This window comes from Kitasatospora sp. NPDC059812 (assembly GCF_042732075.1).
Classification (GTDB): domain Bacteria; phylum Actinomycetota; class Actinomycetes; order Streptomycetales; family Streptomycetaceae; genus Kitasatospora.
Map to the genome: position 1 here is coordinate 46,182 of NZ_JBHWIO010000011.1, position 47,339 is coordinate 93,520.

At 72.0% G+C, this 47,339-nt stretch carries 32 protein-coding genes and 1 riboswitch; of the genes, 15 read left to right on the forward strand and 17 right to left on the reverse strand.

The window, feature by feature from the left end; translation table 11 throughout:
- Positions 1-122: 122 nt before the first annotated feature.
- The 4 genes from ACFV6D_RS08415 to ACFV6D_RS08430 all read right to left on the reverse strand — a co-directional run bounded on the left by ACFV6D_RS08415 (position 123) and on the right by ACFV6D_RS08430 (position 5,265).
- A complete protein-coding gene (locus ACFV6D_RS08415; RefSeq protein WP_380344984.1) occupies positions 123-1,898 on the reverse strand; it encodes an ABC transporter substrate-binding protein in 1,776 nt (591 codons plus the stop codon).
- A gap of 51 nt (positions 1,899-1,949) precedes the next feature.
- Entirely contained in the window at positions 1,950-2,939 is a 990-nt protein-coding gene (locus ACFV6D_RS08420) for an ABC transporter permease (protein ID WP_063347744.1), read from the reverse strand.
- A 442-nt stretch (positions 2,940-3,381) separates the two neighbouring features.
- On the reverse strand, positions 3,382-4,305 hold the full coding sequence (locus ACFV6D_RS08425; protein ID WP_079135614.1) for an enhanced serine sensitivity protein SseB C-terminal domain-containing protein: 924 nt from the start codon (positions 4,303-4,305) through the stop codon (positions 3,382-3,384).
- Positions 4,306-4,422: 117 nt separating this feature from the next.
- Positions 4,423-5,265: an enhanced serine sensitivity protein SseB C-terminal domain-containing protein gene (locus ACFV6D_RS08430; RefSeq protein WP_063347745.1), complete on the reverse strand. Its 843-nt coding sequence runs from the start codon at positions 5,263-5,265 to the stop codon at positions 4,423-4,425.
- Positions 5,266-5,451: 186 nt separating this feature from the next.
- A riboswitch (glycine riboswitch) is annotated at positions 5,452-5,557 on the forward strand.
- A 231-nt stretch (positions 5,558-5,788) separates the two neighbouring features.
- Here ACFV6D_RS08430 and gcvT point away from each other — a divergent pair.
- From gcvT to ACFV6D_RS08450, 4 genes are all read left to right on the forward strand, one after another.
- Positions 5,789-6,910, forward strand: a complete 1,122-nt coding sequence (gene gcvT, locus ACFV6D_RS08435; protein WP_380558966.1) for a glycine cleavage system aminomethyltransferase GcvT — start codon at positions 5,789-5,791, stop codon at positions 6,908-6,910.
- Between the two features lie 211 nt (positions 6,911-7,121).
- Entirely contained in the window at positions 7,122-7,496 is a 375-nt protein-coding gene (gene gcvH, locus ACFV6D_RS08440; RefSeq protein ID WP_063347747.1) for a glycine cleavage system protein GcvH, read from the forward strand.
- 93 nt (positions 7,497-7,589) lie between these two features.
- On the forward strand, positions 7,590-8,858 hold the full coding sequence (glyA, locus tag ACFV6D_RS08445) for a serine hydroxymethyltransferase (RefSeq protein WP_063347748.1): 1,269 nt from the start codon (positions 7,590-7,592) through the stop codon (positions 8,856-8,858).
- A gap of 158 nt (positions 8,859-9,016) precedes the next feature.
- Entirely contained in the window at positions 9,017-10,384 is a 1,368-nt protein-coding gene (locus ACFV6D_RS08450; protein WP_063347749.1) for an L-serine ammonia-lyase, read from the forward strand.
- 155 nt (positions 10,385-10,539) lie between these two features.
- On the opposite strand, the gene ACFV6D_RS08455 is transcribed toward ACFV6D_RS08450, so the two are convergent.
- A complete protein-coding gene (locus ACFV6D_RS08455; protein ID WP_063347750.1) occupies positions 10,540-11,142 on the reverse strand; it encodes an NADPH-dependent FMN reductase in 603 nt (200 codons plus the stop codon).
- Between the two features lie 140 nt (positions 11,143-11,282).
- Here ACFV6D_RS08455 and ACFV6D_RS08460 point away from each other — a divergent pair, with 140 nt between their 5' ends.
- Positions 11,283-12,026, forward strand: coding sequence for a TetR/AcrR family transcriptional regulator (locus ACFV6D_RS08460; RefSeq protein ID WP_063347751.1), 744 nt, complete (start codon positions 11,283-11,285; stop codon positions 12,024-12,026).
- 259 nt (positions 12,027-12,285) lie between these two features.
- On the opposite strand, the gene ACFV6D_RS08465 is transcribed toward ACFV6D_RS08460, so the two are convergent.
- The 6 genes from ACFV6D_RS08465 to ACFV6D_RS08490 all read right to left on the reverse strand — a co-directional run bounded on the left by ACFV6D_RS08465 (position 12,286) and on the right by ACFV6D_RS08490 (position 19,904).
- Complete coding sequence (locus ACFV6D_RS08465; RefSeq protein ID WP_380336670.1) at positions 12,286-13,059, reverse strand: class I SAM-dependent methyltransferase; 774 nt, start codon at positions 13,057-13,059, stop codon at positions 12,286-12,288.
- 219 nt (positions 13,060-13,278) lie between these two features.
- Entirely contained in the window at positions 13,279-14,232 is a 954-nt protein-coding gene (locus ACFV6D_RS08470) for a DMT family transporter (RefSeq protein WP_380558942.1), read from the reverse strand.
- Positions 14,233-14,823: 591 nt separating this feature from the next.
- Positions 14,824-15,321, reverse strand: coding sequence for an ATP-binding protein (locus ACFV6D_RS08475; RefSeq protein ID WP_244293363.1), 498 nt, complete (start codon positions 15,319-15,321; stop codon positions 14,824-14,826).
- A gap of 278 nt (positions 15,322-15,599) precedes the next feature.
- Entirely contained in the window at positions 15,600-16,832 is a 1,233-nt protein-coding gene (locus ACFV6D_RS08480) for an Ig-like domain-containing protein (RefSeq protein WP_363371983.1), read from the reverse strand.
- Between the two features lie 288 nt (positions 16,833-17,120).
- Positions 17,121-18,395, reverse strand: a complete 1,275-nt coding sequence (locus tag ACFV6D_RS08485) for an Ig-like domain-containing protein (RefSeq protein ID WP_380558944.1) — start codon at positions 18,393-18,395, stop codon at positions 17,121-17,123.
- 174 nt (positions 18,396-18,569) lie between these two features.
- The gene (locus ACFV6D_RS08490; RefSeq protein ID WP_380558946.1) at positions 18,570-19,904 is read right to left on the reverse strand and encodes an Ig-like domain-containing protein; all 1,335 of its coding nucleotides are present in this window, start codon (positions 19,902-19,904) and stop codon (positions 18,570-18,572) included.
- 313 nt (positions 19,905-20,217) lie between these two features.
- Between ACFV6D_RS08490 and glgX the strand changes: the two genes are divergently transcribed.
- From glgX to ACFV6D_RS08505, 3 genes are all read left to right on the forward strand, one after another.
- Positions 20,218-22,425 carry a glycogen debranching protein GlgX gene (glgX, locus tag ACFV6D_RS08495; RefSeq protein WP_063347757.1) on the forward strand — a complete coding sequence of 736 codons (2,208 nt, stop codon included), beginning with the start codon at positions 20,218-20,220 and terminating at the stop codon, positions 22,423-22,425.
- A 168-nt stretch (positions 22,426-22,593) separates the two neighbouring features.
- Positions 22,594-24,414: an ABC transporter ATP-binding protein gene (locus ACFV6D_RS08500; protein ID WP_063347758.1), complete on the forward strand. Its 1,821-nt coding sequence runs from the start codon at positions 22,594-22,596 to the stop codon at positions 24,412-24,414.
- On the forward strand, positions 24,411-26,270 hold the full coding sequence (locus tag ACFV6D_RS08505) for an ABC transporter ATP-binding protein (protein ID WP_363371973.1): 1,860 nt from the start codon (positions 24,411-24,413) through the stop codon (positions 26,268-26,270). Before ACFV6D_RS08500 ends, ACFV6D_RS08505 begins: the two co-directional genes overlap by 4 nt.
- Before the next feature lie 35 nt (positions 26,271-26,305).
- Here ACFV6D_RS08505 and glgP read toward each other — a convergent pair whose 3' ends face one another.
- Positions 26,306-28,987 carry an alpha-glucan family phosphorylase gene (glgP, locus tag ACFV6D_RS08510; RefSeq protein WP_380424268.1) on the reverse strand — a complete coding sequence of 894 codons (2,682 nt, stop codon included), beginning with the start codon at positions 28,985-28,987 and terminating at the stop codon, positions 26,306-26,308.
- Between the two features lie 1,007 nt (positions 28,988-29,994).
- On the opposite strand from glgP, the gene ACFV6D_RS08515 reads away from it, so the two are divergent.
- From ACFV6D_RS08515 to glgB, 4 genes are all read left to right on the forward strand, one after another.
- A complete protein-coding gene (locus ACFV6D_RS08515; RefSeq protein WP_380424284.1) occupies positions 29,995-31,950 on the forward strand; it encodes an alpha-1,4-glucan--maltose-1-phosphate maltosyltransferase in 1,956 nt (651 codons plus the stop codon).
- Positions 31,947-33,671, forward strand: coding sequence for a maltose alpha-D-glucosyltransferase (gene treS, locus ACFV6D_RS08520; RefSeq protein ID WP_063347760.1), 1,725 nt, complete (start codon positions 31,947-31,949; stop codon positions 33,669-33,671). The genes ACFV6D_RS08515 and treS overlap by 4 nt, the downstream gene beginning before the upstream one ends.
- 241 nt (positions 33,672-33,912) lie before the next feature.
- Complete coding sequence (locus tag ACFV6D_RS08525) at positions 33,913-35,403, forward strand: phosphotransferase (protein ID WP_380336691.1); 1,491 nt, start codon at positions 33,913-33,915, stop codon at positions 35,401-35,403.
- Between the two features lie 112 nt (positions 35,404-35,515).
- Positions 35,516-37,882 (forward strand): 1,4-alpha-glucan branching enzyme, encoded by a 2,367-nt coding sequence (glgB, locus tag ACFV6D_RS08530; protein WP_380558948.1) that lies wholly within the window; start codon positions 35,516-35,518, stop codon positions 37,880-37,882.
- A 64-nt stretch (positions 37,883-37,946) separates the two neighbouring features.
- Here glgB and ACFV6D_RS08535 read toward each other — a convergent pair whose 3' ends face one another.
- Positions 37,947-38,351 (reverse strand): type II toxin-antitoxin system VapC family toxin, encoded by a 405-nt coding sequence (locus tag ACFV6D_RS08535; protein ID WP_363371963.1) that lies wholly within the window; start codon positions 38,349-38,351, stop codon positions 37,947-37,949.
- Positions 38,348-38,629, reverse strand: a complete 282-nt coding sequence (locus ACFV6D_RS08540; protein ID WP_063347763.1) for a type II toxin-antitoxin system Phd/YefM family antitoxin — start codon at positions 38,627-38,629, stop codon at positions 38,348-38,350. Before ACFV6D_RS08540 ends, ACFV6D_RS08535 begins: the two co-directional genes overlap by 4 nt.
- Before the next feature lie 178 nt (positions 38,630-38,807).
- On the opposite strand from ACFV6D_RS08540, the gene pta reads away from it, so the two are divergent.
- From pta to pyk, 3 genes are all read left to right on the forward strand, one after another.
- Positions 38,808-40,961 (forward strand): phosphate acetyltransferase, encoded by a 2,154-nt coding sequence (gene pta / locus ACFV6D_RS08545; protein ID WP_380558950.1) that lies wholly within the window; start codon positions 38,808-38,810, stop codon positions 40,959-40,961.
- The gene (locus tag ACFV6D_RS08550) at positions 40,958-42,172 is read left to right on the forward strand and encodes an acetate kinase (protein ID WP_380380820.1); all 1,215 of its coding nucleotides are present in this window, start codon (positions 40,958-40,960) and stop codon (positions 42,170-42,172) included. The genes pta and ACFV6D_RS08550 overlap by 4 nt, the downstream gene beginning before the upstream one ends.
- Before the next feature lie 94 nt (positions 42,173-42,266).
- Positions 42,267-43,694 (forward strand): pyruvate kinase, encoded by a 1,428-nt coding sequence (gene pyk / locus ACFV6D_RS08555; RefSeq protein ID WP_063347766.1) that lies wholly within the window; start codon positions 42,267-42,269, stop codon positions 43,692-43,694.
- Positions 43,695-43,818: 124 nt separating this feature from the next.
- Here the strand turns inward: pyk and ACFV6D_RS08560 are convergent, their stop codons facing one another.
- The 3 genes from ACFV6D_RS08560 to ACFV6D_RS08570 all read right to left on the reverse strand — a co-directional run bounded on the left by ACFV6D_RS08560 (position 43,819) and on the right by ACFV6D_RS08570 (position 46,700).
- Positions 43,819-45,267 carry a hypothetical protein gene (locus ACFV6D_RS08560; RefSeq protein WP_380558952.1) on the reverse strand — a complete coding sequence of 483 codons (1,449 nt, stop codon included), beginning with the start codon at positions 45,265-45,267 and terminating at the stop codon, positions 43,819-43,821.
- Positions 45,264-45,905: a DUF6114 domain-containing protein gene (locus ACFV6D_RS08565; RefSeq protein ID WP_380427966.1), complete on the reverse strand. Its 642-nt coding sequence runs from the start codon at positions 45,903-45,905 to the stop codon at positions 45,264-45,266. The genes ACFV6D_RS08560 and ACFV6D_RS08565 overlap by 4 nt, the downstream gene beginning before the upstream one ends.
- Before the next feature lie 132 nt (positions 45,906-46,037).
- The gene (locus tag ACFV6D_RS08570; RefSeq protein WP_063347768.1) at positions 46,038-46,700 is read right to left on the reverse strand and encodes a DUF6230 family protein; all 663 of its coding nucleotides are present in this window, start codon (positions 46,698-46,700) and stop codon (positions 46,038-46,040) included.
- Positions 46,701-47,339 lie beyond the last annotated feature (639 nt).

The following is a 47,339-nucleotide window of genomic DNA, read 5'->3' on the forward strand; positions in this document are numbered from 1 at the left end:
GGCGCTGGCGCCCCCCAACCCCCGGGGCGCGGCCCGCGCGCCCCCCCCCCGTCCGTTCATTCCCGCCGGCCCGCGGGCGGCCGCTGCCTTCACCTGCCTTCAGGGATGTGGAGCCAGGCTCTTTACTTGGTGGTGCCGATGTTCAGGTAGTCGTACTCACCCGAGAAGCCCGAGGTGGACACCAGGTTGGTGGCGTTGTCCGGGCGGTACAGGAAGACCTTGAAGTAGGTCAGCGGGACGTAGACCGCCTGGTCCATGATCTTCTTGTCGATCTGGCCGTAGATCTTCTCGCGCGCCGACTGGTCGGTGTTGGCGATGGCGTCGTCGAGCAGCTTGTTGACCTCGGGGTCGTTCAGCTGGGCCAGGTTGCTGTTGCCGGAGGCCTTGATGGCGCGGCCGTCGGAGATCTGCTGCAGGAAGCCGTAGCCGGTCGGCCAGTCGGCGCTCCACTGCATCATCATCAGACCGATGTTGTGGTCCTGGGTGAACTGCGGGACACCGGCGGCGTCCGAGAAGTACTTGCCCTGCGCGTACTTCTGGATCTCGACGTTGATGTTGATCTTCTTCAGCGCGGCCTGGATCGCGGTCGCCGCCTGGACCTCCGGGTCGCGCTCGGTGCGGGCGGTGATCACGGTGCTGAAGCCGTCCGGCTTGCCGCAGGCCTTGAGGGCGTCCTTGGCCTTGGCCTCGTCACCCTTGTTGCCGTTGGTCGCCCAGGTGTTGAAGTCCTGGTGGCCCGGGACGTCCGGCGGGAGCACGGTGTTGGCGACCTGGCCGCGGATCGGGCCGCCGAGCGTGGTCTGCACGGAGACCTTGTCGATCGCGTACTGGACGGCCTTGCGGCACTCCAGGTTGTCGAACGGCGCGACCTTGCTGTTGATCGCGACGTACGCCAGGCGGCCGCCGTAGGCGTTGTCGGTGTTCGCCTTGAGCTTCTGGTTCTGCAGGATCTGCGCCTGGGTCTGCGGGTCGACGCCGCTGCCGACCAGGTCCACCTGGGCGTTGCCGGCGATCAGGTCCTTGTCGATGGTGGACTGCTCCATGCCCATCCGGACCACGATCTTGTCCGCGAGCTGCTTGCGGATCGGGTCGGTGCTCGGGTCCCAGTTGGTGTTCGGCACCAGGATGAGCTGCTTGCCGTCCTCGTAGGACTCGAACTTGTAGGCACCCGAGGCGACCACGTGCTTCACGTAGCCGGCGCCGTCGTCCTTGGCCTGCGGGACCGGGACGGTCTGCGGGGAGCCCACCAGGTAGTCGAAGTCCGCGAACGGCTGCTTCAGGTGGAAGACGATGGTCAGGTCGTCCGGCGTCTCGATCGAGTTCAGGCCACCGGTCTTGTCCTTGTACGGGCCCTGGTACGGGGTCTCGTTGTCGACCAGCAGGTCGTGGAAGTAGGTGGGGCCGTTGGAGTTCACGTCCGACGCGAAGTTGGAGCGCTCGACGGCGTACTTGACGTCCTTGGAGCTGATCGGGGTGCCGTCGTCGAACTTCAGGCCCGCGCGCAGCTTGTACGTCCAGGTCAGGCCGTCCGCGCTGGCCTTGCCCAGGCTCTCGGCGAGGTCCGGGACCAGCTTGTTGCCGTTCGAGCCTGCGCCCGGGGCGAAGGTGGTCAGCGGACGCCCGTACAGGCGCGAGAAGTTGTAGATGTAGGCGTAGTACGTGTTGCCCGGGTCGAAGGAGTCCGGGGCGCCCTTCATCTCGTAGGTGACCGTCCCGCCCTTCTTGTCCGAGGCGTTGACGATGCCCTTGGTGGCGGCGTCGGCACCGCCGCCACCGGCGCTGCTGCCGCTGGCGGAGGAGGACGAGCCGGAGCCCTTGCTGCCGGAGGTGCAGCCGGTCACGATCAGGACCGCGGCGGCTGCCGCCGCGGTCAGGGCGACGGTACGGGACCTGCGCATGGGTGAGATCAACCCCTTGAGGATGGGAAGGAGGGAGGGCCTGACGTTGCGTCAGTTGCTCTTGGGATCGAGGGCGTCACGCAGCCCGTCGCCGAGCAGGTTGAAGGCGAGCACGGTGAGGAAGATCGCCAGACCGGGGACCACCATGTACTGGGGGTCCACCTGGTAGTACTTGATCGCGTCCTGGAGGATCCCGCCCCAGGAGGCCTGCGGCGGCTGGATGCCGACGCCGAGGAAGCTGAGGCCGGCCTCGAAGAGGATGTTGGTCGGGATCAGCAGGGTCGAGTAGACCAGGATCGGACCGACCAGGTTCGGCAGCAGTTCCTTGAACAGGATGAACGGGCCTCGGGCGCCCAGGCTGCGGGCCGCGTGGACGAACTCCCGCTCGCGCAGCGACAGCGTCTGTCCGCGCACGATCCGGCCCATGTAGGGCCAGTTGAAGAAGCCGATCACGAAGATCAGCACCAAGATGTGCAGCGGGAGGCCGTGCAGGCCGAACGCGCCGCCCTGCAGCGAGGTCGAGATCGCGATGGCGAAGAGCAGCAGCGGGAAGGCGAGGAAGACGTCCATGATGCGGCTGATCACGGTGTCCACCCAGCCGCCGTAGTAGCCGGCCATGACGCCGAGCACGGTGCCGATCGTGTTCGACAGCAGGGTCGCGCCGAAGGCGACCAGCAGCGAGACCCAGGAGCCCTCGATCACGCGGGAGAGCAGGTCACGGCCCTGGAGCGGGTCGACGCCGAGCGGGTGGTCCCAGCTCATCCCGCCCCAGTCACCGAGCGGGATGCCGCCCAGGTTGGCGTCGAGCAGGTCCTGGTTCAGGGCGTCCGGGTCGAGGCCGAACAGGGCCTCGATGGGCTTGGCCAGTACGGCCAGCAGGATCAGCAGGATCACCACGACGCCGCCGGCGACGGCGAGTTTGTCGCGCTTGAAGCGGGTCCAGGCGATCTGGCCGAGGGAGCGGCCCTCGATCTTCTTGGCCGGGCTCGCGGGGGCGGGTGCCTCCGGTTCGTTCCCGGTGGTTGCGATGGGTGCGGTCATGGTCAGTTGGTCCCCTCGCCGACGGTGGCCGGCCCACGGGCGCCGGTCACCGGTTCGGCGGTACGGCTGCGGACGTGCGGAGGTGCTTGGAACGGGTGTTCGCGGCAGTACGTCGTGCACGGGTACTGCCCCAACGCGGGATGGGCTTCGCGTGGTTCTGGCGGTCGGCGTGCGCGTTCACCTTCGTGGGGTTCCCAGTACGCGCGGTGCGTTGCGCAGAACTCTCTGCCATCCGAACTCGCTTGCGCCAGCCCTGACAACCGACAGATGCCCAACTGTGATCTGTGCGCATGCACCTCCTACGCCTTCGGCATATCCCTCTTCACACGGCTGTATCAGGCATGTCAAGGTGATCGACGGTAACGGCCGGAAGTTCGTCCGGAAAGCACCGAAGCCGACCTGATGCAAGATCAAGTCGGCTTCTGGAAACAGGTTTTGGTTGTCAGCGCCCCGGGTATCCGGGCCACGGCTGCTGCGGCTGCCCGGTCCAGCCCTGCGCGGGCTGCTGCGTGCCGTAGCCGTAACCCGGCCCCTGCTGCGCAGGGTACGGCGGAGGCGGCACCGGCGGGTACGGGCCGGTCGGCGGGCGTCCCGCCTCCCGGTCGAAGAACGGGCGCGCGTGCGCCCGCATCCACAGCGCCACCGGGTCGTACTCGTCCGCCATCGCCACCGTGGACACCGCCAGCCCCTCCGGGGCCACCGCGATCGCCCGCTGCATCAGCGCCCGCACCGCCTCCACCGCCGGCGGCGAACTCTCGTACAGCTCCAGTCCGATCGCCAGGTACGGCTCCCCCACGGCCGGCTGCACCCAGGCCCGGCGCAGCGCCCGCACCGCACGCACCTCACCGGCCTGCCGCTCCAGCAGCGCGAAGAACGGCTGGGCGTTCAGCTGCGGCTCACTCAGCTTCAACGGCCCGGCCGGCAGCCGCTCCAGGCCCGCGGCGATCCGCCGCAGGTCCGCCCAGGGCACCCCGACCCCGCCGCCGGGCGCATGCGGGTTGAGCCACAGCCCCCAGCGGGTCCGGTACAGCGAAGCGGCGATCTCCCGCCCGGAGATGACCTCGTGGGCCCGCGCCCAGCCGGACGACGCCAGCTGCTCGGACGAGGTGACGGCCGGCGCGTAGCCGTGGCCGCTGATCTCCATGTTCCCGTACTGGGCGTCCGCGCTGCCCGGCGTGCCGTGCCACAGCAGCATCCAGACCTGGCCGTCGGCCAGTGCGTGCAGCAGTTGCTCGTACGCCTCGTAGCGCTCCGGCGCGACCTCGCGCAGGGTGCGCTCCAGCGCGCCCGGATCCGCTCCGGGGCGCCCGGCGGGCGCCTGGCCCCAGGGCCCCGGTGCACCGCCCGCTACCGCTCCCGCACTCATGCGCCCACCTCGCCGCGCCTCTTTCCTCAAGCCTGCCGGCCCGTCGGCCGTCTGCACGCACCCTATGGCGCGGCACCGGCCACCGCCACGGCGACGTGCCTCCGATACGAACCCCGCTCAACCCCGCGCGTAGAAAGGGAGTACCCGGGTGAGCAGCCACTCGACCACCGGGTCATCGGCGAGATCGAGCAGTACGAGGTGGACGCCCCCCGGCAGCGGCGCGGTTCCCAACGCGCGGCCGAGCGCCTCGTTCACCGCGCCCGGGTCGGCCGGGGCCGCCTGGTCCAGCTGGACGCCCACGAACATCACGGTCGGCTCGCCCTCGATGCTGGCGAGCGCCCGCCGCGCGGACAACACTCCGGGCAGGGCGGAAAGTTCGGCCCGGCAGGCGGCCAGGAAGTGCTCCGGGTCCTCCCCCGGCACCGGCTCGCGCAGCGCCACCCGGCCACCGGTCGGCGCCTCCGGCCCCTGGCCCTGACTCTGGTTCTGCTCCTGGATCCGGCCCTGCTCCTGGTCGGCCAGGCGCTCCTCGCGCGGGCCGCGCCGAAGCTCCGCCACACCCTGCGGCGGCACCGGGATGCCCACCGCCGCCTCCGGGTTGACCGCGATGCCCACGCCCAGCGGCAGCCCGCGGGCGAACTCCCAGACCGGCGCCACCGCGAAGGCCATCCCCGGCGCCTGCCGCAGGAACACCTCCTGCGAGGAGAACACCGGCACGTACGGCTCGCCGGCCAGCTCGATGGTCGGCAGGTCCAGCGCGGGCCCCTGCGGGTCGCCGCCGGCCGGCAGCGGGATCCACACCTGGCTGCGGGCCAGCACCTCGACCACCCGCGGCGTCGCACCCGGGTCGCCCAGCGCGGCGGTCAGCACCTGCTCCAGCTCGTTGGCCGGCCACCCGCCGCCCGGCGGCGCCGACTCCGGCCCGCCCCACCCCTGCTGCTGCTCCACCGGGTACCCCATGCGCGCCTGATCCGCCCTCTGCCGGTCGGCCGCCCTCTGCTGCGCCGACGCGCAGCAGTCTAGGGCTGTGCCCGAGGTGGCGGGGTGTGACCGGGTCCCCTCTCCCGTCGTCGGCGCGGACGTGCCATGATGTGCGCGTTCGACGGCGCGGCGCGCCGGCGGACCGACAACTCCATACCGGCCGCTCGAACCCGCGCGGGAGAGCCCGGAGTGCCCCGTCAGGCGGCACAGCCGGCGCCGAAGGAGCAACTCCTCCCCGGAATCTCTCAGGCCCCCCTACCGCACGGGTTAGGCACATCTGGAAAGTGGCGCACGGCCCTGTCGCGCGCCCACCCACGGTGCAAGCCACCATGCTGTCCTGGATGCTGGAAACAGCTGCGGGCAGGTGGGCGGTGAAGCTCTCAGGTTCGACGACAGATGGGGAGACCCACGCCGCCGCATGCCCGCGCGCAGGGTCGGCCCCCCAGCGGGTCCGGTTCCGGCGCGTGCACCCATGAGTGCCCAGACCGAGGAGTTCCAGGCCATGTCGTCCCTCCGCCTCACCGCGCTCGACGCGCTGCACCGCGCCCTCGGCGCGACCATGACCGACTTCGCCGGCTGGGACATGCCGCTGCGCTACGGCAGCGAGCGCGAGGAACACCTCGCCGTCCGCACCCGGGCCGGGCTGTTCGACCTCTCCCACATGGGCGAGATCACCGTCACCGGCCCGCAGGCCGGCGAGATGCTGGACCACGCGCTGGTCGGCTTCGTCTCCGCGCTGGGCGTGCTGCGCGCCCGCTACACCATGATCTGCGCCGAGGACGGCGGCATCCTGGACGACCTGATCGTCTACCGCCTGCGCGAGGACGCCTTCCTGGTCGTCGCCAACGCCTCCAACGCCCAGCTGGTGCTGGACGAGCTGATCGCCCGCGCCAAGGGCTTCGACGCCGTCGTCACGGACGACCGCGACACCTACGCGCTGATCGCCGTCCAGGGCCCGGAGGCCACCGCGATCCTGGCCGGGACCACCGACGCCGACCTGCCCGGCCTGAAGTACTACGCGATCCTCCCGGCCCAGGTCGCCGGCCGCGACGTGCTGCTCGCCCGGACCGGCTACACCGGCGAGGACGGCTTCGAGATCTTCTGCAACCCGGGCGACGCCGAGGGTGTCTGGCAGGCGCTGACCGCCGCCGGCGAGAGCCGCGGCCTGGTCCCGTGCGGCCTGTCCTGCCGCGACACGCTGCGCCTGGAGGCCGGCATGCCGCTGTACGGGCACGAGCTCTCCACCGACCTGACCCCGTTCGACGCGGGCCTGGGCCGGGTCGTGCGCTTCGACAAGACCACCAACGAGGGCACCTTCGTCGGCCGCAAGGCGCTGGAGAGGGCCGCCGCCGAGGCCGAGGCCAACCCGCCGCAGGTGCTGGTCGGCCTGGTCTCCGAGGGCAAGCGCGTCCCGCGCGCCGAGTACACCGTGGTCTCCGCCGACGGCGCCCCGATCGGCCGGATCACCTCGGGCGCCCCGTCGCCGACCCTGGGCCGGCCGATCGCGATCGCCTACGTGGACGCGGCCCACGCCGCCCCCGGCACCGCCGTCGCGGTGGACGTGCGCGGCAAGCACGAGCCGGTCGAGGTCGTGGCGCTGCCGTTCTACAAGCGCGCCCGCTGAGGCCGGGGGCCTCGCTCGCCGAGGCCCCGCCTTCCCCGTAGACCCGGGCCTGAACCACGCCCGACCCAGGCTTGAGCCACGCCTGATCCAGGTCCGACCCAGGTCCGATCCCATGCCTGAACCATGCCTGAACCACGCCTGATCCGCGTCGAAGCCGTCCGTGCGGCGGCCCGCTTCGTCGTACCCGCTTCCCATCCTGGAGAATGACGCCATGAGCAACCCCCAGCACCTGCAGTACACCAAGGAGCACGAGTGGCTGACCGCCATCGAGGGCGGTGTCTCCACGGTCGGCATCACCGCCCACGCGGCCGACGCGCTCGGTGACATCGTCTACGTGCAGCTGCCCGAGGTCGGCGCCGACGTGACCGCGGGCGAGTCCTGTGGCGAGCTGGAATCGACCAAGTCGGTCAGCGACCTGTTCTCCCCGGTGACCGGGAAGATCGTCGAGATCAACCAGGACGTCCTGGACGACAACAGCCTGGTCAACAGCGCCCCGTTCGAGGGCGGCTGGCTGTTCAAGGTCCAGGTGGAGTCCACCGACGAGCTGCTCAGCGCGGACGAGTACACCGCCTTCATCGGCGGCTGACCCGCTCGTGACGGGGCGGCCGCAGCGCGGCGGCCGCCCTGCCAGGCTCCCCCCTCTCTGCTCCCGTCTCTCTCCTCCCGGGAAGACCACACCATGACGGTTCTGAACCAGTCCCTGCACTCCCTCGACCCGGAGATCGCCGCCGCGGTCGACGCCGAGCTGCACCGCCAGCAGACCACCCTGGAGATGATCGCCTCCGAGAACTTCGCCCCGGTGGCGGTCATGGAGGCCCAGGGCTCGGTACTCACCAACAAGTACGCCGAGGGCTACCCCGGCCGCCGCTACTACGGCGGCTGCGAGCACGTCGACGTGGTCGAGCAGATCGCGATCGACCGCATCAAGGCCCTGTTCGGCGCCGAGCACGCCAACGTCCAGCCGCACTCGGGCGCGCAGGCCAACGCCGCCGCGATGTTCGCGCTGATCAAGCCGGGCGACACCATCCTGGGCCTGAACCTGGCCCACGGCGGTCACCTGACCCACGGCATGAAGATCAACTTCTCCGGCAAGCTCTACAACGTGGTCGCGTACCACGTGGACGAGAAGACCGGCCAGGTCGACATGGCCGAGGTCGAGCGCCTGGCCAAGGAGCACCAGCCGAAGCTGATCATCGCCGGCTGGTCCGCCTACCCGCGCCAGCTGGACTTCGCCGCGTTCCGCCGGGTCGCCGACGAGGTCGGCGCGCTGCTGATGGTGGACATGGCGCACTTCGCCGGCCTGGTCGCCGCCGGCCTGCACCCCAACCCGGTGCCGTACGCGGACGTGGTCACCACCACCACCCACAAGACCCTGGGCGGCCCGCGCGGCGGTGTCATCCTGTCCAAGGCCGAGTACGCCAAGAAGATCAACTCCGCGGTGTTCCCCGGCCAGCAGGGCGGCCCGCTGGAGCACGTGATCGCCGGCAAGGCCGTTGCCTTCAAGGTCGCCGCGTCCGAGGAGTTCAAGGAGCGCCAGCAGCGCACCCTGGAGGGCGCCAAGATCCTCGCCGAGCGCCTGCTCCAGGCCGACGTCGCCGAGGCCGGCGCCTCGGTGCTGTCCGGCGGCACCGACGTGCACCTGGTCCTGGTCGACCTGCGCAACAGCCAGCTCGACGGCCAGCAGGCCGAGGACCGCCTGCACGAGGTCGGCATCACGGTCAACCGCAACGCCGTCCCGAACGACCCTCGGCCGCCGATGGTCACCTCCGGCCTGCGCATCGGCACCCCCGCGCTCGCCACCCGCGGCTTCCAGGCCGAGGACTTCCGCGAGGTCGCCGACATCATCGCCGAGGCGCTCAAGCCCGCCTTCGACGAGGACGCCGCCACCGCGCTCAAGGCCCGCGTCACCGCGCTGGCCGAGAAGTACCCGCTCTACCCGAACCTCTGATCACTGCGGTGATCGTTCGGGCGGGGTGACCGGCCTCACCCCGCCGCGGCACCTGGGATCCCGGGGCACCGCGCACACTGGACAGTGCGCGCGGTGCCCCGACCCGTGTCGTCCCCCGCCCGCCAGTCCTTCCACGAGACCAGACAAGGACGTCCCCCGTGGCCATCAGCGTCTTCGACCTCTTCTCCATCGGCATCGGCCCGTCGAGTTCCCACACCGTCGGCCCGATGCGCGCCGCCCGGATGTTCGCCCGACGCCTGCGGTCCGAGGACCTGCTCGCCCAGGTGGCGAGCGTGCGCGCCGAGCTGTACGGCTCGCTGGGCGCCACCGGCCACGGCCACGGCACCCCGAAGGCCGTCCTGCTCGGCCTGGAGGACAACTCCCCCCGCACGGTCGACGTCGACCAGGCGGACAAGGACGTCGAGCGGATCACCACCGAGAAGCGGCTCAACCTCCTCGGCACCCACCCCATCGACTTCGACCTGAGCACCCAGCTGGTCCTGCACCGCCGCCGCTCGCTGCCGTACCACGCCAACGGCATGACCATCTGGGCGTACGCGGCGGACGGCTCCACGCTGCTGGAGAAGACCTACTACTCGGTCGGCGGCGGCTTCGTCGTCGACGAGGACGCCATCGGCGCGGACCGGGTCAAGCCCGACGACACCTCGCTGCGCTACCCCTTCCGCACCGGCGAGGAGCTGCTGCGGCTCACCCGGGAGACCGGGCTGTCGATCTCCGGCCTGATGCTGGAGAACGAGAAGGCCTGGCGCTCCGAGGAGGAGATCCGGACCGGGCTGCTGGAGATCTGGCAGGTCATGCAGGAGTGCGTGCGGGCCGGCATGTCCCGCGAGGGCATCCTGCCCGGTGGCCTCAAGGTCCGCCGCCGCGCCGCCGCGGCCGCCCGCGCGATGCGCGCCGAGGGCATCGGCCCGGCCAACGCGATGGAGTGGGTGACCCTCTACGCGATGGCGGTCAACGAGGAGAACGCCTCCGGCCGCCGGGTGGTCACCGCTCCGACCAACGGCGCGGCCGGGATCATCCCCGCCGTCCTGCACTACTACCTGAACTTCATCCCGGGCGCCGACGAGGACGGCATCGTCCGCTTCCTCCTCGCGGCCGGCGCCATCGGCATGCTCTTCAAGGAGAACGCCTCCATCTCCGGCGCCGAGGTCGGCTGCCAGGGGGAGGTCGGATCCGCCTGCTCGATGGCCGCCGGCGGCCTCGCCGAGGTCCTCGGCGGCACCCCCGAACAGGTCGAGAACGCCGCCGAGATCGGCATCGAGCACAACCTCGGCCTCACCTGCGACCCGGTCGGCGGGCTCGTCCAGATCCCCTGCATCGAGCGCAACGGCATGGCCTCCGTCAAGGCCGTCACCGCCGCCCGGATGGCCCTGCGCGGCGACGGCCGGCACCACGTCTCGCTCGACAAGGCGATCAAGACGATGAAGGAGACCGGCGCCGACATGAAGATCAAGTACAAGGAGACCTCGCGCGGCGGCCTCGCCGTCAACGTCATCGAGTGCTGATCACACCCGCTGTCGCCTGAGCCCCCGGACCCGTCCGGGGGCTCTCGGCGTTCCGGGGCGCCCTGGGCGGCGGGGCCACCGCCGGCCTCACCCCGGCCCTGCTTCCCGGCGCCACCCGACGCGCCCGCTCAGGCCACTCAGGCCGCTCAGGCCGCTCAGGCCGCGAACGGGCGGACTCGCCGGGCGTCGCGCAACGCCTCAGCCCACCAGGCGAGTTGGTCGAGCATGGTCTTGGCGGCGACGTCGGCGGCCGGGTCGAGCGGCTGGCCGTCGGCGCCGAAGCACTGGGCGGCGCCGTGGAAGCTGACCGTGTTGCGAATCGTCATGGCGTTCAACTCGGCCAGCACCACTCGCAGTTGCTCGACGGCGCGCAGACCGCCGGAGAGGCCGCCGTAGGAGACGAAGCCGACCGGCTTGCCGTGCCACTGGCTGTTGTGCCAGTCGATGGCGTTCTTCAGCGGGGCCGGGAAGCTGTGGTTGTACTCGGGCGTGACGACCACGAAGGCGTCGGCGGCCTCCAGGCGGGGCGTGACGGCGGCGAGCAACTCAGCGGCGCCCGGCTCCAGTTCACCACCGAAGGACGGGAAGGTGGTCGGCAGCGGGGTCTCGACCAGATCGATCAGGTCGGCGGTCATGTCGCCGCGCGCGCCGAGGTGGCCGAGCAGCCAGTCCGCGACGACGGGCGCGAACCGGCCGCTCCGGGTGCTGCCGACGACGACCGCGACCTTCAGGCCCTTCTCCGAAACGTCCTTGGCCATGGATATCCCCCTCCGGGACGATGTGTACAACGTATCTGCCAGATACAACGTACACATCGGCGCGTACGCCGTCTACTTCCGATACGCCGTACACTCCGGTGGTACGGTGAGAGGACCCCAGCCGGAAGGAACCCGCCGTCATGCCCGCCCAGCAGGCCCCCGCCGGGGACGACGACCAGACCAAGCCCCAGGCCTCACTCTGGGAGCGCCTCGCCCGCCCGGCCCCCGCGCCGCGCACCACCCTCACCCCGCACCGGATCGCCGAGGCCGCGATCGCGATCGCCGACGCCGAAGGCCTCGACGCCGTCACCATGCGCCGGCTCGCCACCACGCTCGGCGTCGCCCCGATGGCCGCCTACCGATACGTCTCCGGCAAGGACGAACTCATCGACCTGATGGTCGACTTCGTCTACGGCGAACTCCCCCGGGGCACCCCCGCCACCGGCTGGCGCGACACCATGCGCACCCTGGCGCTCCACCTGCGCGCCATGAACCTGGCCCACCCGTGGATCGTCCGCGCCGGCGCCGTCCCCCTCACCCCCAACCAGCTCGCCATCCCCGAACGCGCCTTCGCCGCCCTCGCCGACCACGGCCTGGACGCCGACACCACCATGGCGGTCTTCCGCACCGTCACCGGCTACGTCCACGGGTCCGTCGCCGCCGAGCTCGCCCTGCGCACCCTCCAGCGCGAGCACGGCTGGTCCGACGGCGACGAGACCCGCGCCGGCCTCGCCCCCCGGATGTCCTTCCTGATGGACACCGGCCGCTACCCCACCTACCAGCGCTACCTCCACGAGGCCACCCGCAAGGACGACCCCACCTGGCAGTTCGAAACCGGCCTCGACTGCGTCCTCACCGGCATCGCCACCCACCTCGACATCTGAGCGCGACCTGGCCCTCAGGTGGGTGGGTAGGGGAAATTATGTAGACCGGTCTACCTTTCACGCCCGGAATATGCAGACCGGTCTACCTTTTCAGCGCTCCCCCACCCACCTCCCGCGCAGGAAGTCGGCCCCGCCGACTTCCTATGCGCCCCAGCCCTCCACGAACACGCCCTATGTAGACCGGTCGATATATTTTCCCCGGGCCCCCTCGGACACTCGATCCCGGCCCCGCGCACAGGAAGTCGGCCCGTCCGACTTCCTACTCCGCGGAGAGCTCCCCCGCGACGAGCAGCCGGTACCCGTAGTCCATCTGCTCCTGGTCGAGGAGTTCGGCATGGCGGCGGTGCCAGGCGCCGGATTCGAGATCGGCGCGCAAGCGGGCGATCGCCGGCTGCACCACCGCGGGCGGCAACTGGGCGAAGGTCGAGCTGGCCAGCCGGACGACCGGGTCGAGGTAGAACTCGGGCCGCCGCCAGTAGGCGATCTGGTAACCGTCCGTGAAATCGTGCGGGACGGGGAAGGGCAGCACGGTGTGCGCGTCCAGCGCATCGACGACCTGGGCCAGCGATGTGAAGCGGCTCTCCTCCAGCTCCCGGATCTCGGGCAGGTACTCCTCCAGCAGCCACAGTTGCGGACGGTGGGCCGGATCCCAGGTGAAGACGACCTGCCGCCGGGCGACCCGCCGCAGCTCCGCGAGGCCCCGTTCGGGATCCGACCAGTGGTGGACGGTCATGACGGCCATCGCCGCATCGAAGGAGCCGTCCGGGAAGGGCAGTTGCTCGGCTCCGGCCTTGACCTTCCGGCTCCCCGGGTGCTGGTCGAGCATGACCTGGGAGGGGTCGACGGCGGTGACGGCGGCGCCCTCGGGCTCGTAGGATCCGGCGCCCGCACCGACGTTCACCACCGACCGGGCCCCCTGGAGGGCGGCACCGATCAGGGCGTGCAGTCGGGGATCGGGCCGGCGGATGGCGCGGTAGCCGACCCCGATCCGGTCGTACGTCGCCTGCGGTCGGCTGTCAGTGGTCTCTTCCATGCGGTCAAGCCCACCAAGCGGGGCGCCCGGCGGCAAGCGGTTCGGCGCAAGAGCGGGGAAAGCACGGCGCGTTGGCCCACCGTCCACCGTCCACCGACCGCCGGGCGGCATCGGCGATCGGAAGGCAGGGCCGGGCGGCCGGTCACGAGGCACCGCCAACCAGCGGCACCGCACAGGAAGTCGGCCCGTCCGACTTCCTGTGCAGGTGCCGCCCGCAGGTCAGCGACGGCGGGTGCCCACGGGCACGGTGAGGACGGCGAGGCCCGCGGCCAGGATGGCGAGGCCGCACCAGGAGACGGCGGGGAGGCGTTCGCCGAGGACGGCGACGCCGAGGAGGGCGGCGACGGCGGGTTCGGCGAGGGTGAGGGTGGTGGCGGTCTGGGCGGAGGTGCGGCGCAGGCCGTGGCCGAAGAGGCGGTAGGCGAGGAAGGTGGTGATCACGGCGAGGTGGAGCACCACCGCCGCACCGCGCGGCGAGGCGAGCCACCGCAGGTCGCCGAGGAACAGCACCGGCAGGACGAGCAGCGCGGCCGCGCCGAACATCGCCCCCATCACCCCGGCGGACGGGTGCCCGCGCGAGATGAGCTTCCCGCCGATGAGCGAGTACACGGCGTACGAGAGGCCGGAGAGTGCGGCCAGCGCCACCCCCACGGTGTCTACCGCCGAGCCGCCGCCGGTGAGTTCGGGGCCCAGCACCAGGACGGCACAGCCGACGACCGCCGTCACCGTGGCACAGGCCCACCGGCCGCTCGGCCGCCCTTGCCGGGTGAGCCAGCCGAGCAGGCCGGCGAAGACGGGGGCACTGCCCAGTGCGATCACGGTGGCCACCGCCACCCCGGCGCGGGTCACCGCCGGATAGAAGGTGACCGGGTAGCCGACCACTGCGACGGCGCCGACGGCGAGTTGCCACCGCTCCCGGCGGCCGCAGGCCCGGGGCAGCGCGCGGGCGCTGCGGGTGGAGAGGAAGAGGAGGAGGCCGCCGAGGACCAGCGCGGCGGCGCCGATGCCCGCCGAAGGGGCGCCGTCGGGTGCGAGGGAGCTGGCTGTCCCGGTGGTGCCCCACAGCAGTGCGGCGACCAGGATCGGGACCGGCCCGCCGAGCGGGCTGGTGCGGCGGGCGGCGGGGGTGGTGGTGGCCAGGGTGGGCGCGGGCGTGGAGGTGCGGTTCGGCACAGTCGTGAACTTCCGTCGTCGAAGACCGTCAGGGGAGCTGGTTTCGCAACGGGCACACACGGCAGCCTCCTGGCGGCCGGAGAGGGCCGCAGCAGGGAGCGCAGGGGTCAAGCCACCGGCGTGTGTGCCCGATCAGGCGCAGAGCGGTGGCAGCACGACGTGCCAGTACAGGTTCACGGGCCTGATGCTACCCGGCAGTTCCGGCGGGGTGGGGTTCACGGAGGAATTGGCGGCCGGGCGACGAAGCACCGGAGGCTCGACGGCGAGGATGGTGAATATTCACAGGCGACAGCGTGAACCTATGCAAAATCCAAAGGTGAACTAGGTTACAAACCTTTCAATCCAAGTCACCTGGTTTGCCCACATGCTGAGATCCGTGCGATAGTCGAAGCAGCCCAACGGCGGGCGGCACAGCACGCCGGCCTGGGCGTGGAGACTTCGGCTGGCCCGACCTGGCACGGCCGACGCCCATCGCGCGGCACGCACCCCCTTGGCCGGCGCGATGACTTGCAGGGGCCCCCATCCGCCGGACCACGGCGACTTCGGGGGCCCTGCGCGTTTTCCCGGGAACACCCGGAACACCCGGAAGGGTCAGTGCCGCTCGCGGACCTTCAGTTCGAACCAGACGCCCTTGCCGCGCGGCAGCAGGTCGGCGCCCCAGCGGTCGGCCAGGTCGTCGATGACCCGCAGGCCCCGCCCCCGCTCGGTCACCGGCTTCGGCTCCGCGAGGATCATGCAGGGCAGCGCCCGGGAGGAGTCGCGGACCTCGACGCGGAGCCAGCCCGGCTTGCGGATCACCTGGAGCCCGATAGTGCGTCCGGCGGCATGCCGGACGGCGTTGGAGACCAGTTCGCTGGTGAGTAACTCACCGGCCTCCAGGTGCTGATGGAGGTCCCAGGACTCCAGGACCGACAGCACCAGTCGGCGGGCCACCGGGCCGGTCTCCGGCCGGGACGGCAGTCGTACCTCGTTCGGCACGGACTGATCGCTCAGCCTGCCGCAATACATCTCCTCCAGTTCCTCCGAGCTGAGCCGCTCCAGCGCCGCCAGCGCGCCCTGGACATCGATCCACGACGCCTCGGCGACCAATCCGGCCCCGGGAACTGATGACTGATCTGTTTCGCCCCAACCCGCCATGCGGTCCATCATTGCGGAACGCAAGCGGCCGCGTACGGACAATGAGCAAACGATCTCCTCCGAGTCGGCATATGCCGCGTGCAAGGAGACCCCGCGGAGAGTGCCAGGCGGAGGCCTGGAGGGGGCCCGGAAGGAGCCGGAAGAGGGTGGGGAGCAGGCAACCCGGGCCGCGTCCGCGTCAATCCCGGGTTGCCGTGGAACCGCCCCGACCAGGGCGGCTACCGGTCGGCCTACCAGGCGCTCCAGGGCACGTTCCAGCCACTCAGGCCGTTCGCCGGGTCGAGGGTCTCCTTCTTGGTGGAGTTCTTCACGACCACCACGTCGCCGACGATCGAGCCGGCGTAGAACTTGCCCATCGAGGTGGATTCGCCGCCGCCCTCGACGTCCTTGAGGGCGACACAGCCGTGGCTGACGTTGTCCTCGCCGATGAGCTTGCTCCAGTAATTGCCGTGCAGGTAGGTGCCGCTGTCGGTGAGCCGCATCGAGTGCGGCACCTGAAGGTCGTACGGGGAGCCGCTCATGCCAGGGAGGGTGCTGGACTGCATCCGCACCACGCCCTCCTTGGACATGACGACCATCGTGCCGTTCCAGGTCGGGTGCTCGGGCGAGCCGGAGGTGATGTCGATGTCCGACGGTTTGCCGTCCAGTTCGACGGTCATCCTGTGCGCGGCGGCGTCAACCGTCGAAATCTGAGACCGCCCGATCGTGAAGGGCTCGTCCCGGTCGGTGCCGTACACCCCAGGGGCGATCTCGACGCTCTTGAGGCGGTAGTGCACCGTCACCTTGGTGCCGGACTTCCAGTACTGCTCGGGGCGGAAGTCCAGTCGGCGGTTGCCGAACCAGTGGCCCTTGACCACGGTGCCGTTGTCGGTCTCGAAGGTGATGCCCTTCGCGACGACGTCCTTGTTCTTGACGTCCTTGCTGAAGTTCACCGAGACGATCATGCCGACGCCGTACGTCGCGTCGTTGTCCACGTTGTCGGCGGCCTTGGCGAGGGCCGTCGGCGTCAGCGTGGTGAAGTTGCTGTCCGCGCTGGCGACCACGCCGTTGGCGTCCGCGGCCATCGCACTGACCTGGTAGGCGCTGCCCACGGCGAGGCCGGCCGACGGAGTCCAGCTGGAGCCGTCGGCGGCGATGGTGCCGGGCACCTCCGCGCCCGTCTTGTCGCTGACCTTGACGGTGGTGAGCTTGCCGCCGGTCGCGCCGACCTTGAGCGCGTCGGGCGCGACGTCCACCGTGCCGGGCTTGGGCTCGATGTTCACCACGGCCTGCGACACCTTCGGCGCCGCGCTGCTCGCCGCCGCGGCGCCCGGGGAGGCCGTCCCGGCGGCCGCGCCGGCCCCCAGGTCCGCCTTGGCCGCGCTCCCGCCCCCACTACCGCCGCTCCCGCCGCCACACGCGGCCGTCAGCGCCATCGCGCCGCCCACCAGACCGACGGCCACCACTCTGCGTATCGACCTCAACGTCGATCCCTCCCTCAGAAACCCCACGAACCGAACCCCACGACCCGCAACCCGCAACCCGCGAACCGAAGCCCGCGGGCCGAAACCCCACGACCCGAAACCCCGCACAACTCCCGTGCACACGACGGACCCGACCACTACACGCGCCGGCCCCCGGAAAGGTTGCGCCATTCGGGGCCCGGTGCGCTGCGAAAACGCGAACGGCCCGACCCCAACGGGTGAGGATCGGGCCGCTCTTCTGCACCGCGCCGACGAACCGGGACTATCCGGTCAATCAGCGGGCAGGATCTACCAGTTCGCCCAGGCGACGTTCCAGCCGCCCAGCCCGTTGGAGGGCGCGACGGTCTTCTCCTTGCTGTTCACGACCTTGACCACGTCGCCGACCATCGTGTCGTTGAAGAACTTGCCCGCGACGGAGGTGTCGCTGCCGCCCTTCTCGTCCATCATCGCGACGCAGCCGTGGCTGGCGTTGGTCCTGCCGAACGGGTTGGTCGCGTTGGACCAGTAGTTGCCGTGCACGAAGGTGCCGGAGGTGGTCAGCCGCATCGCGTGCGGCACGTCCTGGATGTCGTACTCGCCGCCGAGGCCGACGGTCTGCGAGTTCATCCGGGTGACCTTCTCCTTGGACATGATCACCATGGTCCCGCTCCAGGACGGCGTCGCCTCCGCGCCCATGGTGACCGGCACGGTGGTGCTCTTGCCGCCCCGCTCGATCGTCATCTGGTGCGCCTTGGCGTCGGCGGTGGCGATCTGGGAGCGGCCGATGGTGAACGGCTCGTCCTTGTCCACGTCGCCGTAGATGCCCGGGGCGACCTCGACGCTCTTCAGCCGGTACTTGATGGTGACCTTGGTGTCCGGCTTCCAGTACTCGGCCGGGCGGAAGTCCAGCCGGTTGTCGCCGAACCAGTGGCCCTTCACCTCGGTGCCGTTGTTCGTCTCGAAGGTGATGCCCTTGAGGACGGCGTCCTTGTTCTTGACGGTCTTGCTGAAGTTCACCGAGACGATCATGCCGACGCCGTAGGTGGCGCCGTCGCTGATGTTGTCGTTGGTGGAGACCTTCTTGTCCGGCGTCAGCGTGGTGAACGTCGTGGTGGACGCGGCCACCAGGCCGTCGGCGTCCTTGGCCTGCGCGTTCACCTTGTACGCCATGCCGACGGTGAGCGCGGCGGCGGGCTTCCAGCCGATGCCGTCCGGGGTGATCGCCCCGTCGACCGGCTTGCCGTTCTTGTCGGTCACCTCGACCGTGGTGAGCTTGCCGTTCGAGACGGACACCTGCAACGCGTTGCTCGGTGCGACGTCCTGGGCGCCGTCCTTCGGCTCGACGGCCAGCACCGCGGCGGAGGTCTTCGGCTCGGCCGACGCGCCCGCCGGGGCCGCCGTCCCGCCCGCACCCGCCGTCGCCGCGGACGCCGCGTTGTCACCCCCGCCGCCCGTTCCGCCCTTGTCGTCGCCGCAGGCCGCGGTGAGCAGCAGCACCCCGCCCATGACCAACGCCATCGCACCCCTGCGCCCGTAACGGCTGGTGGTACGTATCGCGGCGTCGGCCGTCTTCCCCGTCTTCACGGTTTCTCCCCTCCCGGTATCCACTCTCTTGACGCGTTGAGTGCCCCCATGAGTTGCACCGGGCGCCGATCTTTCGCGCCGGACCAGGGCGCGCCGGAGCAGGATAGCCGGGCCGTCCGAGCGGCTCCCGGGGGGAGGTGGGTGGATCGGGGGTGAATCGGCGGTGAAGATCGACTACTGCGCGACGGGGCTTGAGGAGGGACCGACGGCGGGCGCGACGGCGGGACCAGCGGTCGGCCCACCGGCGGGACCACCGGCGGGACCGGCCGACGGCCCGGCAACCGGCCCGAGGGCGCTGCCCGCCACCCACTGCTCCCACGGCACGTTCCAGCCGTTGAGGCCGTTCTGCGGCGGCACGAAGTCCCCCGCGGAGGCCTTCACCTCCAGCACGTCCCCCGGGATGGTGTGCTCGAACAGCCAGCCCGCCGGGGAGTCCTTGCTCGCACCGCCCTTGGCGTCGGCCAGGCCGATGCAGCCGTGGCTGGTGTTGGCCGCGCCGAACACCCCGGGGTCCGCCCAGTAGTTGCCGTGCACGAAGGTGCCGGAGTTGGTCAGCCGCATCGCGTGCGGCACGTCCTTGATGTCGTACTCGTCGCCCATCCCGACGGTCTGCGAGTTCATCCGGGTCACCTTGTACTTCTCCGACACCACCATGACGCCCCGGTAGGTGGAGTGGTCACGGCTGCCGCCGGACACCTTGAGCACCCGCACCACCTTGCCGCCCTGCCCGGCCCGGACGGTCAGGGTGTGCGCGTCCAGGTCGACGGTGGAGACCTGGGCCCGGCCGACGGTGAAGTGCAGGTCCTTGGTCTGGGTGCCGAACTCGCCCGGCGCGCCCTGCACGTCCTTCAGCCGCAGCGCCACCGTCACCTTGGTGCCGGCCGCCCAGTACTGCTGCGGGCGGACGTCCAGCCGCTGGTTGCCGAACCAGTGCGCGGCCACCGGGACGGGCGGGTCGGCGCTCACCTGGACGGCCTTCTCCACCGCCGCCCGGTCGGTGATCGGCCGGCTGAAGCGCAGCGACACCGGCATGCCGACACCGACGGTGGAGCCGTCCTCCGGGGTGAAGAAGGCGACGAAGGTGTGCGCCCGGGCCATCGTGGAGAACGCCGAGTGCTGGGCCGCCCGTTGGCCCTGGTCGTCCTCGGCGACGGCGTCCAGGGTGTACGCGGTGCCCAGCGGCAGCGGGCCGTCGGGTGTCCAGGCGGCGCCGTCCGGGGCGATCGTGCCGGGGACCTCGGTGCCCTTGGCGTCGGCCAGCCGGACGGTGACCAGCCGGCCCTGGGCCGCCGTCACCCGGACCGGGCCCTCCGGCAGCACGTCCTGGGCGCCGTCGGCGGGCAGCGCCGTGACGACCGCCCGGGACGGCGGCGGGGGCGGGGTGTGCGCCCCGGGCCCGGCGGCGTCCTGCGCGGGGGCCGCCGGGGGGCCGCCGCACCCCGTCAGGACGGCGAGGCCCCAGGCCACCGCCGCCGCCCGCCGCGCCCACACCCGTCCTCGGCGCCGCATTCCGGGGCCTCCCACTGTCCACGTCCGGTACCGGGAAGATCCGGTACCGGGAGCCTCCGCTACCGGGGACGCCCGACGCCGGGAACTCCCGATGTCAGGAACTCCCGGTGCCAGGAACGTCCGGTAGCGGGAACGCCCGATACCGGGAACAACGAGGGCAATCGCGGCGGGGACACGCGCAGCCGCGCGAAATCCCCCCATCCATCGGCCGCCATCCGCCGGTAAGCCCCCGTTCAGCCGCTTCCGATCTGCGCAATCCGGGAAAGAGGAAGTGAACGGGGTCCGGGACACCCCGTCCAGGGAGGGTGCGGCCATGGCGTCAGGGCAGGAGCTGGAAGCCGGAGTGCGGCCGCCCGGCGGGGACACCGCCGAGCCACCGTGGCCCGGCAGCTGGCAGCCGCTCGGCGCCCGCTTCCGGACCGACCAACAGGGCCGCCAGGGCACCAACTTCGCGCTCTGGGCGGCCGGCGCCGAGGCGGTCGACCTCTGCCTGTTCGACGAGGACGGCCGGGAGGGCCGGCACCGCCTCACCGAGCAGGACTTCCAGACCTGGCACGGCTTCCTGCCCGGCGTCCGCCCCGGCACCCGGTACGGCTTCCGCGTGCACGGCCGGTGGGATCCGTGGACCGGCGCCCGCTGGAACCCGGCGAAGCTGCTGCTCGACCCGTACGCCCGTGCCGTGGACGGCTGTTACACCAGCCACGACGCGGTCTGCGCGGCCGTCCGCAACTGGCCGGAGGCGGACGTCGCCGACACCGTCCGGGACAACCGCGACTCGGCCCGCTACGTGCCCAGATCCGTGGTCGTCCACGATGACGACGACTGGTACGACGACCACCGCCCGAAGACCCCGTGGGCCGAGACGGTGCTCTACGAACTGCACGTGCGCGGCTTCACCATGCGCCACCCCGACATCCCGCCGGAGCTCCGCGGCACCTACGCGGGCCTGGCCCACCCGGCCGCCGTCGCCCACCTGACCCGCCTCGGCGTGACCGCCGTCGAGCTTCTGCCGGTGCACCAGTACGCCAGCGAGGACCACCTCCAGTCGCGCGGCCTGGTCAACTACTGGGGCTACAACACGATCGGCTACTTCGCCCCGCACGCCGGCTACTCGGCGGCCGGCTCGCGCGGCGGCCAGGTCGGCGAGTTCAAGCGGATGGTCCGCGCCCTGCACGCCGCCGGGATCGAGGTGATCCTCGACGTGGTGTTCAACCACACCGCGGAGGGCGCCGAACTCGGCCCGATGCTCTCGCTGCGCGGCATCGACAACACCGCCTACTACCGCCCGGCCCCGCACCGCCCGCGCGGCTACGCCGACTTCACCGGCTGCGGCAACACCCTGGACACCCGCCGCCCGCAGGTGGTCCGGCTGGTCACCGACTCGCTGCGGTACTGGGTCACCGAGATGGGCGTGGACGGCTTCCGCTTCGACCTCGCCGCCGCCCTCGCCCGCGGCACCGACGGGGTGGACATGGACCACCCCTTCCTCGCCGCCGTCTCCCAGGATCCGCTGCTCAGCCGGGTGAAGCTGATCGCCGAGCCCTGGGACGTCGGCCCGGGCGGCTACCAGGTCGGCGGCTTCCCGCCGCTGTGGGCCGAGTGGAACGACAAGTACCGGGACACCGTGCGGGACTTCTGGCGCGGCGCCCGCCCGGACGTGCGCGAGCTGGGCTACCGGCTGTCCGGCTCCTCCGACCTCTACCAGCGCGGCGGCCGCCGCCCGTACGCCTCCGTCAACTACGTGACCGCGCACGACGGTTTCACGCTGCGCGACCTGGTCAGCTACGACCGCAAGCACAACGAGGCCAACGGCGAGGCCAACCGGGACGGCACCGACGACAACCGGTCCTGGAACCACGGCGTCGAGGGCGAGACCACCGACCCGGAGGTCAACGCCCTGCGGCTGCGCCAACTGCGCAACCTGCTGGCCACACTGCTGCTCTCCACCGGCGTCCCGATGCTCACCGCCGGGGACGAGCTGGGCCGCACCCAGGGCGGCAACAACAACGCCTACTGCCAGGACAACGAACTCGGCTGGCTGGACTGGTCGCTCCTGGCGGATCCCCGCTGGCGCGGGCTGTGCGAGCTGACCGCCCGGCTGATCCGGCTGCGCCGGGCCCACCCGGTGCTGCGGCAGCGGGCGTTCTTCTCCGGCCGGGCCGCCGCCCCGGGCGGCCAGCCGGACCTCGCCTGGTTCACGCCGCTGGGCAAGGAGATGACCGAGGCCGACTGGTTCGCCCCCACCGCCTGCCTGGGCATGCTGCTGTCCGGCACCGCGATGTCCGAACGGGACGAGGCCGGGCGGCCGACGCTGGACGACAGCTTCCTGCTGCTGCTCAACGCCGGCCACGAACCGGTGCTGTTCACCCTCCCCGGCGAGCCCTGGGCCGCGCCGGAGGAGGCGTACGAGACGGTGGTCGACACCGCCGTCGAGGGCGGCGGCGAGCCCTGTCCGCAGGGCGCGACGCTGCTGGCCGGGCGCTCGCTGCGGCTGCTGCGCGCGCCCGCCGCCACGACCTGAGCGGTGTCGGCCGCACGTGCGGCGCACTCCGGCCCCTGCGGCCGGCCCCACGCGCCCCGCTTTTCACCCGCGCCCCACCCGTACAGGTGGCCGGTTCTCGCCGAAGCGTTCTGTCAGGGGTGAAAAACCTGATGAGAAATGACGCGACCTCGTCCTACCCTCACGACGATGGCCGAGAACCGACAAGACGACGACACCGCGACCGGGCACCGCTCCACGGTCCGCTCCCTCCTGCGCCTGTGGCCCTACGCCCGAGCCGTCCGCCGCCGGTTGGCCACCTCGGTGGCCGCCGCCCTGGTCGCCATGCTGAGCGTCCTCGGCGTCCCGCTGGTCCTCGGCCGGATCGTCGACGGCCCGCTCGCCGAACACGACCTGAGCGGGCTCTGGCCGCTGATCGGCCTGCTGCTGGTCCTCGGACTGGTCGAGGCCGCGCTGTTCTACACCCGCCGGGTGGTCCTGGCCCGCCCGCTGGCCGGGCTGGAGACGGCCATGCGCGGCGACCTCTTCGCCAAGCTCCAGCGGCTGCCGATCTCCTTCCACGAGCGCTGGGGATCCGGCCAGCTGCTCTCCCGGGCCACCGCCGACATGTACACCATGCGGCTGTTTCTGGCCTTCCCGCTGGTCTTCCTGATCGTCAACTCGGTGATGTTCCTCGCCGGCACGGCGGTGATGTTCACCCAGGACTGGCGGCTCGCCCTGATCATCCTGCTGCCCGCCGTCCCGCTGTTCGTGCTCACCCGGCGGTTCGAGGCGGGCTACTCCGGCGCCTCCCGCCGCGCCCAGGACCAGAACGGCGACCTCGCCACCGTCATCGAGGAGTCCGTCCTCGGCATCCGCATCCTCAAGGCCTTCGGCCGCCACCGCTCGATGGCCGAGCGCTTCCGCGCCCAGGCCCACGACCTGCGCCGCACCGAACTGCGCAAGGCCGGGCTGCTCGCCAACCTCTGGGCGGTCATCGTCGGCCTGCCCGAGATCGCCCTCGGCTGCGCCCTCGCCGCCGGCGCCTACCTGGTCGCCCACGACGAGCTGAGCGCCGGCACCCTGGTCGCCTTCCTCTCCACCGCGCTGGCGCTGCGCTGGCCGGTCGAGTCCCTGGGCTGGCTGCTCGCCTACGCCAACGAGGCCGCCACCGCCGCCGACCGCTTCTTCGAGGTGCTGGACGAGCCCGAGACCGCCGACCCGGGCACCGCCGACGGCCTGGGCGCCACCCCCGACGGCATCCGCTTCACCGGCGTCCGCTTCCGTTACCCCGACGCCCCCGACGACACCCCCGACCTGCTGGCCGGCATCGACCTGCACATCCGCAGCGGCGAGACGATGGCCCTGGTCGGCGCCACCGGCAGCGGCAAGACCACGCTCACCGCACTGCTCCCCCGCCTGTACGAGGCCACGGCCGGCACCATCACCCTGGACGGCCGGGACATCCGCGACCTCCCCCGGGAACGGCTGCGCGAGCTGGTCGCGGTCGCCTTCGAGGAGCCCACCCTGTTCTCCGCCACCGTCCGGGAGAACGTCCTGATGGGCGCCCCGGGCGCGGACGACCGGCAGCTGCGCGCCGCCCTGGCCACCGCCCAGGCCTCCTTCGTGGAGAAGCTCCCGGACGGCGTGGACACCGAGGTCGGCGAACAGGGCCTGAGCCTGTCCGGCGGCCAGCGCCAGCGTCTCGCCCTGGCCCGTGCGGTGGTCGGCGACCCGGCCTTCCTGGTGCTGGACGACCCGCTCTCCGCCCTCGACGTGCACACCGAGGCCCTGGTCGAACGGGCGCTGCGCCAGGTCCTCGGCGCCACCACCGCCCTGGTGGTCGCCCACCGCCCGAGCACCGTGCTGCTCGCCGACCGGGTCGCGGTGCTCTCCGACGGCCGGATCGAGGCCGTCGGCACCCACCAGGACCTGCTGCGCGACTGCGCGCACTACCGCGAACTGATGTCGGGCGAGTCCGCCCCGATGCCCGAGGCCGCACTGGTCTCCGAGGGGGGCACCACCCGATGACCACCACCATCTCGCCCGCCGGCCCCGCCGAACGGGAGACCGCCGAACCGGTCGAGGAACAGCTTCCGCCGCCGCCCCCGGCCGACGAGGAGGACATCCCCGTCCCGCCCGGCGCCCCCCGGGCGCTGCTGCGCTCGCTGCTCGGCCCGCACCGGGCCCGGATCGGCGTCGCGATGCTGGTGATCCTCATCCAGCAGGCGGCCCTGCAGTCCGGCCCGCTGCTGGTCGCCATCGCGATGGACCGCGGCATCCCGGCGCTGCGCGAGAGCGACAGCGGCCCGCTGATCGCGGTGGTCTGCGCCTACCTGGGCTGTGCGCTGCTCAGCCTGCTGCTGCAGTGGGCGTTCATCAAGATCAGCGCCCGGGTCAACCAGGACATCCTGCTGGAGCTGCGCGGCCGGATCTTCCGGCACGCCCAGCGGCTGAGCCTGGACTTCCACGAGCGCTACACCTCGGGCCGGATCATCTCCCGCGCCACCAGCGACGTGGACGCGCTGCGCGAGCTGCTCTCCGAGGGCCTCCAGGAGCTGCTGACCGTCCTCCTGTCGGTCTGCTACATCTCGGTGCTGCTGCTGGTGCTGGACTGGCGGCTCGGCCTGGTCTCGCTGGCGTCGATCCTGCCGCTGGCGCTGATCGCCCGCTCCTTCCGCAGCCGCTCGCGCCGGGTCTACCGCCGCTCCCGCACCTCGGCCGCCTCGCTGATCGTCCGCTTCACCGAGACCATGAACGGCATCCGCCCGGTGCAGGCCTTCCGCCGGGAGAAGGCCAACGACGAGGCCTTCGGCCTGGTCAACCGGCAGTCCGCCACCGCGACGGCGGACGGCCTGCTGGAGATCGCCCGCTACGTCGGCCTCTCCCGCGTCACCGCCAACCTGTGGACCACCGGCGTGGTGCTGCTCGGCGCCTACCTGGTCGCCGACGGCACGGTCGAACTGGGCGTGCTCACCGCCTTCGTGCTCTACCTGCGCCGGCTCTACGACCCGATCGACCAGCTGGCGATGTTCCTGAACAGCTACCAGTCGGCCGCCGCCGCGCTGGAGAAGATCGCCGGCCTGCTCGCCCACGAGCCGACCGTCGCCGAACCCGCCGCGCCCGCCGAACTGCCGCAGGCCGTCGGCAAGGGGCGCGAGGTCCGCTTCGAGGAGACCCGTTTCGCCTACCGCACCGGCAAGCAGGTGCTGCCGCCGTTCGACCTGGTGATCCCGGCCGGGCAGACGGTGGCGGTGGTCGGCGCGACCGGCGCCGGCAAGTCGACGGTCGCCAAGCTGCTGGCCCGCTTCTACGACCCGACCGACGGCCGGATCCGGCTGGACGGCGTGGACCTGCGCGACCTCGCCACCCCCGAGCTGCGGCGCGGCGTGGTGATGGTGACCCAGGAGTCCTTCCTGTTCTCCGGCACCGTCGCCGAGAACATCGCGATCGGCCGCCCCGGCGCCGGCCGCGAGGAGGTCGAGCAGGCCGCCCGGGACATCGGCGCGTACGAGTTCATCGCCGCGCTCCCGGACGGCTTCGACACCGACGTGCGCAAGCGCGGCGGCCGGATCTCCGCCGGGCAGCGCCAGCTGGTCGCCTTCGCCCGCGCCCTGCTCGCCGACCCGGCGGTGCTGATCCTCGACGAGGCGACCAGCTCGCTGGACGTCCCCGGCGAGCAGGCCGTCCAGCGGGCCATGCGCACGGTGCTGGCCGGCCGGACGGCGGTGATCATCGCGCACCGGCTCTCCACCGTGGAGATCGCCGACCGCGTCCTGGTGATGGACCAGGGCCGGATCGTCGAGGACGGCTCCCCGCAGGAGCTGATCGACGGATCCGGCCGCTTCGCCGCCCTCCACCAGGCCTGGCGGGACAGCCTGGTCTAGGTCCTCCTAGGTCCGGCGCTCCCCGCGGCAGGGCCTCACCGCAGCACCCCCGCGTCCATCCCCGACGACTCGGCGGGCAGGGCCACCAGCCCCAGCTCCGCCGGGGAGGCCAGCCGGGGGTGGGCCGGCAGCACCCGGACGGTGTAGCCGAACGGGCCGGTCCGGCCCAGCTCCAGCGAGCCCTCGTAGCGGGTCCGGCCGTCCAGGTCGGACCCGCCGACCGGCTTGAGGGCGAGCACGCAGCCGTCCGAGATGCCGTCCGTCTCGTCCACCCGGCCGGACACCGCCTGCACCTCGACGTCGCCCGGCTCCAGCGCCCCGAGCGCGACCTGCACCCGCAGCGCCAGCGAGCTGCCCAGTTCCTGCGCCTCGTCCGGACAGTCCGCCTCGACGTGCTCGACCCGGACGGCCGGCCAGGCCTCCCGGACCTTCGCCTTCCAGGCCGCCAGCTCCAGGGCGCCGTGGTGCTCCGCCGCCGACAGCTCCCGCTGGGCCAGCGCCGCCGGGGTGTACAGCCGTTCGACGTACTCACGGACCATCCGCCCGGCCAGCACCTTGGGGCCGAGGGTGACGAGGGTGTGCCGGACCATGGCGATCCAGCGGTGCGGCAGCCCGTCCGTACCCCGGTCGTAGAACCGGCCGGCGACCTGGTCCTCGATCAGGTCGTACAGCGCGGCGGCCTCGATGTCGTCGCGGCGCTCGGCCTCGCTGCTCTCCGGGTCGAGCACGCCGCCGGTCTCGTCGGCGGTGGGGATCGCCCAGCCGTTCTGGCCGTCGTACCACTCGTCCCACCAGCCGTCCAGGACGGACAGGTTGAGGCAGCCGTTGAGCGCGGCCTTCATCCCGGAGGTGCCGCAGGCCTCCAGCGGGCGCAGCGGGTTGTTCAGCCAGACGTCGCAGCCCGGGTAGAGGTGCCGGGCCATCGCCATGTCGTAGTCCGGCAGGAAGACGATCCGGTGCCGGACGGCCGGGTCGTCGGCGAAGGCGACCATCTGCTGGATCAGCCGCTTGCCGCCGTCGTCGGCCGGGTGGGCCTTGCCGGCGACCACGATCTGCACCGGCCGGACGGGGTGCAGCAGCAGGGCGCGCAGCCGGTCCGGGTCGCGCAGCATCAGGGTGAGCCGCTTGTACGAGGGCACCCGGCGGGCGAAGCCGATGGTGAGCACGTCGGGGTCGAGCACCGAGGAGACCCAGCCGAGTTCGGCCTCGCCGGCGCCGCGCTGGCGCCAGGAGTCGCGCAGCCGGCGGCGGGCCTCGTCGACCAGCTGGGCGCGCAGGCTGCGGCGCAGGTCCCAGATCTCGGTGTTGCCGATCCGCTCCAGGCCGGTCCAGCGCTTGGCGTCGCCGGTGGTCATGGCGTCCTCGGCGCGGTCGGCGCCGATCTCGGCGGCGCCAAGCCGCACGACCGCCGGGTCGATCCAGGTGGCGGCGTGGACGCCGTTGGTGACGGAGGTGATCGGCACCTCGGTGGCGTCGAAGCCGGGCCAGAGCCCGTTGAACATGGAGCGGCTGACCTCGCCGTGCAGGGTGGAGACCCCGTTGGCGCGCTGGGCGAGCCGCAGGCCCATGGCGGCCATGTTGAAGAGCTTCGGGTCCCCGCCGGGCCAGGTCTCGGCGCCGAGCGCGAGCACCGGTTCGACCGGGACGCCCGGCAGGGCGGCGTCGCCGCTGAAGTGGCGGGCGACCAGCTCGCGGTCGAAGCGGTCGATGCCGGCCGGGACGGGCGTGTGGGTGGTGAACAGGGTGCCGGCCCGGACGGACTCCAGGGCGGCGGCGAAGTCCAGGCCGACGCTGTCGGGGCCGGGTGAGCCGGTGGCGACCAGCTCGCGGATCCGTTCGACGCCGAGGAAGCCCGCGTGGCCCTCGTTGGTGTGGAACACCTCGGGGGCGGGGTGCCCGGTGAGCCGGCAGTAGGCGCGGACGGCGCGGACGCCGCCGATGCCGAGCAGCATCTCCTGGAGCAGCCGGTGCTCGCTGCCGCCGCCGTAGAGCCGGTCGGTGACGTCGCGCTCGGCGGGCGAGTTGGCCTCGATGTCGGAGTCGAGGAGCAGCAGCGGGACCCGTCCGACCTGGGCCTTCCAGATGTGCGCGGCCAGGGTGCGGCCGCCTGGCAGGGCGAGGTCGACCCGGCCGGGGGTGCCGTCGTCCTCCCGGAGCAGGCTGACCGCGAGTTCGTCCGGGTCGAGCAGCGGGTAGCGCTCCTGCTGCCAGCCGTCCCGGTTGAGGGACTGCCGGAAGTAGCCGTGCCGGTAGAACAGGCCGACGCCGATGATCGGGACGCCTAGGTCGCTGGCGGCCTTGAGGTGGTCGCCGGCCAGGATGCCGAGCCCGCCGGAGTACTGCGGCAGCGCGGCGGCGATGCCGTACTCGGGGGAGAAGTAGGCGATGGCGGCGGGCGGCGGGGTGGTGCCGGCCTCCTGCTGGGCCTGGTACCAGCGCGGGCCGCTGAGGTACTCGCGCAGGTCGTCGGCGAGGTCGCCGAGTCTGCGCAGGAACCGCCGGTCGGCGGCGAGGGCGGCGAGCCGGGCGGCCGGGACCTCCCCGAGCAGCCGCACCGGGTCCTCGCCGGTCGCGGCCCAGACCTCCGGGTCCACGGACCGGAAGAGGTCCCTGGTCTCGGGGTGCCAGGACCAGCGCAGGTTGAGGGCCAGCTCGTGCAGCGGCTGGAGTTGTTCGGGCAGGACGGTGCGGACGGTGAATCTGCGGATTGCCTTCACGGCGTGAAGCGTAGCCGCGATGTCCGTCATGACAGTGCGTCAAGTGGGCTATTGGGCATCCGTTCGGCCTATTGATGAGATCGCATTCGGCGCATTGGTCTGCACGGGGGGCGCGCGCGGCGCACATTTCCGGGGTCCTGCGCTACCAATGCATGAACACTGCGGAACAGGTCCATTTCCGATGACTCATCCGCTCAGGACAAAGCCCGAAACTACTGTCGTACCGCTGCAAAAGTCTTGTCCCCGGTGCGAGGATGACTCAAGGTCGTTGATGCTGCGGGGAGTGCGGCGGCGGGTGGCGTCCGCCTTGAAGCAGCACGTCCGAATCCTTTTCGCGTTGATCGTTCCCCTTCTTCTTAGCCCATTCGGCGCTCACCTCGCACCGACGCGTGTCCTCGTACTCGGCCTGCTCGTTCACGGGTCGACCGGGTCGCCCAGGGGCGTGCCCCTGGAGGCGCGCGCCGGGACGCGCGCGGCTCCAGGGCTCCCGTCGAGGGCTCGGCGGGCGCCGGGCAGGTTGCCGGGGACGGCGGCGCGGGCAGGCTTCCGGTCGCACGTCCTCCCCACCCAGCAGTCCTCCCGGTACTCCCCTGGCCCATCCCCGGCCCGCGGGAGCTGCCGCCGATCTCGGGCAGGAGTTTGACATGCACGGCGACACGCGGGACCAGTCCACACCGGTGGCCGACAGCCACGACGCAGCGGTCGCGGAATCCGCCGGACGGATGGATTCTGACACTCGGACGGATCCGGCGATGCCGGCGCCGCGGGCCGCCGGGGCGGTCCGCACCGAGCCGGCCGAAGCGGCCCGACAACCCGGGGCCGAGGAGGGCCGGACCGCGGCACCGCGCAGGCGCACCACCACCACGCGCCGCGCCGCCGCCACCGCGAAGGCCACCGCCGACGCCGCCGGGACCGCCGGGACCACCGCCGAGGGCACCTCCGGCGCCGCGCCGCGCAAGGCCTCCGCCCGCAAGCCCGCCGCCCGCAAGACGACAGAGAGCGACACCGTGATCGGCCGCATCCCCGTCCTGGACGTCAGCCCCCTCGTCGACTCCGGCCGCCGCCCGGCCAAGGCCGTCGTCGGCGAGACCTTCCTGGTCACCGCGACCGTGTTCCGCGAGGGCCACGACGCCGTCAACGCCAACGTGGTGCTGCGCGACCCGCGCGGCCGCGGCGGCCCGTGGACGCCGATGCGCGAGCTGGCCGAGGGCACCGACCGCTGGGGCGCGCACGTCACCCCGACCGCGTCCGGCCGCTGGTCGTACCTGGTCGAGGCGTGGAGCGACCCGGTCGCCACCTGGCGCCGGACCGCCGCCGTGAAGCTGCCCGCCGGGATCGACACCGCGCTGGTCCTGGAGGACGGCGCCCGGCTGCTGGAGCAGGCCGCGGTCGGCGTGCCGAAGAAGGAGGGCCGCGCGCACGTGCTGGCCGCCGCCGACGCACTGCGCGACCCCGGCCTGCCGCCGCTGTCCCGGCTGGCCGCCGCACTCGCCCCCGAGGTGCTGGACCTGCTGGCCCGGTACCCGCTGCGCGAACTGCTCAGCGCCTCCCGCCCGCTGCCGCTCCAGGTGGACCGCGAGCGCGCGCTGTACGGCTCCTGGTACGAGTTCTTCCCCCGCTCGGAGGGCGCGGTGGTGGATCCGGGCGGCGTCGAGCCGCCGCGTTCGGGCACCCTGCGCACCGCCGCCGAGCGGCTGCCGGCCGTCGCCGCGATGGGCTTCGACGTGGTCTACCTGCCGCCGGTGCACCCGATCGGACGAGCCTTCCGCAAGGGGCCGGACAACGCCCTGACGGCCGGTCCGCACGACGTCGGCTCGCCCTGGGCGATCGGCTCCCCCGAGGGCGGCCACGACGCCGTCCACCCCGACCTCGGCACGATCGAGGACTTCGACCACTTCGTCGCCGAGGCCGAGGCCCTGCACCTGGAGGTGGCGCTGGACTTCGCCCTCCAGTGCTCCCCCGACCACCCGTGGGTGAACAAGCACCCGGAATGGTTCAGCCACCGCGGGGACGGCACCATCGCGTACGCCGAGAACCCGCCGAAGAAGTACCAGGACATCTATCCGATCAACTTCGACCAGGACATGGAAGGAATCGTCAAGGAAACCATCCGGATCCTCCGGTTCTGGATGTCCCACGGCGTTCGGATCTTCCGGGTCGACAACCCGCACACCAAACCGGTGGCGTTCTGGGAGAAGGTGCTCGCCGACATCGCCCGCACCGACCCGGACGTCGTCTTCCTGGCGGAGGCCTTCACCCGGCCCGCGATGATGCACACCCTGGGGAAGATCGGCTTCCACCAGTCGTACACGTACTTCACCTGGCGCACCACCAAGCCGGAACTCACCGAGTACCTCACCGAACTCACCGGTGACGCCGCCGCCTACATGCGGCCCAACTTCTTCGCCAACACCCCGGACATCCTGCACGGCTACCTCCAGCACGGCGGCCGCGCCGCGTTCGCGATCCGCGCCGTGCTCGCCGCCACCCTCGCCCCCAGCTACGGCGTCTACGCCGGCTTCGAGCTGTACGAGGACGAGCCGGCCCACCCCGGCTCCGAGGAGTACCTGCACTCGGAGAAGTACGAGCTGCGCCCCCGCGACTGGACCCGCACCGACTCCCTCGCCCCGCTGCTCACCGTGCTGAACCGGCTGCGCCGGCGCCACCCGGCCCTCCAGCAGCTGCGCAACCTGCGCTTCCACCCCACGGACAACGACCAGGTGCTCGCCTACTCCAAGACCGCGACCACCCCCGAGGGCCTCACCGACCAGGTCGTCACCGTGGTCAACCTCGACCCGCACCACGTCCAGGAGGCCACCGTCACCCTCGACGGCGACGGCCCGTACGCGGTGCACGACGAGCTCACCGGCGCCGTCTACACCTGGGGCCGGCACAACTACGTCCGGCTCGATCCCTCAGCCGAGCCGGCTCACCTCCTCACGGTTCGGAGGAACCCAGCGTGACTGTGAACGAGCCCGTCCCCGACACCTTCCCGGAGACCTCGAAGAAGAACCTGGACCCGGAGTGGTTCAAGCGTGCGGTCTTCTACGAGGTGCTGGTGCGGTCCTTCCAGGACAGCAACGGCGACGGGGTCGGGGACCTGAAGGGGCTCACCACCAAACTCGACTACCTGCAGTGGCTCGGGGTCGACTGCCTCTGGCTCCCGCCGTTCTTCGCCTCGCCGCTGCGCGACGGCGGGTACGACGTGGCCGACTACAAGTCGGTGCTGCCGGAGTTCGGCGACCTCGCCGACTTCATGGAGTTCGTCGACGCCGCGCACGCCCGCGGCATGCGCGTGATCATCGACTTCGTCATGAACCACACCAGCGACCAGCACCCGTGGTTCCAGGCCTCCCGGACGGACCCGGACGGCCCGTACGGCGACTTCTACATGTGGGCCGACGACGACAAGCAGTACCCGGACGCCCGGATCATCTTCGTCGACACCGAGACCTCCAACTGGACCTACGACCCGGTCCGCAAGCAGTACTTCTGGCACCGGTTCTTCTCCCACCAGCCGGACCTCAACTACGACAACCCCCGCGTCCAGCAGGAGATGATCGCCGGACTGCGGTTCTGGCTCGACCTCGGCATCGACGGCTTCCGGCTGGACGCGGTGCCGTACCTGTTCGCCCGCGAGGGCACCAACTGCGAGAACCTGCCGGAGACCCACGAGTTCCTCCAGCGGGTCCGCAAGGAGATCGACGCCGACTACCCCGACACCGTGCTGCTGGCCGAGGCCAACCAGTGGCCCGAGGACGTCGTCGACTACTTCGGCGACTTCACCGCGGGCGGCGACGAGTGCCACATGGCCTTCCACTTCCCGGTGATGCCCCGGATCTTCATGGCCGTGCGGCGGGAGTCCCGCTACCCGGTGTCGGAGATCCTCAGCAAGACCCCGCAGATCCCCGGCGGCTGCCAGTGGGGCATCTTCCTGCGCAACCACGACGAGCTGACCCTGGAGATGGTCACCGACGAGGAGCGCGACTACATGTACGCGGAGTACGCCAAGGACCCCCGGATGCGCGCCAACGTGGGCATCCGCCGCCGGCTCGCCCCGCTGCTGGAGAACGACCGCAACCAGATCGAGCTGTTCACCGCCCTGCTGTTCTCGCTGCCCGGCTCGCCGGTCCTCTACTACGGGGACGAGATCGGCATGGGCGACAACATCTGGCTGGGCGACCGGGACGGCGTGCGCACGCCGATGCAGTGGACCCCGGACCGCAACGCGGGTTTCTCCTCCGCCGACCCGGGCAGGCTCAGTCTGCCGCCCATCATGGACCCGGTGTACGGCTACCAGGTGACCAACGTCGAGGCACAGCAGAGCAGTTCGAGCTCGCTGCTGCACTGGACGCGTCGCATGATCGAGATCCGCAAGCTCAATCCGGCGTTCGGCCTCGGCACGTACACCGAACTGCCCTCCAGCAACCCCGCCGTGCTGGCCTTCGTGCGCGAACACGAGGGGGACCTGGTCATGTGCGTGAACAACTTCTCGCGGTTCGCGCAGCCGACCGAGCTGGACCTGCGGCAGTACGGCGGACGGTACCCGGTCGAGCTGATCGGCGGGGTGCGCTTCCCCTCCATCGGCGAGTGGCCCTACCTGCTCACGCTGGCCGGCCACGGCTTCTACTGGTTCCAGCTCCGGCAGCCGCCGCGGCTGAGCGGGACCAGGCGCTCGAAGTAACGATCCGCCACACCCTGCCACACAGCACCACCAGACCCTCCGGGGGCGCGAGTTGAACCCCTGCGCCCCCGGAGTTCTCTGCACCGCCGCGTACGGAGAACAGCCCAACGGCCACCCACACGAAGGCGTGACACCTGAGCCCCGCTCGCGTGCCGCCGCCGCCGCGCCGCCGAAATCCGGAAGACTGACGGACCCGGCCAGACCCGTCGGGCAGTCCGCCCGCTTCCGGGGAAAGGGAGTCATGTCCGAAACCTCCCGTTCTCAAGCCCATGTGCAGCAGGATGCCCCCGCCGACCCCGCCGCACCGGCGGGCGCGCGGAGCACCGGGGCCCGGAGAGCCGCCCTGGGGGTCAGCGAACTCGTCCAGGCCGCGCTGCCGCTGATCGCCGAGTGGCTCCCCACCCAGCGGTGGTACGCCGGAAAGGGACGGCCCATCACCGGCCTCACCCCGATGGTCGGAACCCCGCTCCAGGTCGGCGACCCCGCCCTGCTGCACCTGCTGCTGCGGGTCGAGCACGCCACCACGGTCGGCGCCCCGCACGGCGACATCTACCAACTCCTGCTCGGCATCCGCTCGGACGGGCACGCGGACATCGAGCCCAGCGCCGTGCTCGGCCGGCTCAGCCAGGGCCCGTACGACGGCGCGGCGCTCTACGACGCCGTCCACGACCCCGAACTCACCGGGCGGCTGCTGGAACACCTCGCCACCGGCGACCGGTTCGGCTCGCTGTCCTTCCGCCGCACCCCCGGCTCCGGGCTCCCCGCCAACCTCCCCGGCCGCGCCTCCACCGCCGAGCAGTCCAACAGCTCGGTCATCTACGGCACCTCGTACATCCTCAAGCTGTTCCGCCGCATCCACCCCGGCACCAACCCCGACCTCGAACTCTCCCTCGCCCTCTCCCGGGCCGGCTCCACCCGGATCCCCCGGGTCGCCGCCTGGTTCGAGAGCCGGCTGGAACGCGCCGAACCCGCCACCCTCGGGCTGCTCCAGCGCTACCTGCCGGACGCCGAGGACGGCTGGGAGCTCGCCCTCGACCAGGTCGGCCGACTCAAGGGCGACCCCTCCCCCGGCAACTTCGCCATCGAGGCCCACCGGCTCGGCCGGGCCACCGCCGAAGTCCACCGGGTCCTGGCCCGCTCGATGCCGGTCGCCCGGCTCGACCGCGCCCAGACCAGCCGGCTCGCCACCACCATGGCCGACCGGCTGGACAGCGCCGTCGCCGCCGTCCCCGGCCTGCTGCGCTACCGGGCCGCACTGCGCACCGCCTTCCAGCAACTCGCCGACGCCCACCCCGACGGCCTGCCCGTCCAGCGCATCCACGGCGACCTGCACCTCGGACAGGCCATGCGCACCCCGCACGGCTGGGTGCTGCTGGACTTCGAGGGCGAACCCGCCAAATCCGTCAACGAACGCCGCGAACCGCAGCCCGCGCTGCGCGACGTCGCCGCGATGCTCCGCTCCTTCGACTACGCGGCCGCCCACCTGCTGGCCGGCGGCCCGGTCGACCCGGAACTCGCCCACCTCGCCGCCGCCTGGGCCCAGCGCAACCGCACCGCCTTCTGCGCCGGCTACACCGCCGGCGGCGGCGCCGACCCGGCGGCCTCACCGGAGCTGATGCGGGCCCTGGAGATCGACAAGGCGGTGTACGAGGTCGTGTACGAGGCCCGGCACCGGCCGAGCTGGCTGCCGATCCCGCTCGCCGCGATCAACCGGCTCGCCCTCACCGTCTGACCGCCCCGGCCCCGCCCGCACCCCCTGCCCTGCCCGCATCCCCTGCCCCACCCGCACCCCCGGTTCCGCCGCCCTGGAGTTAGCCCACCCCCCGTCGCAGGAGGACCCAGCCGTGACGCCGCTCGACCCGCCCGGCCGCACCACCCGCCCCGTCCCGGCCACCTTCCTGGCCGGCCCGGACTCGCCCCGGCCCGAGCCCGTCCCGGCCGAGGAGTCCGCGCCGGCCGGCGAGCCCGTGCCGGCCGCGGAGTCCGCACCGGTCACGGCTCCGCCCACGGCCTCGCTGCGCCTGCCCGAGGCGCCGCTGCCGCCGTCCGAGGTGGACCGGCTGGTCGGCGGGCAGCACCACGACCCGCACGCCCTGCTCGGCGCGCACCCGGTGCACGGCGGCACCGCGATCCGGGTGCTGCGCCCGTTCGCCGAGCGGGTGGTCGTCGAGACCACCCAGGGCCCGGCCGAACTCACCCATCAGCAGGGCGGGTTGTTCACCGGGCTGGTGGCCGGCGCCGACACCGTGGACTACCGGCTGCTGGTGACCTACCCCGGCGGCGAGCCGCTGGCCCAGCACGACGGCTACCGCACACCGCCCACCCTCGGCGAACTCGACCTGCACCTGATCTCCGAAGGCCGGCACGAGCAGCTGTGGCAGGCCCTCGGCTCGCACGTGCGCACCGTCGACGGCGTCGCCGGCACCGCCTTCGCGGTCTGGGCACCGAACGCCGTCGGCGTCCGGCTGATCGGCGACTTCAACCACTGGGACGGCACCGGGCACCCGATGCGCTCGCTCGGCTCGTCCGGCATCTGGGAGCTCTTCGTCCCGGGCCTCGCCGAGGGCGCCGCGTACAAGTACGAGATCCACACCCGGCAGGGCTGGGTGCTCGACAAGGCCGACCCGCTCGCCCGGGCCGCCCAGTGCCCGCCCGCCACCGCCTCGGTGGTCACCTCCTCCGACCACCGCTGGCAGGACGGCGAGTGGATGGCCCGCCGGGCCCGCGCCGCACACCACCGGGCGCCGATGTCCGTCTACGAGCTGCACCTGGCCTCCTGGCGGCCCGACCTCACCAGCTACCGCGCCATCGCCGAGGAACTGCCGCGCTACCTCAAGGAGTTGAACTTCACCCACGTGGAGTTCATGCCGGTCATGGAGCACCCCTTCGGCGGCTCCTGGGGCTACCAGGTGTCCGGCTACTACGCCCCCACCGCCCGGCTCGGCAGCCCCGACGACTTCCGCCACCTGGTCGACACCCTGCACCGGCACGGCATCGGCGTGATCGTCGACTGGGTGCCCGCCCACTTCCCCAAGGACGCCTTCGCGCTCGCCCGCTTCGACGGCGAGCCGCTGTACGAGCCGGCCGACCCGCTGCGCGCCGAGCACCCCGACTGGGGAACCCTGGAGTTCGACTACGGCCGCACGGAGGTGCGCAACTTCCTCGTCGCCAACGCGGTCTACTGGTGCGAGGAGTTCCACATCGACGGCCTGCGGGTGGACGCCGTCGCCTCGATGCTCTACCTCGACTACTCCCGCGAGGGCGGCGCCTGGACGCCCAACCAGCACGGCGGCCGGGAGAACCCGGACGCGGCCGCGTTCCTGCAGGAGATGAACGCCACCGTCTACCGGCGCTGCCCCGGCGTGGTCACCATCGCCGAGGAGTCCACCGCCTGGGACGGCGTCACCCGCCCCACCGACGCCGGCGGCCTCGGTTTCGGGCTCAAGTGGAACATGGGCTGGATGCACGACTCGCTGGTCTACATGTCCAAGGAGCCGGTGCACCGCAAGTTCCACCACAACGAGATCACCTTCTCGATGGTGTACGCCTACTCGGAGAACTACGTCCTGCCGATCTCGCACGACGAGGTGGTGCACGGCAAGCAGGCGCTGGTCTCCAAGATGCCCGGCGACTGGTGGCAGCAGCGCGCCAACCACCGCGCCTACCTGGGCTTCATGTGGTCCCACCCGGGCAAGCAACTGCTCTTCATGGGACAGGAGTTCGCCCAGGGCGCGGAATGGGACCACGAACAGGGCCCGCAGTGGTGGGTGCTCGACGAGCAGTGGCCCGCCCACCAGGACCACCACGGCGTCCGCCGGCTGGTCCGCGACCTCAACCGGCACTACCTGGACACCCCCGCCCTATGGGAACGGGACACCACCCCGGACGGCTTCCGCTGGCTCGACGGCGGCGCCGCCGAGGACAACCTGCTCTCCTTCGTCCGGTACGCGGCCGACGGCTCGCCGCTGGTCGCGGTCTGCAACTTCTCCCCCGTCGTCCGGCACGGCCACCGGGTCGGCCTGCCCGACCTGGACGGCCGCGACCAGCTGTGGGAGGAACTGCTCAACACCGACGCCGAGGCCTACGGCGGCGGCGGCATCGGCAACTCCCACCCGGTCAAGGCCGAACCGACCCCCTGGCACGACCAGCCCCGCTCCGCCGAACTGGTCCTCCCCCCGCTCGCCACCCTCTGGCTCCGCCCGGCCCGCTGAGGGCCTGAGCACCTGAGTGTCTGAGGGCCTGAGCGTCTGAGGGCCTGCCCGGCCGGGCAGGCCCTCAGCTCGGTGCCGACACCGGGAAGCCGAGGTCCTCCGCGGCCCTGCCCAGCTCGCGGTCGTAGGTGATGAACTCGGTCAGCTCCGTGCGGAACGGGTCCGCGCTGGCCAGGTGCAACGCGTCCAGCGAGCCGAGGCGCGGAGTGCGGTAGGAGAGCGCCCGGGCGAGCACCGCACTGCTGAGGTCGACCTGGTGGCTGCCCCGGAGCGCCTGGTCCACGTAGTAGGGGACCTGCTGGTGGGCCAGGCCCGCGCGGAGCAGGGTGCGGGTGATCTCCAGCCGGGCCAGCGCGCTGGTGATCAGCTCGGTCCCGGCGGGCAGCGCCTGCCGCCACGCCCGCAGTGCGGCCGTCTCCGGCTCCGGCTTGATGAACTTCAGCAGCGCGCAGGAGTCGAGGTAGATCAACGGTTCCGCTCCCGTTCGCGGTCTTCCACCAGCAGGTCCGAGAGGCTGCCGATGTCCGGCAGCAGGTCGAGGGCCAGCTCGGGCATGCCCTCCTCGGCGGGCGGGGTGACCTCGCCGGCCGCGATCATGCGTTCGAGGGTCGTCGCCGGGGGCTCCTCCGGCACCAGTCTCAGCACGGGCCGCCCGCGGTCGGTGACGACGATCGTCGCGCCGGCCCGGACCCGCGCGACCGCCTTGGACGGGTTCTGGTTGAGCTCACGCAGTCCCATGGTCTCCATGCCTTCCAATGTAACTACATCATGTAGGTACATCAAGGGCGGGCCGCGGCGCGAACCCCGAGCCCAGGACGTTCAGCCCTTGCCCCCGCCGGGCCGCTCTGCTCGCGGACGCCCGTTCGTGGTGCGAAGGTATGGTCGATATGGCCATATTCCGAGACGACGGGACGGAGACACCCACGTGGCGCGCAGCGTGTACGTGACCGGTATCGACCGGGGGGACGGCCGGCAGGCGGTCGAACTCGGGGTCATGGAACTGCTCACCCGCCAGGTGGACCGGGTCGGGGTGTTCCGGCCGCTGGTGCACGCGCACGCGGGAGCACCTGCCGGCCGCCGGGCCGGGGGCGAGCCGGGCTCGGACCACGTGGTGGAACTGCTGCGCGGCCGGTACCGGATCGACCTGCCGAGTTCCGAGCTGTACGGGCTCAGCTACGAGGAGGCCGCCGCGCTGCAGGCCGCCCAGGGGCAGGACGAGCTGGTCTCCACCCTGGTCGACCGCTTCCGCGCGCTGGAGCGGCGCTGCCAGGCGGTGCTGGTCCTCGGCACCGACTTCGCCGACACCAACATCCCGGACGAGCTGGCCTTCAACGCCCGGCTGGCCAACGAGTTCGGCGCCGCCGTGCTGCCGGTGGTCGGCGGGCACGCCGAGGACCCGGAGGCCGTCATCGCCGAGGTCCGCAACGCCCACCGGGCGTTCACCGACCTGGGCTGCGAGACCCTGGCGATGATCGCCAACCGGGTCGCCCCGGGCGCCAAGCAGCGGATCCAGCGCAAGCTCACCGAGAAGCTGCCGATCCCCGCCTACGTCATCCCGGAGGAGCCGGCGCTGGCCGCGCCGACCGTCGCCCAGCTGGTCGAGACGACCGGCGCCGAGGTCCTGCTCGGGGACGCCGCCGGCCTGGCCCGGGACGTCCGCGGCTTCGTCTTCGGCGGCGCCATGCTGCCCACCTTCCTGGACGCCCTGACCGAGGGCGCCCTGGTCGTCACCCCCGGGGACCGCGCCGACCTGGTGATCGGCTCGCTGGCCGCGCACGCCGCCGGCGCCCCGCCGATCGCCGGCGTGCTGCTGACGCTCGGCCAGCACCCCGGCCCGAACGTGATGGCGCTGGCCGCCCGGCTCGCCCCCGGCACCCCGGTCGCGGTCGTCCCGGAGGGCAGCTGGCCGACCGCCGCGACCCTCACCCACCTGGAGGGCAAGCTCACCGCGGCCAGTCCGCGGAAGGCCGAGATCGCCCTCGGACTGTTCGAACTGCACGTCGACACGGCCGAGTTGACCAACCTGATCGAGGTCGGCCGGTCCGAGCGCGTCACCCCGATGATGTTCGAGCACGAGCTGCTGGAGCGGGCCCGGGCGAGCCGGCGGCACGTCGTCCTGCCGGAGGGCACCGAGGAGCGGGTGCTGCGCGCGGCCGAGATCCTGCTGCGCCGCAACATCTGCGACCTCACCCTGCTCGGCGAGGCCGACGCGGTGCGCCGCAAGGCCGCGGGCCTCGGCATCGACCTCCCGCAGGAACAGCCGGGCGGCGACCGCGCCCAGGTCCGGATCGTCGACCCGACCACCAGCCCGCTGCGCCGCCAGTTCGCCGAGCTGTACGCCCGGCTGCGCGCCCACAAGGGGATGACCGTCGAGCTGGCGCTGGACGTGGTCACCGACGTCTCGTACTTCGGCACCCTGATGGTCCAGGAGGGCATCGCGGACGGCATGGTCTCCGGCGCGGTGCACTCCACCGCCGCGACCATCCGGCCCGCCTTCGAGGTGATCAAGACCTCGCCGGGCGCGGCCATCGTGTCGAGCGTCTTCTTCATGTGCCTGGCCGACAAGGTGCTGGTGTACGGCGACTGCGCGGTCAACCCCGACCCGGACGCCCAGCAGCTGGCCGACATCGCGATCCAGTCCGCCGCCACCGCCGCCCAGTTCGGGGTGGAGCCGCGGGTCGCGATGCTCTCGTACTCGACCGGCACCTCCGGCTCCGGCGCGGACGTCGACAAGGTCCGCAAGGCCACCGAGCTGGTCCGCGAGCTGCGGCCGGACATCCTGGTCGAGGGCCCGATCCAGTACGACGCGGCGGTGGACGCCCACGTCGCGGCCACCAAGCTGCCGGGCTCCGCGGTGGCGGGCCGGGCGACCGTGCTGATCTTCCCGGACCTCAACACCGGCAACAACACCTACAAGGCGGTCCAGCGCTCGGCGGGCGCGGTGGCGGTCGGCCCCGTCCTCCAGGGCCTGCGCAAGCCCGTCAACGACCTCTCGCGCGGCGCGCTGGTCCAGGACATCGTCAACACCGTCGCGATCACCGCCATCCAGGCCCAGGACGACAAGGAGTCGCAGGCATGAGCGATGGAACGCGCGTTCTCGTGCTGAACGCCGGCTCGTCGTCGGTGAAGTACCAGCTGATCGACATGCTGGACGGTGCCCGGCTGGCCTCCGGCCTGGTGGAGCGGATCGGCGAGCCCGGCGGGCGGCTGGTGCACACCCCGCACGCGGGCGGGCCGCGCGAGCTGCCGCAGCTCTTCCCGGACCACTCCGCCGCCCTGAAGGCCGTCGCCGAGGAGCTGGCCGCCGACGGCCTCGGGCTGGACTCTCCCGAGCTGGCCGCGATCGGCCACCGGGTGGTGCACGGCGGCAAGCGGTTCACCGAGCCGACCGTGGTCACCGACGACGTGCTCAAGGAGATCCGCCGGCTGATCCCGGTCGCGCCGCTGCACAACCCGGCCAACATCACCGGCATCGAGGTGGCCCGCGCGCTGCGCCCGGACCTTCCCCAGGTGGCCGTCTTCGACACCGCCTTCCACGCCTCGATGCCCGAGTTCTCGGCCCGGTACGCGATCGACAAGGCCGTGGCCGACGAGCACCGGGTGCGCCGCTACGGCTTCCACGGCACCTCGCACCAGTACGTCTCGCGGGCCACCGCCCGGCTGCTCGGCAAGGACCCGGCCGAGGTGAACGTGATCGTGCTGCACCTGGGCAACGGCGCCTCCGCCTCGGCGGTCGCCGGCGGTCGCTGCCTGGACACCTCGATGGGCCTGACCCCGCTGGAGGGCCTGGTCATGGGCACCCGTTCGGGCGACATCGACGCCGGTGTGGTGTTCCACCTGCACCGGGTGGGCGGGCTGTCGATCGACGAGATCGACGACCTGCTCAACCGCCGCAGCGGTCTGCGCGGCCTGTGCGGCGACAACGACATGCGCGAGATCATGCGCCGGGCCGAGGCCGGGGACGCCGACGCGAAGCTCGCCTTCGACGCGTACATCCACCGGCTGCGCAAGTACATCGGCGGCTACTACGCCGTGCTCGGCCGGGTGGACGCGATCGCGTTCACCGCGGGCGTCGGGGAGAACGCGGCGCCGGTGCGCGCGGCGGCCACCGCCGGGCTGGACGAACTGGGCATCGCGGTCGACCCCGAGCTGAACTCGGTGCGCTCCGGCGAGGCCCGGATCATCTCACCCGCGTACGCCCGGGTGGCGGTCGCCGTGGTGCCCACCGACGAGGAACTGGAGATCGCCCGACAGGCCTTCGCCCTGGTCCACCGGCCGTCTGGGGACTGACTGGACGCCGTCTCGCCCCTCGGGATCCTTCGTTGGCGATTCCTCACGATTCGTGCCGAATGCACCTATAACACGAACGGATAGACTGATCCATATGCGCCGAGCGAAAATTGTCTGCACCCTGGGTCCGGCGACGGACTCCTACGAACAGCTGAAGGCCATCGTCGAGGCGGGCATGAACGTCGCCCGACTGAACATGAGCCACGGCAACCACGCGGACCACGAGGAGCGGTACCGCAAGGTCCGCCAGGTCTCGGAGGACACCGGCAAGGCCATCGGCGTCCTGGCCGACCTCCAGGGTCCCAAGATCCGTCTGGCGACCTTCGCCAACGGCCCGGTGACCGTCGACAACGGCGACGAGTTCACCATCACCACCGAGGACGTCCCCGGTGACCAGCACATCTGCGGCACCACCTACAAGGGCCTGCCCGGCGACGTCAAGCCCGGCGACCCGATCCTGATCAACGACGGCGTCATCGCCCTGGAGGTCGTCAGCGTCGACGGCCCGCGGGTGAAGACCGTGGTGATCGAGGGCGGCGTGCTCTCGAACAACAAGGGCATCAACCTGCCCGGCGCGGCCGTGAACGTGCCCGCCCTGTCCGAGAAGGACAAGGACGACCTGCGCTTCTCGCTGCGCCTGGGCGTCGACATGGTCGCCCTGTCCTTCGTCCGCAACGCGGACGACGTCAAGGACGTCCACGAGGTCATGGACGAGGTCGGCATCCGCGTGCCGGTCATCGCCAAGATCGAGAAGCCGCAGGCCGTCGAGGCCATGGAGGAGATCGTCCTCGCCTTCGACGCCATCATGGTCGCCCGCGGCGACCTGGCCGTCGAGTACCCGCTGGAGCGGGTGCCGCTGGTCCAGAAGCAGCTGATCACGCTGGCCCGCCGCAACGCCAAGCCCGTCATCGTCGCCACCCAGATGATGGAGTCGATGATCCACGCCTCGCGCCCCACCCGCGCCGAGGTCTCCGACGTCGCCAACGCCATCCTGGACGGCACCGACGCGGTCATGCTGTCCGCCGAGTCGAGCGTCGGCAAGTACCCGATCGAGACCGTCCGCACCATGAGCCGGATCGCCGAGAGGGCCGAGGAGGAGCTGCTGTCCCAGGGCCTCCAGCCGCTCAACCCGGGCCGCAAGCCGCGCACCCAGGGCGGCTCGATCGCCCGCGCCGCGTGCGAGCTGGGCGACTTCCTGAACGGCCAGGCGCTGGTCGCGTTCACCAAGTCCGGTGACACCGCCCGCCGTCTGTCCCGCTACCGTTCGCCGATCCCGGTGATCGCGTTCACCCCGGACGTCGCCACCCGCAACCAGCTCTCGCTGAGCTGGGGCGTCGAGGCGCACGTCACCGAGCAGGTCGGGTCCACCGACGCGATGGTCGCCCAGGTCGACCGCGAGCTGCTCAGCATGGGCCAGCTCGCCGAGGGCGCGACCGTCATCGTCACCGCCGGCTCGCCCCCCGGCATCCCCGGCAACACCAACATGGTCCAGGTGCACCACCTGGGCACCCGGGGCGAGTAACACCCCGTGGCACCGACGCCCGTGGGGCGGTCCTCCGGTGGAGGGCCGCCCCACGGGCGTTCTCGCGACGTCGCCGCCGCCGTGGCGCGGCTGCCGGTCGCCTACTCGTCGCCGTACGGCGCGTCTACTTGTCGCTGTACGGCGCGTCGTCGTTGAACAGGCGCATGCCGGGGATGGTCAGCGTGCCGCCGAACTGGCCGGCCTGCTTGGCGGTGACCCCGGTCAGCTCCAGGTCCAGCGGGATCGGGATCGAGCCGATCAGGTCGTACAGCCAGCGCGGCAGGGTGTCCGGGGTGAGCGTGATCTCGCCCAGGTCGATCGGGATCGGCAGGCCGAGCACCTTGGAGAGGTGGCCGGACAGCCGCTCCACGTACATCGTGACCGGGCCCTTGCGCATGGTCGAGGTCGAGCCGGGGGCGCCCTTCACGTGGAAGGTCTTGCCGTTGCCCTGCAACGTCGACATGTCGAGGTTGTCGATGTCGACGGTGTCCACCACGAACTTCAGCACCCGCTTGGTGCCGGTCGGGGTCCGCACGTCGTAGACGCCGTGGAAGGCCGCGCCGTGCAGCGCCAGCCGGCTGGTCGCCAGCGTCCAGTTCTGCTGCGGGACGACGTCCCCGGTGGCGGGCGCGCCGGCGGTCAGGCCGCTGGTGTCCACCGCGCAGTTGGGGTTGGCGCTCGGCGAGGACGACGGGGTGTCGGTGGCGGCCCCGGACGGGGTGGCGGGGGCCGTCCTCGGGCTCGCCTTGCCGCTCGGCTTCCCCGTCGTGCCGTCGGCCGGGCCACCGGCGGCGGGGGCCGTCGCGGCGGGCGAGGTCTGGTCGCCCGCCGGGGTCTGCTCGCCGCTGCCGGCGGCGGGCGGCGGGGCGCCGGGCTGCGTGTCGGCCGGGGCCCCGGTCGTCGGGGCCTGCGGCTGGGCCGGCGTCCCGGCGCGCGGGGCCGGGGCGGCCGGCGCGGGGGCCTGGGTGGTGGCCGGCGCGGGGGTGCCGGCCGACTTGGCGCTCGGCGTCGGGCTCGGTGAACCACCCGGGTCCAGCAGGTGGTTGACGCCGCCCAGGACGTCGTCGATCAGCCCGGCCCGGTGGACCGTGTCCGAACCGCCGGGGGCGGCGGAGCGGGCGGCCGACGGCGTGGTCGCCGGGGTGCTGGCCGCGCCGGTCGGCGTCGCGTCGGCGCTCGGCGTACCGGCCGGCGCGGAGGGCTGCTGGGTGGGCGCGGTGGTCGGCGTCTGGGTGGGGATCGCGCTCGGCCCCGTCGAGGGCCCCGTCGAAGGCGCTGTGGAAGGCACCGTCGAGGGCGCCGTGGACGGACCGGGCGGTGGCTCGGGCAGCTCGCTCTTGGGGACGGGCGTCTCCAACGGCGCGACGTCCGGCACGGTGGCGGGCGCGGTCCCGCAGGGCTTGCCCGCCGTGGACTCGGCGACGGCCGGGTTGGGGGTGTACGCGGCGGCCATCAGCAGCGCCGTCGGCACCGCGGCCATCGCCAGCGCGCGGCCTCTCAGCCGGACCCGGACGGGCGTGCGCGGCGCCGCGTGTCGACCGGCGCGCTGCGGTTGGTCCTCCGACGCGCTCACCGCGCCTCCTTCGGGTCCACGGCGACGGCCTGCTCGTTCGACGCGGCCTGTGCGGGCAGCTTCGCGGTGGGCGCTTCGGCGGCCGCGGGCTCCGTGGCGACGCTCCCGGCGACGACCGCGGTCTCGGCGACGGCGGCCTCGGAGGCAGGGGTTTCGGAGGCGAGGGCCTCAGGAGCAGGGGCCTCGGTGGCGACGCTCGCGGCGACGGCGGCCTCGGCCGCCTTCGGCTCCGGCAGCGGCGCCCAGGACGCCATCAGACCGCCGCCGATCAGACCCGGCAGCAGCGCCAGGCCGAACCCGGCCAGGTTGGAGACCGGGATCGAGACCAGCGTCAGCAGGGTGGTGGCGACTCCCGCGAAGACCCGCACGGTCGGCTGGAACCACGCGGTCAGCCCGAGCACGATCAGCAGCACGCCGATGATCAGCGATCCGGCGCCCGCCGTGGTGGCCATGGCCACCGTCATGCCGCCCAACGAGAGCTTGGCGTAAGGGAAGTACATGATCGGGACGCCGGCGATCATGGCCAGCAGGCCGCCGTAGTACGGCCGCGTCCGACGGAAGGTACGGAACACCCGGCGCAGCCACTGGACGGGGTTCTCGTGCTCGGCGGGCCGGAATGAGGCAAGGGCGCTGGACACGGTGCAGCTCCTCGATGGTGTGAACGAGGGATGGACGAGACACGGGATCCGGCGACGGCACACGCGCCGCCACCGGTCCCTCAGGTGCCGTCGGGGCGGCGGACCGGGCCCGGTCCGCCGCCCGTCAACGGCCTAGTAGCACTCGCCGGTGCCGTCGGTGTGCAGCGCGAGCTTCAGGCCGGGGAGCTTGAAGGTGCCGGCCGAGGTGGCCCAGGCGGTCTGCTGCACGTTGTACAGGTCGGCCTTGTCGGCGGCCTGGGCGAAGCCGGTCGCGCCGGACGGCAGGCCGCCGAGCTTGGACTTCCAGCCCTGGGTGGCCTCTCCCTTGAGGGTCGAGGCGTCCTGGCCGATGTTGATGTTGGTGAACTCGGCGTCCGCGTTCAGCTGGTCGAGGTCGATCAGCAGGTTCTTGGCGTAGACCTGCTTCTTGACGTCGTCGCTGTTGCCCGCCTCCAGGCGAAGGACGATCTTGGGCAGCTTCCACGGCAGGCCGGGGATGACGTTGGGGTCGGTCACCACCGACTGGCAGAGGCCCTTGATGGTGGCCTCGTCGAAGGCCGAGACGGCGACCGGGTGCGGAGTGCCGTTCACCTCGGCGTCGATCGAGCCGAACTGGGCGAAGTTCTTGCCGTGCAGCTCCGGCGTGGTGACCTTGAAGCTCTGGCCGGAGACGCTGAACGAAGCCGCCAGCGCGTTGTTGGCCATGGCGGCGCCGACCATCGCGGTGGCCGCGATGCTCGGCACCATCACCAGGGCGAAGCGCTTCCAGCGGGTCTTGCCGTAGGTCTGGGACATGCGAGTCCTCCTTCTAGGACGTACATCTCCGGCTCCCCGGCGGCGCGCCCGCGCCGGTGGGGGACTGGGATGGGAGAGAGCTACGTCCTCGGTAGCGGAGAGCGCCTTGGGCGTCGTCGGACGCGGGAGCGGCCGGCACACAGCGGCACTCCCGTCCCTCCACCGGCCGTCCTTGCGGGGCGGCGGGCAGGACCGACGACATCGGCGATCACCCCCGAGCGACAACCAGCGACCGCGCAGGGCCGCGCGGCCGGTCGAAGGACAGGAACCGCCGTGGGACCGCGGATACCCCCCTGCCCTCCCTACCGCCGACCGGGGCCGGCGGATCACCCGGTGGGGATCCCGCGCTCCACGTGGCCGACCGGATCGGAGGGTGTGGAGTCAGGGACCGGGCGTCGCCGATCGTGCTCGAATCCCGGGCGAAGCACAAGAGGTTCCTTACTGACGGGTAATGCAACAGCCGACAGCGTTGATCATGAAATCGGCGCGGCATGCACCGTGCGTGACGCCTTGAAGGAAACGTGACGAAGAAATCCGCCGGAAACACGAACGAAACACCCGCGGGCCGTGCCCCAGTGGGTGAGTGGGCGGGGGTTGTGAATTTTTTGTAAACCAGGGTGCGGGTGTGCGGCGTGTCGG

What these genes read in the sequence shown, in the direction of transcription:
- ACFV6D_RS08525 (WP_380336691.1), top strand. Translation starts at nt 33,913, where the DNA reads ATGTCCGAAACCTCCCGTTCTCAAGCCCATGTGCAGCAGGATGCCCCC.
- ACFV6D_RS08425 (WP_079135614.1), bottom strand. Translation starts at nt 4,305, where the DNA reads ATGAGTGCGGGAGCGGTAGCGGGCGGTGCACCGGGGCCCTGGGGCCAG.
- glyA (WP_063347748.1), top strand. Translation starts at nt 7,590, where the DNA reads ATGACGGTTCTGAACCAGTCCCTGCACTCCCTCGACCCGGAGATCGCC.
- ACFV6D_RS08500 (WP_063347758.1), top strand. Translation starts at nt 22,594, where the DNA reads ATGGCCGAGAACCGACAAGACGACGACACCGCGACCGGGCACCGCTCC.
- gcvH (WP_063347747.1), top strand. Translation starts at nt 7,122, where the DNA reads ATGAGCAACCCCCAGCACCTGCAGTACACCAAGGAGCACGAGTGGCTG.
- ACFV6D_RS08490 (WP_380558946.1), bottom strand. Translation starts at nt 19,904, where the DNA reads ATGCGGCGCCGAGGACGGGTGTGGGCGCGGCGGGCGGCGGCGGTGGCC.
- pyk (WP_063347766.1), top strand. Translation starts at nt 42,267, where the DNA reads ATGCGCCGAGCGAAAATTGTCTGCACCCTGGGTCCGGCGACGGACTCC.
- glgX (WP_063347757.1), top strand. Translation starts at nt 20,218, where the DNA reads ATGGCGTCAGGGCAGGAGCTGGAAGCCGGAGTGCGGCCGCCCGGCGGG.
- ACFV6D_RS08505 (WP_363371973.1), top strand. Translation starts at nt 24,411, where the DNA reads ATGACCACCACCATCTCGCCCGCCGGCCCCGCCGAACGGGAGACCGCC.
- ACFV6D_RS08550 (WP_380380820.1), top strand. Translation starts at nt 40,958, where the DNA reads ATGAGCGATGGAACGCGCGTTCTCGTGCTGAACGCCGGCTCGTCGTCG.
- gcvT (WP_380558966.1), top strand. Translation starts at nt 5,789, where the DNA reads ATGTCGTCCCTCCGCCTCACCGCGCTCGACGCGCTGCACCGCGCCCTC.
- ACFV6D_RS08465 (WP_380336670.1), bottom strand. Translation starts at nt 13,059, where the DNA reads ATGGAAGAGACCACTGACAGCCGACCGCAGGCGACGTACGACCGGATC.
- ACFV6D_RS08415 (WP_380344984.1), bottom strand. Translation starts at nt 1,898, where the DNA reads ATGCGCAGGTCCCGTACCGTCGCCCTGACCGCGGCGGCAGCCGCCGCG.
- ACFV6D_RS08540 (WP_063347763.1), bottom strand. Translation starts at nt 38,629, where the DNA reads ATGGAGACCATGGGACTGCGTGAGCTCAACCAGAACCCGTCCAAGGCG.
- ACFV6D_RS08570 (WP_063347768.1), bottom strand. Translation starts at nt 46,700, where the DNA reads ATGTCCCAGACCTACGGCAAGACCCGCTGGAAGCGCTTCGCCCTGGTG.
- ACFV6D_RS08420 (WP_063347744.1), bottom strand. Translation starts at nt 2,939, where the DNA reads ATGACCGCACCCATCGCAACCACCGGGAACGAACCGGAGGCACCCGCC.
- ACFV6D_RS08455 (WP_063347750.1), bottom strand. Translation starts at nt 11,142, where the DNA reads ATGGCCAAGGACGTTTCGGAGAAGGGCCTGAAGGTCGCGGTCGTCGTC.
- ACFV6D_RS08430 (WP_063347745.1), bottom strand. Translation starts at nt 5,265, where the DNA reads ATGGGGTACCCGGTGGAGCAGCAGCAGGGGTGGGGCGGGCCGGAGTCG.
- ACFV6D_RS08460 (WP_063347751.1), top strand. Translation starts at nt 11,283, where the DNA reads ATGCCCGCCCAGCAGGCCCCCGCCGGGGACGACGACCAGACCAAGCCC.